This is a genomic window from Vibrio rotiferianus CAIM 577 = LMG 21460 (assembly GCF_002741985.1).
GTDB classification, from domain to species: Bacteria; Pseudomonadota; Gammaproteobacteria; order Enterobacterales; family Vibrionaceae; genus Vibrio; species Vibrio rotiferianus.
The window spans coordinates 173,014-230,684 of record NZ_APHW01000014.1; the positions used below are offsets into that span (position 1 = coordinate 173,014).

Sequence of the window (57,671 nt, forward strand, 5' to 3'; positions counted from 1 at the left end):
ACTACCTGGTAGGACATAGTCAAACGCTTGGTCACCTTTTACTCGCACAAGGTTGGTGTCAGCACCATTATTACCCGTTTGTTTTGCCACTTCGATACGGAATAAGTACGCTAAAGCTTGGCTAAACATGGTGTAGTTAGACAGCATTGCCACAATACGATGCTTAAAGCTGTGTAGCATTATCCATGTGGCAGCGATGGCCGTGCCGACGATGCTCAGTAGAATGGTGTCTTTGCGGCGAATTGCCCAGTTTACCCACACTGGTCTTTCAGATAGTTTCTCCGCAACTTCAAACACTTTATTCCGCCATAGACGCAATACAGAGAGGGTCACTAAGACAAACCAGAAGAACAGCGCGCTGTAGATCCAAGAATAAATGGTGCCTTTACCTAGCGTTCGCATAGAGATTTGCAGAATCACTCCGGCAACAATGGCGCTCCACACGTAACGACGAATGGTTGAAAGACGTAGGGCAATCACCTCTTGGTTAGTACTGCGACTGTTGCGGTAAGCAAACTCCAAGATAAAGCTAATAGCAATAGAGCCACCTAGCACCCACCAAGTGAATATTTCGAGAATGATCAAATGCTGCAAGCTTGGGATTTCTGACAGCACACGCAGAGAGAGCGTAATAGCAATCAACCATGCAATCGCACGATGTGCGCGGCTAATGTACCAAATCAAACGTACCCAGATCGGCGGTTTCGCAACATTGTCCAGTTGCGTCTCGCGGAATAGGGTAATAATGCGCTTGCTGTTGGTTAACCACCAAACTAAACCAAAGTAAATGAAGAGAACTTTAAGTCCTGCCCAAAGTACGGGAATTGGTGAAATCAGAATCTCTTTAATCAGAGACTGAAACGAGCGGATTTGGAAGAACAACAAGTATTCTGCATTCAACTGTGTCTGACGCCACTCTTGCTTGAACTGAGTTACACCGTACGGGCCAAAGCCTGTTAGTTTGTCGTGTGTTATAGGATCAGTCAGTTCTAACAAACGTTCTTTACTTTGCCCTAGGCTGTTAAGTGTTAAATGACTTGATTGCGTATCAAACCATTCTTTATCTTCACCAGAGTCTCGGTAGGTCTTTAAATGTTGATCAAAGATAAGGGTTTGTTTGCGCTGCTCACTCATTACTGCATTGAGCAGTTGGTTGACCTTACGTTTGTCTTGGTCCGACATAAACAAAGGTTCTGGCAGCTTGTTGATCTCCTGAGTGATCTCTTGTGCCATTGGGAGGACTTGAGGCTCAGGTTGGAATTCATACTCCCACTCAGCGAGAGCTGGTAAAGACAGTACTAGACCGACTAGCATTAAAATGCGCGCCATGAAATGCATAAAATTCTCTTAAAACTTAGAAGGTTAGAGTTAGTGTAGTTGTTTTATCGCGTTATGCGAGTTTTACCCAATGACCGTGCACGATGTTGCGATTTCCCTTGAGAAACTGATGCTTAATAAAGGCATAGCGTACGGAATTGATAAAAGGGGACGCACTATAAACCTAATTTCATGGAGTATGTCAATGCTTGGTCATGACGATTTTTTGTCTCAGATTTGAGCCAGTTAGGGTAGGAGCCCTTCATAGTAGCAAGGTTTATGTTAGCCAAATCTCAAAAATCAGCCCACTAAAGAATGCTTTTTCTCATTAATTAATAAAAACAAAACTTGAAGTGTGTAGCCTTAAGCAGTAACGTTGCGCGGTTTTTCCTAATAAACTTGAATTGCTAAGGTAAAGGTTTTGATTTCCACAGCGAATATTACTCAACAATTTGGCGCTAAGCCGCTATTTGAAAACATCTCAGTTAAGTTCGGCGAAGGTAACCGCTACGGCTTAATCGGGGCTAACGGTTGTGGTAAATCAACCTTTATGAAAATCCTGAGCGGTGAGCTTGAACAAACAAGTGGTAACGTAAGCTACGATCCAAACGAGCGCGTTGCAAAACTGAACCAGGACCAGTTCGCGTACGAAGAATTCACTGTAATTGATACAGTAATCATGGGTCATAAAGAGCTATGGGAAGTGAAGCAAGAGCGTGACCGCATCTACTCACTTGCTGAAATGAGCGAAGAAGACGGCATGAAAGTGGCTGACCTAGAGGTTCAGTTCGCGGAAATGGACGGTTACATGGCAGAAGCGAAAGCGGGTGAGCTTCTTCTTGCTGTGGGTATTCCAATGGAGCAACACTTCGGTCTAATGAGTGAAGTTGCACCGGGTTGGAAACTTCGTGTGCTTCTAGCGCAGGTTCTATTCGCTGACCCAGACGTAATGCTTCTTGACGAACCTACCAACAACTTGGATATGGACACTATCCGTTGGCTGGAAGACACGCTAAACGCACGTAACTGCACAATGATCATCATCTCGCACGACCGTCACTTCCTAAACTCAGTATGTACGCACATGGCTGACTTGGATTACGGTGAGCTACGTGTTTACCCAGGTAACTACGATGAGTACATGACTGCGGCTTCTCAAGCTCGCGAACGTCTACTAAACGACAACGCGAAGAAGAAAGCACAAATCGCTGAGCTACAAACGTTCGTTGCACGTTTCTCTGCAAACGCATCGAAAGCAAAACAAGCGACATCTCGTGCTAAGCAAATCGATAAGATCAAACTGGACGAAGTGAAAGCGTCTAGCCGCCAAAACCCATTCATTCGTTTTGAACAGTCTAAAGAGCTATTCCGTAACGCTCTGATTGTTGAAAACCTAAGCCAAGGTTTTGAAGACGACCTGTTTGCTAACTTCAATGCGATTTTTGAAGTCGGTGAGCGCGTTGCAATCATCGGTGAGAACGGTGTGGGTAAAACAACCCTACTAAACACACTTGCTGGTGTACTAGAACCACGTACTGGTGAGTTCAAATGGTCTGAAAATGCGAACATCGGTTACTACGCGCAAGACCACGCACACGACTTCGAAGAAGACCTAAACCTAACTGATTGGATGGGTCAATGGCGTCAAGAAGGCGATGACGAGCAAGTGGTTCGTAGTTTCCTAGGTCGTATGCTGTTTGGTCAAGATGACATCAAGAAGTCAGTAAAAGTACTGTCTGGTGGTGAGCAAGGTCGTATGCTGCTTGGTAAGCTAATGATGCACAAACCAAACATGCTACTAATGGATGAACCAACCAACCACATGGACATGGAATCAATCGAATCTTTGAACACGGCACTAGAGCAGTACAAAGGCACATTATTCTTTGTATCGCACGACCGTGTGTTCGTAGACTCGCTTGCAACTCGTATTATTGAAATCCGTGATGGCAAAATCACAGACTTCAAAGGCACTTACTCTGAGTTCCTAAAATCTCGCGGCATTGAAGGCTAACGCTCTTATTGCCCAAAAATAGAAAGTCTAAAGATAAAAAGCCCCAAGCATGCCTTATGCTTGGGGCTTTTTTTATGTTTCCAAGAACGGAATATTGAAACAGGTACATATTGTGCAATGGAGAACTTAGAAAGCGAATCTTCGAGCTTTCTCGTATTTTGAAATTCAAAATGAGAATAGGGACAAGAATATATGCCGGATTATAGAACAAGCTTGAAAGTAATAGCCTTTGGTTTCGTGCTGTTGACATGCTTTGTGCCAATGCTTGCATGGTTCGCTTTTTCTACATCTCAAGTACAAACGTATTGGCAAAACTGCACAGAGGTTTGGGCGCATAGAGGTCTTACAACAAGAGCGGAAGAAAATACCATTCCAGCGTTTAATGAAGCGTTGAAAGCGGGAGCGAAAGGTATTGAAATTGATGTGTTCTACGATGTGGCACAGCAGCGTTTTTTGGTTAAGCATGAACCGGAACCAAGAGAGCAAGAGCTGACTTTAGAATCGGTATTTATCACCTTTGGTATTGGTACACAATATTGGTTGGATTTTAAAAATCTCTCTCAACTTGATATCGGTGATCGTAACGCTGCGTTGGAGCACTTGGTTAGTCTTGCTGACCCCAATATTAGCCGGAGACAAATCGTTATCGAATCGGTGAACGAACACGCCCTATCTACATTTACAGCCCAAGGCTTCAACACGAGTTATTGGTTAAACTTAAATGATGACGTCAGTGACTGGCGGTACTTTATCTATGCGGTCAAAACGCATATTAAGTATTGGTTGGGTTGGTTTACGGCAGTCTCTACCGACATCAACTATTACACGGACCGATTTCGTATTGCTTTCTCTGATATCCCTACTTTACTGTTCACCGTTAATCAGCCAATGGCGATAAGGGAAATTGAGCACCCTAACATTAAGGTTGTTCTAACCGATATCCCCATATATTCGCAGTTTTCTCATTGCCACCAACAAGGAGGTGAGTCATGAGTTCATCTCGTTCGGTTCGCTCACAGTCCCTTGTATGTGTTGTCGTCATGGTTGCGTGCATCACTTTCGCCTACGTAACGAATATCGATAAGTTTCACGTATCGACTGTCAAGGCGCTGATACACGTACTATTTCAATTCATATTGCTCTTTGGTTTAGTGGTGACATTAAACGTCTTTAAGCCGTTGAAATGGTTGGTTGTGCTTTTCCTAGGAATCGTGTTTTTTACACACTTGGCCTACCAAGCGCCACTTTCGATTAGTACGATCTTTAGCGTGTTTAATGCACCAACTGAAGAGTCTGCGAGCTTCGTCGCTGAGCATGATTGGGAAATACTGAGTACTGTGCTTTGGGTTATCGCGCTTGGGTTATTTAGCTCGGCGATAATGGCAAGCAAATGGTGGCGATGCTCTCTCTATGCTGGTTCGATATACCTGTTATTGCCTTTTCTTGTTCACATACCCAAGGTATATAGCGGCAATGAATTTGCGGACTATATGAACAAAGGTACGGCGCGCGGATACTCGTATTCTTATACCGTAGCTGAATACACCATACATAAACTGTCTTTGCGTTTTCCGACCTTTCAAAGCGTGATTGCTATAAAAGACTCTGTAAGCCTGATGACACTGCAAACCGATAACGCTGCGACGTGGACGAATGTAGAAGCATCAACAGAGGCGCCAAACGTTCTTGTTATTGGTATAGGAGAGTCTCTTAGAGCTGGTAACATGAGTTTGTATGGGTATGAGAGAAAGACCACCCCAAAACTCGATGCTATTAAGAGCCAGTTGACGGTCGTTAATCAACCGTATGCGGCAGGGAGTAATACGTGGGGGGGGCGATACCTGCGATGTTAACGAAAACTGGCAATATGCCTAACTTCTCACAATCAATTATTCTTCTAGCGAAGGCAGCAGGTTATCAGACTTTCTGGTTGTCGAATCAAGCACAATTCGGTCAGTGGGACTTTTCAATCTCAACACTCGCTCAGCAAGCGGACATCCAATATTTTGCTTCAAAGGAAGAAGGAGGAGCTCTGTATGATGATGTCTTAATTGAGCAATTATCCGCAGCACTTGAACAACGCTCAGAACGTAAATTGATTATCCTACATTTCTATGGCTCTCATATGAACTTCTCCGATCGCTACCCTGCGGAATTTGATTTGTTTAGCTCAGGAGAAAAGAGACTCGACCAATACGACAACAGTGTTTTGTACACTGATTTTTTGCAGGCTGAGATCATTGAGATGGTGAAAAAAGCGGGCGGAGAATATGTCTTTTTCTCCGATCATGGGCTTGGTTCTCCTCACGGAGCTTTACCGCTTAAACACGACGTCAGAACTCCACCGGATATCGAGTCTCTATACGTACCATTTTTCTTCACGGGAAATCGAAATATTCCTGATATTAATCATCGACCACTTTCTCTGTTTTACTTTGAGTGTTTCTTCTCTAGTTGGTCAGGGATCACCACGGAAGAGCTATCAGAAGAATATTGTGGGAAGAGTGTTAACAACGATTTTATCGTGTATATGGATTCTAATATGGCAGTGCGGAAGCAAAGGAAAACTGAACTGAACAGTAGTCAACTGGCGCTAAGTAAATAGAACGGGGAAGCGCTGAACTTCCCCGTAACTATGCTTTTTCCATCAATACTTAAATTGACCAAGTAGCGTTTGTAATCTTGAACTTACGCTCTCAACCTCGTTACTCGACGTAGAAGATTGGGCAACGAGTTGATGGGTCTCACTGGCGAGTACCGCAATTTGGGTAATATTACGGTCAATCTCACTAGATACTGTGCTTTGTTCTTCGGATGCAGCGGATATTTGGGAATTCATATCGAATAAGATATCCACTTGCGTAGTGATTGACTCTATTGAGCCTTGAGCTTTTGAACTGATCGAATTGGTTTCTTCGGCTTGCTCGAAACTGGTTTGCATCATGTTTACGGCTTGTTGCACACCCATGCCAAGCTGACTAATCGTGGTTTCAATTTGATGGGTCGAATCATTGGTAAGTATTGCCAATTGTCTTACTTCATCGGCCACGACTGCGAATCCTCGTCCACTATCACCAGCTCGCGCTGCTTCAATAGCCGCATTAAGTGCGAGTAAGTTTGTTTGTTCTGCAATACGCTGAATAGATGAGACGATATGGTTGATCTCTTGGCTCTGGCCTTCCAAATCTTCAACGGTAGATTTGGATGCGTGGATATGCTCCATTAGGGTTGTGGTGCTCTGTTTCGATTGCTCAGTTAAAGAAAGTGTTTCTATTGCACTACGACGAACTTCGCTTGCTGTTTGCGCCGCAGCATCGATATTGTTGTTGATCTCATTACTCGTCATCACCAACTCATTGACCGCCGTTGCGACAGACTCCGCTTCGACCTTTTGCAATTGGCTATTATTCATGCTCTTGTCTGCGCTGTGCTTACACGTTGAAGCACTTACTTTAAGAATCTCCAGCACTGCAGCGAGCTCAATCATATTGTTGTGTATTTTTTCTATGAAGAAGTCAAAGGACTGAGCCAATTGTCCCAACTCATCTTTGCCTCTCGCTTCCATTCTTACGGTTAAATCACCATCACCTGATGAAATGTTGTTCATCATATGTGTGATTGCATTCAAGCGTCTCGATATGGTCACAGATAGTAAGATAAGCAATGTCGATACGAACAGTGCGATGAACGCTCCAATTATATGAAGTTGTAACTGAACTTCTTGTTGCGCATTTTTGGCCATCACTTCAATGTTCTTTTGTAGATCAAATAGCTGTTGTTCTAAGAGGTGGACATTACTTCTTAATGCCCCACTGAAACCTAGACTAGGGGTGTAGCCAATACGCTCAAAACTTGAGACTAAAGATGTTAGGGAAGATAAATAGAGGCGTGAAGAGTGTTCAAGAGAAGGGAAAGTCACGGCTTCTATATTAACTAAATCTGAGGCTTTTGAAATGAGACGCTGGCCAAGGTTCATAGAAGGCTGGGAAAGATATTGATAATCCAACTCAACTAACTCTAAGTAGGCGATTTTTGCTTGTGCGCTGTGTGTGTCTATTGTCGCTCTCTTTAGCTCTTCGCGTGCTGTTGCCAACTGTGCATAAAAGCCGTTTGGTGTGTAGAGTTTTGTTACTTCGTTACTCAGCTCTTTGAATTGTCGTTGATACTCAAAAATACGGCTTTGAGCTTCTTGGATAGTTGAATTGTATTGCGGTGCATTTTGTGTGATAAACGTATTCAGTTCATCCAGAGACACTTCGAGCTCTTGAAAGGTTTTACTAAATCTTGAAAGGTATTTGGGATCATGACGAGCAAGAAAGTCTTTTTCATGCCTCCGTAGGGTGAGGAGTTCTATTTCGCTGAGCTGATTAACCTCGATTGCGTGCCTCAGGGAATCAAGTCTTTCAAAGCTCGCTTGCTCAATATAGGCGTATCCAGAAATTCCTATGAGAAGAATGACAATAATGGATGTAAGTTTTGCTCGGATGGATAGATTGGTAAGTCGTTCAAGTATTGGTGACCCTGGCATGGACACCTCCCTAGCTATTGACGTTTAATTTATGCACCGCAATTCATAATGAGATGTCATATATAAAACTAATAGTATATTGGAGGTGTATTGCAAGTCTGAGTGATAGAGCCGTTACGAGTTACCCTTTACGTCGAACTCAATCTTCTCTGCTCCGGTAAATACTTGGAAGCGTAAGCCTTTCGCACGAGCGATAGTAGTAATGCCAAACTTTTTCGCCAGATCCAACCCCATTTGAGTCACACCTGAACGAGAAAGCAGGACAGGGATACCCATCTGCGCTACTTTAATCACCATCTCCGATGTAAGGCGACCTGTTGTGTAGAAAATCTTATCTTCACCGGTTTCTTGATTAAGCCACATTTCACCTGCTAGCGTATCAACCGCGTTGTGACGACCAACATCTTCCACAAAAGACAGCACTTCATTGCCTTTACATACCGCACAGCCATGCACCGCACCTGCTTTTTTGTAGGTATCGTTGTAATGCGTCAACGCTTCAAGCGCCGCGTAGATTTCAGATTGGTTCAACGGCACTTGCGGCACTTGGTAATCTTCAAGCTGCTTCATCACGTTGCCGTACATAGTGCCTTGACCACAGCCAGACGTCACCGTCTTCTTCTTCAGCGCGCCTTCTAGGTGTTCGGTATTTTCTTTGGTGATAACTGCAGCTGAGTGCGTTTCCCAGTCAATAATGACCGATTCAATCGCTTCAGGATCAGACAAGAAGCTCTGGTTCTTCAAATAACCCAACACAAGTGCTTCAGGGCGAGAGCCAAGCGTCATTAGCGTAACGACTTCCTTCCAGTTCAACATCACCGTAAGAGGACGCTCACAGGCGATCTGCTTAGTCAGCTTTTCGCCGTATTCGTCAAACACTTCTACTTCGATGGTCTGTAGGGGATTTTCACTGGTTTTAATAATATTTGGTTTTACCACAGTCATTTCCTAATGAATGAGAGAGCCAATACACGCTCTCATTAAATGGGTCTATTCGTCTTAACGCCACATACAAAGCAATTCTCATTCCAAAATAGCCGTTGTGCTGGAAATTGCGAGGCATTGGTACGATTCTGAATTAATTCTGCGATATCGCAGCAATGACACAGGTGCTAATTTGAATTTCTACTAGTTTTGAACTTATGAGCTTAGCGAAGGTAAGGCTTAATCTGGCGCGTTTATTGCTTTGTACCGCTAAAATGGTTGAAAGCAAAGTACAAAATGTCCTTTTCTGTCTTAAAGCCAACATAGAACAAACTGGGTGAGTTATGTCGGATAAGAAACAGTTCGAGAAAAATGAAGATTCATGGTCGATAGGCGTGGATCTTGTAGAGCATGAGATCAGTACCGGTATTTGGGTCACGACCCAATGGCAACTGACGGGATTTGAAATTAACCCAACCGAAGACACTCAACACGTGTGCTTGCTGCAATTGCACAAAGACGAGCGCACCGATTACCGCTTTAACCTGAGCTCGCAACAACCAAAGCTTTTTTTGGTTATGGATAATGTCGACTCTGGTGATACACCGACGATTCAATTGCTTACGGCGTCTCAAACTGTCGCTGCGCAATATATGGATGGCGATAACCTAGTATTATCTAATGATATGCCGTTAGCTATTCAAGCTTGGATGGAAGCCTTTATTGGGCGCCACGGTGAATTGTTAGAAGTAAGACGTAAGAAACGCAAAGGAGCGGGTAGAGCAAATGGCAACTAGTTTTTTTAGCCGTTGGTCGAAACGTAAATTAGAAGAAACTACGACCGAGTCTACAGAGGCTAAGGTTGTGGACTCTGTTGAATCTACTGAGCCAGAAACCGCATACGCACAACAAGAATTAAGCACTGAAGCGCAAGCATCTGCTGCCGATGCTCCTGCTAAAGAGACTGAAGCTCAAGATACATCAAGCGAAACTACCAATCCTGAAGAGATGTCCGTAGCGCAGTTATTGGTTTCTGAGGCGTCAGAGAGCGTTAAGAAAGCAGCACTGCGCAAGATGTTCTTATCAGAAGAATTTAACGTTCGTGATGGTTTGGATGATTACGACGATGACTACAGTAATCTCAAGTCGCTTTCTGAAGGGGTTGCTGAAACACTTCGTGATTGGGTGAAAGAGAAAACAGAAGAAGAATCAGCAGAAGAAAACGCCCAACTCGCTGAATCTAAAGAACAAAGTGATGTTGAAGAGGCAGATGCAGAACTTACTGAAGGTGCCGAAATTCCCGAAGCACAAAAAGAACTGTATATAAACACAGCATCTAATGAAAGTGATATTCCAGAGACAAAACTAGGCCCAGAAGAGGTGGGACAAAATATACCACACAAAGAATAGGTACATTTTGACTAAACACTCAATGAACCGGTTGAGACAAAATGTCTCAGTCGGTTTTTTTATCCCTACAATTTCTAAGATAAATAGCTAACCTATTGAAAATTAGCTTATATTTAATTGGCACGACATTTGCTATCTGTTGCTCATTACCATTTTCGTTGAACTTGGCCTAATTGCTTAACAGGCAAATATGGCGAGGTCGGTACTACTCAAAAGAGGAAGTTACGGACGAGTTAATCAGCAGAATCGCCTGCGCTAACTACAATGAATGATGGAAGAAACTATCCATGCGTATAAATGGAACTGAGCAATGTTGAAACAACTATTAGAACAAGCAACTTCCAATAACGGTAAAGCGCGTCTGTATGCGTTTGAAAATACCGTAGAGTTGACCAACCTTATTCCACCAACGGTGAGCTACGAGAGTGGCGGTAATACACTGATTGTTGGACCGACTGCCATCATTGAGAGTGCAGCCGCACAGCTTACTCAAATGAACAGCCTGACACTTCTTTCTACAGACGGAGAGAAAGGCACCAATCCAGAACTGTACTTTGCAAACTCAGTTCAAGTTTCTGGTTTCCTAGGTACGTTTGAAGTGCTTATCGAAAATAACGGTCTAACAAGCAACCTAGCAAAAGTCGCTATCAATAGTGATTGTTTCGATGTTGTTCTCGATCTTTGTCTAAGCAGCTGTATGTCAGAAGAGGTTCCGGTTCCGGGTTACTACCCAGTAGGACGCGGTTATCCAAAACTGGCAGAAGCGCTAGAAGAAATCCCGACACTAATGGGGACGTTTGATAAGCCAAAGTTCTTCCGTCTGGACACTGATCTATGTGCGCACAGTTCTCGTGGCGTAAAAGGTTGTGAGCGTTGTGTCGATGCTTGTCCTGCTGGCGCACTATCAAGTGAAGGCAGTGATAAAACAGGCCATCGCATCGAGATTAACCCATACCTATGTCAGGGCGTGGGTACTTGTGCAACGGCTTGTCCGACAGAAGCGATTCATTACGCGCTACCTAATCCTGAAGATACGCAAAAATTCATTGAACGCACGCTAGCGAACTACGAGCAAGCGGGCGGTCTGGATCCTATCGTTCTTATCTGTAGCTCTCGTCACGAGACTTACAACGTGATGGCACTGAAAGCGCTACCAGATAACGTGATTCCAATCGTGGTTGAAGAGCTTCCTTCTATCGGTATCGATACATGGTTTGCAGCTCTAGTTAATGGCGCGACGCAAGTGCTATTTGCGGCTTCTCGCTTTATGCCTGCAACCATCATTCGTGTTCTGAACAACGAAGTGGGTATCGCGCAAGAGCTATTGGATCAACTTGGTATCGCAAAAGAGACCATCGATATCCTTTACTTGGAATCGCTTCGTGAAGGTCCTCCAACACTATGTACAGATTCATTCGATCTTGCCCTTGGCGACCTTCAAGGTAACAAGCGTCAACGTCTGTTTACTGCGCTGGATGCGATGTCTTCTTCTCGTATTCCAGTTGAGAACATTGTTGAACTGCCTGCTAACGCCCCTTACGGCAATGTTTCTTGTGAAAGCAAAGATTGTACGTTGTGTATGAGCTGTGTGGCGGTTTGCCCTACACGTGCACTTCATACCGACGGTGAGTCACCGTCTCTTAAATTCGTTGAGCAAGATTGTATTCAATGTGGTTTGTGTGAAAAGGCGTGTCCAGAGAAAGTGCTGACTCTGACGCCTCGAATGAACTGGGTAAAAGAAGAGCGCCAAAAAGCGGTTGTGATTCATGAAGAGAAAGCCGCGGAATGTATTCGCTGTCATAAGCCATTCGCACCTCAGTCTATGATCGACATGCTACAAAACAAGTTACGCGGTCACTCTCATTTCTCAGATGAAGCGGCGATCAATCGTATCGCAATGTGTGAAGACTGCCGTGTGATTGACATGTTTGAGTCGATGGCAGAAGACCCAATGAAACAACTGAAATACTAGGAGCTCGCAGTGGATACACAACGAGAACAAGAACAAACACTGAGAACAGAGATCTACTTGGTTTTGTCAGCACTTTTTCGCAGTGCTCCAAGTGAAGAGATGATCGAGTTTCTAACTTCTCTGGAAGTTGAACCATCTGAAAGCGCAATGCAAAAAGCATGGATTGCGCTTCAGCAAGCGGCAAAAGATTCCAACCGCGAAGCACTAGAAGATGAATACCAAGACCTATTCATTGGTATTGGTCGTGGTGAAGTTATGCCTTTTGGCTCATGGCATCGTACAGGTGCAATGATGGAAAAACCATTGGCAGAAATTCGTCGCGACTTAGAGCTACTTGGCTTTGAGCGTGATGAGAATGTGAAAGAGCCTGAAGATCACATCGCGGCGCTTTGCGAAGTAATGTCGATGCTAACGGATGAAGAAGAAGATCTTCAACAAGCGGTGTTTAACAAACACATCGCACCTTGGTTTAGCTCTTTCACTCAGCAACTAGAAAATGCAGAGAGCGCGAACTTTTATAAGCCAGCAGCTCAGCTGTGTGAGGCGTTCTTAACACTGGAACAAGTGCGCTTTAGCGTGAACACCAAAAGCAGTAAGCACAAATTAAAAATTGATGTGAAAAACGTCACTGATTACGAGTAATCGAGCAGTACTTGGTCATATCGATAGAGGGGCAATAGCCTCCAAAGATCTACCGTAAGGTAAGGAAGCAATGATGAAAGATAATAAAGAAATAAACACAAGCCGTAGGGATCTCCTGAAAGGCTTAACGACTGCAGCCGTAGCTGGTGCGGTTGTCGCTGGTACAACAAAAGTGGCAAGCGCTTCAGAAACGGTTGAGCCTTCTGAAAAAGACGTGAAGAAGAAAGGGTATCGTGAAACTCAACACATTCGCGATTACTACGACACACTTTAGGAGATAACGGATGAAACTTGTCAAACGCTCCGACAGTGTGAGCAAAGAAACCAATCAGCTTGGCGTTTCTCGCCGTGTATTCATGAAAAACACCTCGCTTGCTGCTGGTGGTGCGGTTGTAGGTGCAAGCCTTTTTGCACCGGGCATGATGAAGAAAGCGCAAGCTAAATCGGTGGATCCAGAAGCGAAAACAGAGGTCAAACGTACCATCTGTTCTCACTGTTCTGTAGGTTGTGGTATCTACGCTGAAGTTCAAAACGGCGTATGGACAGGTCAAGAGCCTGCATTCGACCACCCATTCAACGCTGGTGGACACTGTGCAAAAGGCGCAGCACTGCGTGAACACGGTCACGGTGAGCGTCGTCTGAAATACCCAATGAAGCTTGAAAACGGTAAGTGGAAGAAGCTTTCTTGGGATCAAGCGATCGAAGAAATCGGTAACAAGGTGATGGACATCCGCAAAGAGTCGGGTCCAGATTCGGTTTACTGGTTGGGTAGTGCGAAGCACAACAACGAACAAGCGTACCTATACCGTAAAATGGCGTCACTTTGGGGTACCAACAATGTTGACCACCAAGCACGTATCTGTCACTCAACAACCGTAGCAGGTGTGGCAAACACTTGGGGTTACGGTGCGATGACCAACTCTTTCAATGACATGCACAACTGTAAGTCAATGCTGTTCATTGGTTCAAACCCTGCAGAAGCGCACCCTGTTGCGATGCAGCACATCCTAATCGCGAAAGAGAAGAACAACTGTAAGATCGTTGTTGCGGATCCTCGTCGTACTCGTACCGCTGCAAAATCGGATCACTACGTATCGCTGCGTCCGGGTTCTGACGTTGCGTTCATTTGGGGCGTGCTATGGCATGTCTTTGCGAACAACTGGGAAGACAAAGAGTTCATTCGTCAGCGTGTTTTCGGTATGGATGAAATCCGTGCGGAAGTAGCTAAGTGGACACCAGCAGAAGTTGAGCGCGTAACTGGCGTTCCTGAGTCTGAAGTTTACCAAACAGCTAAACTGCTTTCTGAAAACCGTCCGGGTTGTATCGTTTGGTGTATGGGTGGTACTCAGCATACTACTGGTAACAACAACACTCGTGCTTACTGTGTACTTGAGCTTGCGCTAGGTAACATCGGTAAATCGGGCGGCGGTGCAAACATCTTCCGTGGTCACGATAACGTACAGGGTGCAACTGACCTTGGCGTACTATCTGATACGCTTCCAGGCTACTACGGTCTGTCTGAGGGTTCATGGCGTCACTGGTCGAAAGTGTGGGACATCGATTTTGATTGGGTAAAAGGTCGCTTTGATGACAACGCTTACGGCGGTCAAAAACCAATGAACAGTGCAGGCATTCCTGTGTCTCGTTGGGTGGATGGTGTACTTGAAAACAAAGACAACATTCGTCAACGTGAAAACATCCGTGCAATGTTCTACTGGGGTCACGCAGTAAACTCTCAGACTCGTGGTCCTGAGATGAAGAAAGCGATGCAGAAGCTGGATATGATGGTTATTGTTGACCCATACCCAACAGTCGCAGCGGTAATGAACGACCGTACTGACGGCGTTTATCTGCTTCCAGCAACGACTCAGTTCGAAACACACGGCAGTGTAACTGCTTCTAACCGCTCTATTCAGTGGCGTGATCAGGTTATCGAACCATTGTTCGAATCTAAACCTGACCACGAAATCATGTACCTGCTAACTAAGAAGCTAGGTTATGAAGATCTGCTGTTCAAGAACATCCGTGTTGAGAACAACCAGCCAGTGATTGAAGACATCACTCGCGAATTTAACAAAGGCATGTGGACGATCGGTTACACAGGTCAAAGCCCAGAGCGTCTAAAAGCGCACCAACAAAACTGGCACACATTCCACAAGACATCTCTGGAAGCAGAGGGTGGTCCTGTGAATGGTGAGACTTACGGCCTACCTTGGCCATGTTGGGGCACGCCAGAGATGAAACACCCAGGCACACACATTCTGTACGATACGTCGAAGACGGTTGCAGAAGGTGGCGGTAACTTCCGTACGCGTTTCGGTGTGGAATTCGAAGGTCAAAGCCTACTTGCTGAAGACAGCTACTCAAAAGGCTGTGAAATCAAAGACGGTTACCCAGAGTTCTCAGACAAGCTAATCAAACAGCTTGGTTGGTGGGACGACCTAACGGCTGAAGAAAAAGCAGCAGCAGAAGGTAAAAACTGGAAAACTGACCTGTCTGGCGGTATCCAACGCGTAGCAATCAAGCACGGTTGTATCCCATTTGGTAACGCGAAAGCGCGTGCGATTGTTTGGACATTCCCAGACCGCGTACCGCTACACCGTGAGCCGTTATACACACCACGTCGTGACCTTGTAACGGATTACCCAACTTGGGACGACAAAGAAGCAATCTTCCGTGTACCAACGCTTTACAAGTCTATCCAGAAAGAAGACAAGTCTGGCGAATACCCAATCATCCTGACTTCTGGTCGCTTGGTTGAGTACGAAGGTGGTGGTGAAGAAACACGTTCAAACCCATGGCTTGCTGAACTTCAACAAGAAATGTTCGTTGAAGTGAACCCTAAAGACGCAAACGATCTTGGCTTCAAAGATGGCGATGACGTTTGGGTTGAAGGTGCAGAGAAAGGTCGCATTAAGGTGAAAGCGATGGTAACTCGTCGTGTTAAACCGGGTCTGGCGTTCATTCCATTCCACTTTGGCGGTAAGTTCGAAGGTGAAGATCTACGCCATAAGTACCCAGAAGGTACTGACCCATACGTGATTGGTGAGGCAGCGAACACTGCGACCACTTACGGTTACGACCCTGTTACTTTGATGCAGGAAACTAAAGTAACCCTATGTAACATTCGTAAAGCGTAAGGAGTCTGACAATGGCACGAATGAAATTCCTATGTGACACCAAACGCTGTATCGAGTGTAACGGCTGTGTTACTGCATGTAAGAACGAAAACGATGATGCGCTTGAGTGGGGCATTCAACGTCGTCGCGTGGTAACACTGAACGACGGTGAACCAGGTGAAAACTCAATCTCTGTTGCTTGTATGCACTGTACAGATGCGCCTTGTATGGCAGTTTGTCCAGCTGACTGTTTCGAGCATACGGAAGACGGCATCGTTCTTCACAACAAAGATCTTTGTATCGGTTGTGGTTACTGTCTGTTTGCTTGTCCATTCGGTGCGCCTCAGTTCCCGAAACAAGCATCTTTCGGTGAGCGTGGCAAAATGGACAAATGTACTTTCTGTGCAGGCGGTCCAAACACAGAACCTGGTTCTTTAGAAGAGCGTGAGAAGTACGGTGCGAACCGTATTGCTGAAGGTAAGCTACCTATGTGTGCGTCACTATGTTCAACAAAAGCACTGCTAGCGGGTGATGCAGAGAAAGTTTCTGACATCTTCCGTCAACGTGTGGTTGAGCGCGGTGCGAAAAACGCAGGTTGGACAGACGGTAACGACCTTTCTTACGACGCAACCAAAAGCTAAGTAGGAGAGACACATGTTAAATACTCTTAAACGTGCGTCTCTTGTAATGCTGTCGATGATGACAGCATTACTGCTGACCTTTTCGATGCCAGCATCTGCGCAAGAAGACACATCTCCAGTGGTACAACAGGAGATGACACAACTTGCAGGTGCAGACTTCTGGCGTCAGGTCAAAGAGGGGCAAGAAGGCTATACCACGTCGAAATCAGCGGAACACGGTGTGCTGATCAGTACTCCGGGTGAGACTTGGTACATTCTTAAAGAGAAATGGATGTCTCCTGCGGGCGCTGTCGCGATTTTCGGCAGTATCGCAATGGTAATCATGGCTTACGTATTCGTTGGTCCTCTGATGCTAAGCAAGCCACGTACTGGCAAGAAGATGAAACGCTGGTCTCGACTAGACCGCGCACTACACTGGAGCATGGCGTTTACCTTCTTAACGCTGGCATTCAGTGGTTTGATGCTGGTTTACGGTAAGCACTTCTTGAAGCCGTACGTACCCACTGAGTTTTGGGGCTTCATCGTTATGTTGGCGAAGCAGTACCATAACTACATGGGTCCGCTGTTCTTCATCTTGCTGATGTTTGTTCTACTGAAGTGGTGGCGCAAATCTATCCCTAACATGACAGACATCCGTTGGTTCATGAAAATGGGCGGCATGGTTGGTAAACATAAAGGTACGCACCCATCGGCTGGTTTCTCCAACGGTGGTGAAAAGGCGATCTACTGGTTGTTGATCTTCTTCGGTGCTATCGCTGCAGTGAGTGGCTTAATTCTGGATTTCCCAATTTTCGGTCAAACTCGTCGCGATATGGAATTGTCTAACCTTGTTCACGCGATTTCGGCACTAATTCTAATCTGTGGCTTTATCTTCCACATCTACATCGGTCTATTCGGTATGGAAGGTGCATTAGAAGGCATGGTTACCGGTGAAGTTGATGAGACATGGGCGAAAGAGCACCACGATCTTTGGTATGAAGAAGTGAAATCCAAAGAGGCGATGGGCGAAACAGACACAGCACAAACGGAAGTAAAAGGAGCGAAGACGAATGAACAAACCTCATAACGGGATTTGGGTTGCGTACATCCTGAGTTGTTTGACCCCGTTTACGTTCTTGATCTCAGGCGTTGTCGCAATCATTTACGCTGGGTACCGTTTGGATAAAGGCGAAGACAGCGACGTAGTGAACTCACATTATTACGGCTTGATTCGTACTTTCTTCCTATACCTAACGTTCTTTGTTGTACTTATCGTTACGGTAGCAACATCAAACGGTGTGTTGATTGGTGTGAGTGATTATTGGATGCACAGTACGTTGTTAGACTCTGTTGCGTACTTTATCCCTTGGATTGGTATGCTGTTTGCTGCGTTGGCGATTCTTGTGTGGTTCCTACGTATGTACCAAGGTATGAACCAATTGCGCAACAATATGCCGCACAGACCGTCTACAGGTCCAAACCTTTAACACGTTGTTTCTGTTTAAAAAGCCTCGCAATTGCGGGGTTTTTTATGCCTTGAACATAAGATTCGTCTTACAAATATGACACCTAGTCTCAAACAAGCGAATTACTGAGGATTATTTGCTCATTTTTATGTTCATGGAGGAACCTCAAAGATTTACTACAACTTTAGAATACAGGTTTTAAGTGACGGGATATCACTCACAACACTACTATTGTGCATTTACTCAGATTTATTTGTGTCGCTAGAGTGTGTAGCGCTAAGAAAATCAGTGGTCTACAAGCGTGTCAAGGCCAGCGCAAAGTTGTTATCTACAGGCATTAGTAAAGGACTAACACGTTACAGCTATGGTTCCACAATTCATTCTTCCCCTAATCAGTACATCTGGTGCGCTATATCATTTATCGAGCGAAAACCCACCTAATGGTGAGTTAGTCGAATTCAACTCACTGATTGCTGCGGAAGATTTCTTAAAAGGGTTTCAGAATGCAGAAACCTCTGATATTGAAAGACTCTTCTATCAAATTGGGGAATTTCCACCACAGCTCGTTGAAACAGAGTCGCCATTTGATAGCTACTTACCTCGTCTTTCAGAAGCGTTGCTCAACGGCAAATTAAAAGCATCTTTCATCCCTCCTTCAAAAGAACATGTGATGACAACAGGGGTGACAAATCCCCCAAATTCGTCTACCAAAGTCAGTAGCAAACAACCCCTAAAAGCCGAGCAAAAGCAGCAGGCTAGGGTCGATGCAATGTCAGCCAAACCACAAAAAGAGAGCTGTGAAAAAGACCAAAAAGCAGGAGACCCAGTATCCTTAGTTAGTGGCGAGGAGATACTGACGCTAACGGATGTAGAACTGCAAAACGGTTTTGTATGGTCGAGAACATATCGCTCAAGCATCTCGGATACCGATCAAGGGTTGGGTTATGGGTGGAGGCACAGCTTTTCATTCGATCTTAAAGATAACCATGACGAAAAAGGATCCGTAATAAATTGGGAGTTCAAAAATGAACTTGCTGATGTCATCAGCTTTACGCCAGTGTCAGTCGGTGCAACCAGTTATCAAATTTACGTAGGTGCAAGTTGTCATTTTTTAAACTCAGTGACAAGAGTTATTACTTTAGCAAACGGTAATCAATACCGATTTGAGCTGAAGCGCGAAAAGTGGTTATTAAGAGAAATTCGATCTGACATCTTTTCAAACTATCAGCTTGAGTATTCACAAAACCATCGCTTGATTCGAATTGCTACGAATAAACAACCGACGATAGAGTGTCAATATAATGATGAAGGTCGCTTGGTCGAATTATTCCTACCTAATACAGGAAAAGCGTTAGCGACTTATGAGTACAACTCTGACTTTGATCTTGTTAAAGCGTCAAATCAATGGAAGTTGACTGAGCATTATTATTACAATCATTCACACCTCATCACCAAACGTGTTAGACCAACAGGCTTTGCCCATCATTTTGTTTGGGAGGGGGATGATACTGAAGCTGTCTGTATTAGAAACTATGGTGACCTAGGCGTATATGACTACCAATTTTCTTTTCATCCTCCACATTCATCATACTCAAATTCTTTTAATGACATGTGGAGATTTGTCCATGATGAACAGGGAAAGTTATTAGAGAAAATCAGTCCTAGTGGAAGGAAATGGACATTTGATTATGACGACTTAGGAAGGAAAGTCACCGAAACCTATCCAGACAACACCAAAACAAGTTACCAGTATAACCTTCAAGGTCAATTAGTATCGAAGTCGCATTCCTCTGGTGCGATAAATGCCTACGAGTATGACTCGCTGGGGCAACTCACTAAGGTCATTGCGCCAGATGGCGAATCAGAGCAGGTGTTTTATAACTCCCTTGGACAGCGAGTATGGGACAGCGACTCTCAAGGGTGCATGACTAAGTATGAATACGACAAACACGGTCATATCATTCGCAGCACTTGCTCTGATGGAGAGGTTAAACAATGGTGGTGGGACAAGCAGCAACGAGTCGTAGCCCACGAGCTTAATGGGACTTTGATTCGGTATAGCCATAATGAAAATGGTTGGATCAATGGTATCGCTTATCCCGATGGCTGTATTGCTTCGTTAACTTATGATGATACTGGTAAACGCACAAGCGTGCAGTTTTATAACGAGAGTGACAAAACAGGCTTTAGTGAAGAGTATTCCTACGATGAGTACAGCCGGGTAGTAAGAGTATCAACGCCCGAAGGCGTCACAAAAATTGTTTGGGGACAGCTAAACCAGCAAGAAGGTGTCGTGCTTGCTGATGGGAGTAGCTTTTTCTATGAATATGATGAGGAAAGAAACCTCACCAAACTTATACGTAGTGATGGATTGGAATTTTGCTTTTCTTACGATCAAGAAGGGGAATTGATCTCAACCCAAGGCTTTGATGGGATAGAAACCAAGTTTCGCTATGATTCGATGGGAAGGATTGCCGAAAAACAAGTTCATGAACGGACAGTGCTATACAGGTATGATGATGCAGGTTATTTGTATAATGTTCGGGCTGGAAATGGTCGCTATATCAACGAAAGTCACTTCAGTCACACCCTAGGTGGGAAAATTACTTTTGCCTCCAATAAGCATCAAACTCTTCAATATCATTACTGCCCATCAGGAAACCAAATAAAGCGGGTTCAAGGGTCGTTCGAATTCACCCAAGAATATAGTCGCCTCGGCAAGTTGCTACAGGTATCGTTGCCGGATAAAACGAATGTCGTATACGAATATGATCGATATGGACAAGTGTCTGCTGTCATTATTGGAGATGATGCGAGACATAAGGTGGAATTCAACTACGACAAAACTGGCAGAATCTGCGCTATTAAAAGCAATGACTTTATAGAGAATAAGGTCTTCGATGGTATTGGGCGTTTGAAAGAACAATGTTGGCCCGATAGGAAAAAGAGTTACTTATTCAACGCAAGTAATTACATATCTACTATTGTCGACAGCGTGTTTGGAAAGACACATTTTCATTACGATAAACTTGGGCAACTCATACGTGTAAATTCCCCAAAAAATATTCAGTCTTTTTGTTTTGATAGCTTTGGAAACCCCAAAATTCCTGATTGCGAAGTACACTCAGACCGAGTCGATATGTATGGCAACATGAGATACAAATACGACTCTCAGGGGAATCAAGTTTCAGCAGAAGGGAACGGTTACACCCAAACTCGAATCTATGACGCCTTGAATCAATTGATAGAAGTGCACTTATTCAAAGGTATATGTCAATTTGAATATGATGCTCTTGGTCGACGGACAAGGAAAATCTCCGAAAATGGAATTCGTGAGTTCTTCTGGGAAGGAGAACGCTTGATTGGTGAGTATTTTTCAGGTTCATTCCGTTGGTACTTCTATCAACCTGAAACTTATATCCCCCTCGCGTTGTATGAAGATGGCCATGTGTATTTTTATCAATGTGACCAAGTCGGAAAGCCAGAAGTACTCAAAGATATTGACGGAAGGACAGTATGGCAAGCGACTTACGACACGTTTGGGTATGCGCACATAGATATTGAAGAAGTCGTTAACCCGCTAAGGTTTCAAGGGCAATACTTCGATTGCGAAACCCAGTTACATTACAATTTAGCACGTTACTATGACCCGACCCTCGGCCGCTTTATTCAACAAGATCCAATAAGCATTGCGGGCGGCGTTAACCATTATCAATATGCAATTAACCCCATTCAATGGATTGACCCTACAGGGCTACTTTGCGATGAAGGTTTAAAACGTTTATCTGAAATGTTGGTTGAAATCCATTCTCAAGGCAAAGTACCCAAAGAGTTGTGCGACCGTGTATTGCAAGCAGCTAAAGAAACATCTGTTGGGGAAGATGGTGTTCGTTCACAAGTTAAGATTCGTAAACCCAATGGCAAAAACCACATCAGATATGAATACGATATCGATCATATTGATTGCCAGAAAAACGAAATCACCTTTTATCGTCACATCAATCAATCAGGTGGCAGCAAACAAGAAGTTCAGTACGTAGTCGGTATAGAGGAGTTTGTAAATGCACATGTACTGGACTCTGAGAGGGCTGATGGTGAGCATGGCTGCACAATCTTCACCGAAGATCTTGTACTTAATAAAGCAGAATACAAAGAAAACTCGGAACTAAACACCAACGAATATGAACTGACAGATCGCAACAAAGAAAAAATCGATAAGTGTTTGAAGATGCGCAAAGAGGCGATGAATGCAAGAGAAACAGAAGGTCATAATGCTCAAATAGCCAAGATCAATGAGCAGTCTGCAAAAATTGGTGAGTTGGCGGCCGATGACTTTGTTAAAAGTAAGTATCCAACCGCCAAACTATTGCACCCTGAAGATATCGAAACTTCAGGCTCTAAGCCCGGTGACTTCGATATGGTTTATGAGGTCGAAGACCCTCCACCAGGTGAAATCATTGTCGTAGAGGCTAAAGGTGGCAGCAGCCCGTTGGGGAGTAGGAAGGTTGGGAATATGGCATATCAGCAAGGTTCTACGGAATACGCAATAGCAATTACTAACCTAATGTCAGAAAAAAATGGAAGTTCAACGGAAAGAATGGCCGCTAGAAAAATCCAAGATGCTTCCTCGTTTGGTGTTCCTATCCGCTATATTCACACAAAGTCGAGCATTCCAGAAAGTGATGTTTCAGCAGAGATAAAAGTAGAAGTAAGAGAATTTGATATTGACTCAGAAGGATTAGATAGAAATGCAAGCTAAAAAGCCAGTCAAAATAATAGAGCGGAGAGCAAACCCAAAATTAGATAGTGATGAGGTGGCTTCTGAGAAAGGTTATATAAATAAAATCTTAGATAAAAGAAAAGAAGCCCTAAAAATTAGGCGAGAAAACTTGGTTAGTTTGGGTGATTTTGCCATTGACCAGGTTCGCTGGTGTACATGGTTTCAAACTTCACATGAAGACGACCAAATTTGTACATTACGTCTTTACGAAACTTCATTAATGGGGGCTTGTTACCATAAACTTACTATGAATCCCAATGATGAATTAACTATAAAGATTCTCGACTATCCTGAAGTAAAGTGGGACGGGGAAGGTATTTTAAAAACAGGGTGCATAAATCCTAATAGATGGATTGATATGTATTTTATATCGACAATGGTGCGTGATAGACCAAGCTTAGACGTATTGGCAAACTTTCCTATTTCTCTGATAAAACAAAGTTCCACAAAGGCAGGAGAACTGTCTTACATGTTGGTGGATGTCATTCAGTCTTTTCACAATCGTACTTCCGATTACCCTGATAAGTTGGTAGCCACGATGGATGCGGCAATTGATCAGGGCGATGACTGGGCATTAGAAATTGCGATGGGCATTCTAGAAACCTTTGCTGCCCTGACAACCGATATTGGTTATGACTTCGAAGAAGTGCTGATTAAGAACTTAAAGCTGCAGGAGCAATATCACCTTCGAGAACTTGGTCCGGAGCGAATAGGCATTCGTACATTCATCAATTTCCCTCTGCTTGGTATGGCATGTATGTGGTATGACAAAGGAAACCGATTGTCTGTAGAGACAGGTTGGCTGCCACCATATCTCGTTGAAGGACGCTGGCTAGACGACGTCAAAGCAGGGCGGATTACTCGCTAATAAGCACAAATACTAAGTAATCACTTATTCAAATAGAGACGATATTAACGGAATAGGGGGAATTTCAAAAATAAAGTTCAAAAATTTAAGGAAGACTTAGGCGAGTTGACAATGTCTGACAAAAGTAAATTAGAAAGAAGTGCTAATCCGAAACTAACTCCAGAGCTAATCCAAGGCTATAACTCCGATATTAATGAAGACCTCGATACACGCAAAGAGGTAATCTGTATTCGGAGAGAAAACTTAGTTGCTCTAAGTGATGAAGCGTTTGAACTAGTAAGGTGGTACTCGTGGTTCCCACAATCAATAGAAAATGAACAAACCGGAACGCTTTGCCTGTATGAAGCATCATTAATGCGTGCTTTTTATCATCAGCTTGCCATAAAGCCAGATGAAGCTCAGAGTATTCAAATACCTGGATACCCTGAGGTAACTTGGAAAGGTGACGGCATTTTAAAAACGGGATGTTTACACCCTAACCGATGGCTTGATGCATATTTCACTTCGGTGATTGTGCGTGATAAACCCAGTATGGACCTGTTGGCGAATTTTCCGATTTCTCTGATGAAACAAAGTTCCACGAAGGCGGGTGAATTGTCTTATATGTTGGTGGATGTCATTCAGTCGTATCACAATCGCACATCGGATTACCCCGATAAGCTTGTGGTTGCGATGGACGCAGCGGTGGCTCATGGAGATGACTGGGCGCTGGAAATTGCGATGGGGATTCTAGAAACTCTCGCGGCACTTACCACTGATATTGGTTATGACTTTGAAGAGGTGCTTGTTAAGAATCTACAGTTCCAAGAGCAATACCAAATGCGATTAGATACGCCTAAAAATTTGATTTCAATAGAAACCTTCATCTCTTTCCCTCTGCTTGGTATGGCATGTATGTGGTATGACAAAGGGAACCGATTGTCTGTCGAAACAGGTTGGTTACCACCATATCTTGTTGAAGGACGTTGGCTAGAAGAGGCAAAAGCAGGGCGGATTACTCGTTAGTATATCCGAGCAACCTCAAAATGGTTAAAGAGAGTACTTTCTTGTAAAAGGCTTGAAGAGCTAGGCGATCTGAGTCCCGGTCCTAAAAGTCGGTCGGGGTAGAATGGAGCGCAAGTTGATAGTCATTGCGCTCCACCCAGCGAAGAAGTCTAATTAAAGTAGTGGCATACATTGTACCGCTGTTTTAATTTAGCAGTTTCCTTTCTTTGCTTGACCCGGTGGGCAAAAATCTCCGCCATGACCCGGATGTTTGTTATTATCATTGGTACTCACTTTGACTTTTACATCGTCGAATTCACCCTCAACATTTGTAAGCTGACACCCTGCTAAAGTACTCAATAGGATAAGGACAAGAGATACACGTCTCATTGCTTTGCCTCTCAATTTATCATTCTAATTAAGACCAATACGACCATGGTCTAATCCATATTACTACTGTTGTTATTCGTTCAGTGTTAAGCTAATGAAAAAGAACAACAAGGATAGGTTATGAATTTCCCTTATAGAAATATTGTAGTACTTACTGGCGCAGGCATTTCGGCTGAGTCTGGTATTCAAACATTTCGAGCTCAGGATGGTCTTTGGGAGAATCACCGAATAGAAGATGTGGCAACACCAGAAGGTTTTGACCGCGATCCGGATCTTGTTCAATCATTCTATAATCAACGCCGTAAAAAACTACAAGGTGACGATATCAAGCCAAACGCTGCTCATACCGCGTTAGGGCACCTTGAAAAAGAGCTAGAAGGCAAAGTAACTATCATCACGCAAAACATCGATAATTTGCACGAAAGAGGTGGTAGTGCCAATATCATCCACATGCATGGCGAACTACTGAAAGCACGCTGCAGCGAATCAAATCAAGTCATTGAACATTCGGAAGACATTCAAACTGGTGAGTTGTGTCACTGCTGCCAAATTCCTTCACAGATGCGCCCACACATTGTTTGGTTTGGTGAGATGCCATTACGCATGGGGGAGATTTATGCGGCGTTAGAAGAAGCAGATTTGTTTATTTCCATTGGTACGTCTGGTGTCGTTTACCCTGCAGCTGGTTTTGTTCACGATGCGAAAATGCATGGCGCCCATACGATTGAGATCAACCTAGAGCCAAGTGCTGTCGAGAGTGAGTTTGAAGAAAAGCGCTACGGCAAGGCAAGCATCGAAGTACCGAAACTAGTAGATGAGATTCTCGCTTTGGAAAACGAAACTAGCACCTAAACACGTTGGTTGATTATCCATATAAGAAAGGCATCGAGTGATTCGATGCCTTTTTGTATTTTGAAACTTTGTCTTCTGACGCTTTGTAATCTGAGCAGTATAGTTTGAGATGCAAAGAGCGAGTTTCAGATACAAGAAAAGCGACCGAAGCCGCTTTTCTGAACTATTTCGACAGACTGATTAGTTGTCTACTTTTAGTTTTTGGAAGTACTCATCGTAAAGCACGCTTGCTTCACCAACTTCATCTTGCCATGTACCGCTGTCCATCACTTCTTGTGGAGGGAAGATGCTTGGATCGTTAGCAAATTCTTTCGGTAGTAGATCATGAGCTGTTTTCACAGGAGTAGGGTAACCAATCTCTAGCGCAATCTTAGCCGCATTCTCAGGACGTAGTAGGAAGTCGATCATTTTATGAGCCGCATCAACGTTCTTCGCGCCAGCTGGGATCGCTAGGCTGTCCATCCAGAAGATAGTGCCTTTTTCTGGCCAGATGATGTCGATGTTAGCGCCTTCTTGACGAGCCATGTATGCAGAACCGTTCCAAAGCATACCAAGTGATACTTCTCCTGCTAAGTAAGGGTTCGCTGGGAAGTCTGAGTTGAACACCAATACGTTCGGCATTAGCTTTTTCAGCTCTTCGTAAGCCGCTTTGATTTCGTCAGGGTTAGTCGTGTTTGGAGAATAACCAAGTTTTGTTAATGCAATGTGGAATACTTCGCGAGAATCATCCATTAGCATTAGTTGACCTTCCCACTTGCTATCCCAGAAGTCATCCCATTTAGTCACAGAAGACTTGTCTAGCATATCAGCATTGATACCAATACCGGTCGCACCCCAAATGTATGGGATAGAGTAGTTGTTGTTCGGGTCGAACGGCTTGTTTAGGAAGTTAGTGTCTAGATCAGCAAAGTGAGATAATTTCTCTTTGTCGATCTTTTGCAGCATGCCTTCTTTACGCATTTTAGATACGAAATAGGTAGACGGTACTACCAAGTCGTAACCAGAACCTTGAGTTTTCAACTTCGCGTACATGCTTTCGTTAGACTCGTACGTAGAGTAGATAACTTTGATACCAGTTTCTTTTGTAAAGTCTTCAAGAACTTCGTTTGGAATGTATTCCGACCAGTTGTAGAAATACAGCTCTTGATCAGCAGCCATTGCAGGGGTAGCGATTAGCGTCGCTGCACACAGTGCGCTTGCGTAGAATTTACTTTTCATTTGTTTTCCGTTTTGTTCAGCAACAGGACAAATCAATACTAGTAACAAATAACGATTTGAGCCAAATTGCGATAAGCACAATTCTGTTTATCTGAGCCATGACAACAGGCATTACGAACAAAATAGAGCGTAATGCTTGAACTCGAGTCAAATAAACCTAGCAACATACAATTATATCAGTCAATTACAAAAATAGGCAGCGTATTGCTGCCTATTTTCATTTAGTAGATGGCTTAGTAAGCGATTATTGACCCGCTTTCAGCTTCAAGAAGTAATCTTCGTACTTCACTGTCATGTCGCCAACAGAATCTTGCCATTCAACGCGGTCAAGATCTTCTTGAGAAGGGAACAGTGGCGCAACGTCTTTGAACTTAGCGTTCGATTCTGCAACCGCTGTTAGGTAACCCGTGTCCGCTGAAATTTGCTCTGCGATTTCTGGACGTAGTAGGAAGTCGATCATCTTATGAGCCGCTTCTACGTTTTTTGCACCAGAAGAGATAGCGAAGTTATCAACCCAGCCGATACCACCTTCTTTAGGGAATACTAGCTTAAGGTTCATGCCTTCATTTTGAGCTGCTGCTGCGCTGCCGTTCCAAAGCATACCAACGCCAACTTCGCCAGACATGTATGGTGCACCTGGGTTATCAGAGTTAAATACTAGAACGTTTGGCATTAGCTTTTGTAGCTCTGCGTATGCTTCGTCAATTTGTTTTGGATCCGTAGAGTTACCTGAGTAACCCAGTTTGCGTAGTGCAATGTGGAACACTTCACGAGTGTCGTCCATTAGCATTACTTGACCTTCAAGCTCTGGCTTCCATAGGTCAGCCCAGCTTTGGAAATCGTTTGGATCGTACATGTCTGCGTTCACCGCTAGACCTGTAATCGCAACAACGTGTGGAATAGAGTAGTCGTTGTTTGGATCGTAAGGCTTGTCTAGGTAGTTTGTATCTAGGTTGCCAAAGTTCTTCAGCTTAGTCTTATCGATCTTTTGTAGCATACCTTCGTCACGCATCTTCGCTACGAAGTAAGTGGAAGGAACCACTAGGTCATAACCTTGGTTATGAGTTTTTAGCTTTGCATACAAAGTCTCGTTCGACTCATAAGTCGAGTAGATCACTTTGATGCCAGTTTCTTTAGTAAATTGCTCTAGGATATTACTGTTGATGTAAGGACCCCAGTTCATAAATACTAATTCTTTATCATCCGCTGCCGCTGTACCAGAGAACAGAGAAAGCGCACATGCACTACCAGCTAATAGAGTAGCCCATTTTTTCATTGACGTTAGCTCCAAACCAAACGTTGTCCAATTGATTTTGGACGATAGATAGAAAAACAGAATGGCATTTAACCATTCTGTTTCGCGATGTTAACGGGTGGGGATTTTACTTCACTTTTTCTCTTGCTAGCAACTGAGAAATTACTACAAGAACCAAAGAAACAATCAGCATGACCGTTGCAAGGGCGTTCACTTCCGGTGAAATGCCCACCTTAACCATTGAGTAAATCTTCAATGGTAGGATTTCGTATGTTGGACCTGTCACAAACGAGCTAATAATTACGTCGTCTAGAGACAAGGTAAAGCTTAGTAGCCAACCTGCAGCAACCGCTGGTTTAGCGAGAGGAAGGATGATCTGCTTCAAGATTACCCATTCGCTTGCACCAAGGTCTTTTGCTGCTTCCAACATCTTCACATCAAAGCCATTTAAGCGGCTGTACACTGTTACCACAACGAACGGTAGACAGAAGGTGATGTGAGCAATCAATAGCGTAAAGAAGCCAAGCTGTGCGCCTAATACGAGGAACAGAGCAAGCAATGAAATCGCCATTACAATATCTGGAGACATCATTACGACAAACAGCATGCCGTTTACTGCGCCTTTACCTTTGAACGAGTAACGGAATAGAGCAACGGCTGTCAAACTCCCAATAATTGTAGCAGCAGTTGCAGAAAATACCGCGACGTTCAATGAATGCCATGCAGCCTGCATTAGGCTGTCGTTATTAACTAAGGTTTCGTACCACTTAGTAGTAAAACCACCCCATTTCATACCAAACTTATTGGCATTAAATGAGTTAACAATTAAGACGATGATTGGTAGATACAAAAATGCATATACCAGCGCCATAAAGCTAAATCTAACTGTGCGTCCCATTAGTCTAGCTCCACTTTCTTATTCAATAGTTTGCCTGCTCTGTAGTAAGCGTAAAGCATCACAGCCATTGCGAAGGTGAGGGCGATACTGGTCGCGGCACCAAATGGCCAGTCACGAGCGTTCAGTACTTGGCTCTTAATCACGTTACCAATCAGTAGGTTCTTCGCACCGCCTAGAAGGTCAGAGATGTAGAACATACCTAGTGCAGGTAGTAGAACCAACAAACAGCCACCGATAATGCCAGGCATTGTCAGAGGGAGAATCACTTTAGTAATGGTTTGGAACTTGTTCGCACCAAGGTCTTTTGCTGCCTCGATGTAAGTGTTGTCCAACTTCTCAATCGCCGAGTAGAGTGGCAAAATCATAAATGGAAGTAGGATGTACACAAGACCGATCATTACTGCTGTTTCGGTGTACATTAAACGCATCGGCTTATCGATGATTTCCATCGCCATCAACGATTTGTTCAAAATGCCCTGAGTACCGAGAACAATCTTCAGACCGTAAGTGCGGATCAGAGAGTTAGTCCAGAACGGTACAATCACCAAGAACAACATGAACGGACGCCATTTCTCAGGCATTTTCGCTACGATGTAAGCAAATGGGTAACCAATCACCAGACACAACAAGGTTGCGATGATCGCCATGTAGAAAGAGTGCATCAACACTTTTGCATACAGAGGATCGAGTAGGCGAAGGTAGTTGTCGAAAGTAAACGTTAATTCAATTAGGTTCGCTTCATCACGCGTCAAGAAACTCGTACCGATAATCATTAGGTTTGGTACTAACACAAACAGTGTTAGCCAGCCAACGATTAGGGTAATGATCGCGTTCTGAAGATTAAGCTTCTTGCTTATCATTTAGTACTACCTCCCAGCTCTCAACCCAAGTAATAGCGACTTTCTGGCCGAGGGAGTGGTCCACATCTGGATCATCTTCGTTAAAGAATTCGCTTACCATCACGCGCATGCCTGAATCCAACTGGATAACTGAATCAAGCGTCATACCTTTATAGGTACGCTCTGTTACGTGACCTACGATGCCTTTTTCTTCAGACTCTTTGATCTCTTCGATGCGTAAGTCTTCTGGGCGAAGTAGTACTTGTAGCTTGTCACCTGGTTGAGCTTCTTGATCGTAGTAAACAACTGACTCAACACCTTCGATTTCTGCACGGATACGTTTCTCGTCGATACGCTCTAGCATGGTTGCGTTGAATACGTTGATCTCACCGATAAAGCGAGCAACAAATAGGTTCTTAGGTTCTTCATAAATCTCACGTGGAGAACCGTCTTGCTCGATAACACCGTCGCGCATAACAATAATGCGGTCAGACATCGATAGGGCTTCTTCCTGATCGTGCGTAACGAAGATAAAGGTAATACCAAGTTGACGCTGAAGTTGTTTCAGCTCGATTTGCATTTGCTTACGCAATTTGTAATCAAGTGCAGATAGAGATTCATCTAGCAGCAGTACTTTTGGCTTATTAACAACCGCACGCGCAATCGCGATACGTTGTTGCTGACCACCAGAAAGTTGGTGAGGCTTACGTTGTGCCATTTTTTCAAGGCGAACCATACGTAAAGCATCCATCACTCGTGGCTCGATCTCTGCTGCAGGGGTTTTCTGCATACGAAGACCAAATGCAACGTTTTCGAATACGGTCATATGAGGGAAGAGTGCGTAACTCTGAAATACCGTGTTGACGTGCCTTTGCTCTGCAGGAACCTGTGTTACATCTTGGTCATCTAATACGATTTGACCGTTGTCTGCCGTCTCAAAGCCCGCAATCATGCGTAAAACCGTTGTTTTACCACAACCTGATGGACCAAGAATCGTCAGAAACTCACCATGATTAACATCCAGATTTAAATTACCGATGATCTCCTTGCCATCGAAACTTTTGCTAATACCAGATAGACGAACTACTGGCTTTCCTGCTTGCTGTTTAGCGTTCAACGTCTGTATTTCTCCCACGTTCAAGTTGGGGTGGATCCAATTGATGTGACAATAGTCATTCACTTTTGAGGCGCGCATCATAATCACCAAAATTGTGAAATCAAAGCATTTTCTTATCTTGAAACAGAAAAAATTTTACAGGCAAAAGTAAACATTCCTTACCATACTGTTTTTATGACAGTATTTGTGCTTCCACTATCACTTCGTTAGGTATTAGCTTCGCTGGCAAATGTTTGCTATTTCATAGATTTGCAAGTGGTTAATTATCGACCAAATGGTAGAATTTGCAAGTATTTAGGCGTTGTTATGATTTTAGACATGCAAAGATTTCTTTATAATGACGCCCTTATTAATTAGCTGGTTTTTCAGCGTATATTTTAAAAGTTAGCCTTGGATAACATATGAACAACGATTTTGAGAAAGATTTTAATCTTGGAGGGAGTATTGAGCGCGCTCTTTCTGGCCAATACGAACTAAAAGCCGGAGCAGTTTTTAGTGAAGCTTGGCGTATCACTATCCAACAATTCTTATCCTTTTCTCCGGCTATCATTTTATTGCTCTTTGTTCAGCTAGGTATCTTTTATATTGCATTACAACTTCAATTAGGAAACCCAAGCGTCATTCTTGATGCACTTCAAGACCCAGAATCATTTACAACCGATATTGTGTCCGCCATTTATGTAGCAAACTTTAGCTATGAAGTAATCAGTGCGCCAATTTATGCTGGTATTAGTTTGATGGCGATGAGCCATGTAGCGGGCTTAAAGACAAAAGTACGTCACGTAGGTAAGGGACTTCAATTCACCGTTCCAGTGATCTTGGCGACGCTGTTTAGCCTTATGATGCAGGGTGTAGCAGGAATGATTTTCCCGTTGCTGTCTCTTTACCTTTCTTTGGCATTTAGCCACTCTATCTTGTTGATTTGTGAGAAAAGAGTTCCTCCAATGCAGTCGCTTCTGTTGTCACTTCGTGCAATCAATAAGAAGCTTTTTGTCGTCGCAGGGCTTTACTTAGGCGTGATGTTGATGTTTATTATTGCAGCAATGTTCTACGGAATCGGCTTAATTTTCGTGTTACCATTCTTTTTCCATCTGAAGGGTATCCTTTACCGCGAAATGTTCGGTATTAAGTTGAAGATCGTAGCAACACAGAAAAATGATAACGATCACGATGGTAAATCTCAGGTGTTTGATGCCTAAATCTTTAAAATCTATGAGTTTACGAGTGGCGGCTATCACAATAGCCGCTACTTTTGTTTCTATTGGTCCTTATTTGCATTATGACCGTGAGTATCGCAAGGCGATTGACCCACAAGTCGTGCATAGACCTGTTTCGCACCCAGACCTGTCACATCTTCCGTATATTGGTGATATTCCAGATTTCAATTCGATCACAGACACGAAAGATAAGAAGACGGCTTTTTTCGACTTCCTTCGTCCGAAAATCGCTTTAGAAAATCAGCGTATCGAGAAAGAACGTGCTTTCTTAACTTCTTTGAAAGTCGGAGAGGTAAGTTCGGAGCAAACGTCATACGCAGAGCGTTTGGCTGCACTTTATTCCTATCCATTGAAGAATGGTACAGTCACACAAGCTTGGTTGGATGAAATGCTCAAGCGCGTCAATGTGTTGCCTGAAGCACTAGTGTTAACCCAAGCAGCCAATGAATCTGCGTGGGGAACCTCTCGTTTTGCAACTCAAGCAAATAACTTGTTTGGTCAATGGTGTTATAAGAAGGGCTGCGGTATTGTTCCTGCAAAACGCGGCGCAGGTAAAACACATGAAGTAGAGAAGTTTGACACTGTTCAGGAATCTGTACACGGATACTTTATGAATGTGAATCGCAACCGTGCTTATGCTGATTTACGCGATATTCGCGCTAACTTAGCTGAGAAACACAAGGATTTGTTATCTGTGGCGACAGCATCTGAATTGACTCATGGTTTGCTTGCGTATTCCGAACGCGGCATCGCCTATGTTAATGACTTACGTGCAATGATTCGTCACAATAACGCTTACTGGACACAATAAAAGAAATAACGGATCGGATGAAGAAGTTAAGCCTAAGTTTACTAGGCAGTGCGGTACTGGTCTTAGCATCGCCTGCAACTCACGCGCAAGAATACATGTTCACGTATTCCAAGCTCTATACACAATTGAAGAATAATGCGAAAGAAGGCCACGATGATGTAAAAGTTGGTGTGTTCTTTGTAGATGCAGACACCAAGCAGTTGTGTGAGATTGAAAAAGCATGGATGGAAAAAGAAGAGCATTACGAAGAGTTTGTGATTCCGGCTTCTAAGGAGCTTCCAATTCCAATCGACAAAAACCTGAAGTCAGCGAATCCGCTTGTCTTTGTGCAAACTCCGAAAGATACGCGATGTGATTATTCTTTAGTTGTAATGACTAAACATCCGTTACAGGGTAGCGTTTCATACGAGCAACTAACGCCATTAATGCCACAAATGCAGGCTTTACTTGAAGATCTTGGTGGTATGTTTGCAGGCTGGTTCACTCCAGAAGTTCAAGGCGTGACCATGGAGTTTGCTGATGAGTTGAATGACAACATCAGATTCTCCGATGGTACGGAAAAGGCCATTGTGAATGGTAAAGTACAAGTAGCACTAAGTGAGATTGGCGAGGGTGGTCATATGATATTGCCTCAGCCAACAACTCGCGTGCTACCTTATCTACCAAACGCGAAAAAGTAATCGTGATTTGATTTTGAAAGAGCTGCAATTGCGGCTCTTTTTTATTTTTATTGCTCATCGCGCTGTTTTCGAGTGCATTTATTGGTGACTCGGTCACACAAACATTTAATCCTGCGTAAAAAGCTCGTATAATCCACGCCCCATAGAAACCCATGTTAGGAAGCCCTAGTCGATTTATCGGCGATGTGAGAGCCCGCAATGAACCAAGTAGATACAAGAAAAGAAACCCTAGAATTCAACAAGCTTCAGAAACGCCTCAGAAGAAATGTTGGAAATGCCATTACTGATTACAACATGATCGAAGAAGGCGATGTTGTGATGGCATGTATTAGTGGTGGTAAAGATTCATTCGCGATGCTGGATATCCTGTTGAATCTACAAAAGGCTGCACCAATCAAGTTTGAAGTGGTAGCGGTTAACCTTGACCAGAAACAACCTGGATTCCCTGAGCACATTCTTCCAGATTACTTTGAAACGCTGAACATTCCTTACTACATCGTAGACAAGGACACTTACTCAGTAGTTAAAGAGAAAGTGCCTGAAGGCAAAACAACTTGTGGTCTGTGTTCACGTCTTCGTCGTGGTACGCTTTACTCTTTCGCAGAGAAGATTGGCGCAACTAAACTGGCGCTTGGTCACCACATGGATGACATCGTAGAGACAATGTTCTTGAACATGTTCCATGGCTCACGCCTTAAAGCGATGCCACCAAAGCTTCGTTCAGATGATGGTCGTAACGTTGTGATTCGTCCACTGACATACTGTCGTGAAAAAGACCTGATCAAATATGCCGAACATAAGGATTTCCCTATCATCCCTTGTAACCTATGTGGCTCACAAGAGAACCTTCAACGTCAATCGATTAAAGCAATGCTTATTGATTGGGACAAGAAGACACCTGGTCGTGTAGAAGCTATCTTCAAGTCAATCCAAAATGTAAGCCCAAGTCAGCTTGCTGACCGTGAATTGTTTGACTTTGAAAACCTTCCATTAGATCGTGAAGGTAATCGTGAAGAATACGAATTCAGCGAAGCCGTGGTTTCTTCAACCAACATTGATGAGTCTATGTTTATCGATGTAACCAATATCTAGTTTGAAAGAGGAGGCTGAATTAGCCTCCTTTTTGTTCGACGTGCTCTAAGGGCTGTCAGCAACATAAAAAATCCCCCAATAGTTGGGGGATTTTCATTTCTTTATAGCTTTAAAACTCAAAAGTCACTATGTGGCCGTGTTTGGATCAAGCGGACTGATGTAACCGTTTGGTTTCAATGCCAGTACGTCGCAATTAATTTTATCAATCACATGCTCAGCAGTGTTACCAATAAATACTGCTGAAAGACCCGTACGCCCAGTTGTACCAAGAATAACCATTGCTGCATTTAGTTTTTCAGCGGTGGTAGGAATGATGTCCTCAGGTAGGCCTTGCTCAACAATAGTTTGTTCTTCATCCAAGCCGTGTTTTTGACGAAGCGCTTTCATTGCTGTTAAGTGATGCCCACGAACGGCATCGGTGTACGTCATTGGGTCGAACTCTGGCAACTCGATAGTAATGTTAGCCGGGGTCACCGGGTATGCATTAACAAGATACGGATCCGCATCGAGGCGACTAGAGATTTCTTTAAGACGTTCAACCATTGAATCATTCAAGTCAATGTGGGTTGGATTTTCAGACCCAACATGGACAGAGGCAAGAATCTTAGCATGTTCTGGCCATTCAGCATTCTTAATCAACAGAACAGGGATAGGGCACTTACGTAGCAAATGCCAATCTGTAGGAGTGAAAATGACGGATTCTAGAACATCGTGTTTACGCGTTCCTTTAATAACGATGTCGTGACCGCCGGCAAAGACTTCAGCAATGATCGCTTCATAAGGCGATTATGCCAAACAACACAAACATCAAAGTCGAAGCTATCGTCTAAATACGGTTGGGCTATCTTACGCATCCATTGTTCACGTTGGTGGATAACACCGCGACGCATAGCATCTCTTTCATCGACCGACAGCATTGAGGTCATGTCATACGAAAAATCGTAGATTGACAGAAAGAAAGTGATTCGGCTTCTGGATACACTTTTTTGAGCGAGTTGAACTGCTCTTGCAAGTGCTGGCTGCTCATCGTTATTGATGTCAGCAACAACAAGGATCTTACTGTATATACTCATAACTAAGCCCACTTATTATTGTAAAACCAAACACTGAATATAAGGTAAATCAGTATATTGGAGTACTCAAGGTACATTTTTACTGTAGCTCAGTTTGAGGAAGAATATGAGGACTTTCGAAGGGATTTTAGAAGAAATATGATGTAGCTCATTTTCGAGCTACATCAATTGATAGGACAAATTAGTCTTTGCTAACGCCAGCAAGTTCCATCAATGCATCGTGATCTAGGATGGTGATGTACTTACCTTTTACGCTCAAAATTTCAGACTTCTGGAAGCGGCCGAGAAGTCGGCTGATGGTTTCCACCGTTAGACCTAGGTAGTTACCGATGTCACCACGAGTCATGGTTAAACGGAACTCACGAGGGCTAAAACCACGTTGCGAGAAACGCGTTGATAGGTTGTAAAGGAAAGCAGCTAAACGTTCTTCCGCGTTCTTTTTAGAAAGCAGAAGGATCATTTCTTGGTCGCCTTTAATTTCGTTACTCATCAGACGCATGATCTGTTGACGAAGTTTAGGCATTTTTCCTGACAGGTCATCAAGGATTTCGTAAGGGATCTCACAAACCATTGATGTTTCAAGAGCCTGAGCGAAACTTGGGTGTAGGTCACCCGTAATCGCGTCGAAACCTACAAGGTCACCTGCTAAATGAAACGCAGTGATTTGCTCATCGCCTTGTTCTGTAATTGTGTAGCTCTTGATCGTGCCAGAGCGGATAGCGTACAGAGATTTTAGCTCATCACCTGCTTTAAAAAGCTCTTGGCCTTTTTGGATTGGCTTTTTACGCTCGATGATTTGATCCAACTGATCCAGTTCAGACTCATTTAGAGTGAACGGAATACACAGCTGGCTAATGCTACAATCTTGGCAATGAATCGCGCAACCGCCTGATTGGATACGCTTTGTTGCAGGTTTTTCAGAAATCATAACAACCTTTCACTATTTGATATACATCAATATTTTATCACTGCTTACTCCTAAAGGGTAGCAAAAATATGATGGAAAACGACTTTGATGCTATATGAAACCAAGCATTCTCATCGCACCAGCGGCAGTATACATGCCATAGCTTATTAGAATTAATGCTGAGATGTTTCTAAATATTAACGATTTTTGCAACTTCTGAAAGTGACTCGCGCCGTACCCGACCGCTAACATGGATGGAAGAGTGCCGAGTCCAAATGCTAGCATGATTAATCCACCATTTAGTGCGCTCCCTGAAACTGCAGACCATGTGAGCGCTGAATAAACCAAGCCACAAGGTAGCCACCCCCAGATAAAGCCAAATGGGAATGCGTGAGAGGGATGCTTCAAAGGGAGTAACCTCTTTCCGGCTGGAGAGATAAACTTCCAGAGATACTGGCCAGCTTTTTCTATCACCAATAAACCCTGCCACCATTTGGCGATATAGAGTGCGACTAGGATCATGAAAAGTGCAGCGACAAAACGAAGCCAAGCAAGAGATTGGGTTAGACCGCTCAGTTCAGAAAGGCCAGAGATTGCGCCACCGACAATAGCGCCAATCAAGGCGTAGCTTGCAAGCCTTCCAAAGTTATAGAAAAGAGGAATGGTTGGGGAGGGATTATTGTTCGGTGCGCTAATAGAAAGCAGTGATGCGATACCACCACACATTCCCATGCAATGACCAGCCCCAACGAGGCCGATCATAAATGCACCAATAAAGTCTGGACTCATAGGGTAACGTTATGGTTTTTTGTTATTCGGTTTTTCGTCTTCATCAAGAAGAATGTTGTGACCTTGTCGCTCTAAATCCTCAAACTGATCGCTACGAACAGCCCATAGGAAAATAGCAACAGCGACACAGACCAATACAATGGCGATAGGGATTAATATGTATAGACTTTCCATGTTTGATCTCTCATTTACTTCTCTTTAAGCAGTCGCAACGAGTTGGATACAACAATAATAGAACTTGCCGACATACCAACAACGGCCACGTACGGTGCGACTAAGCCTGCAACTGCCAGCGGCAAAATTAACAGGTTGTAGCCCAAAGACCAAGCCAAGTTTTCTCTGATTATCTTTCTAGTACGTATCGCAAGCAATCTCGCTTCTAAAAGCTTCTCTAAATTATCGCCAAGAAGCGTCATATCTGCAGAAGCTTTAGCGACATCTGTACCTCCACCCATGGCAACGGAGAGGTGCGCACCGGCTAGTGTTGGAGCATCGTTTATACCGTCGCCAACCATCAGAGTGATATCGTCTTTGTCTAGCCCCTTAAGATACGCGAGTTTGTCTTCTGGTTTTGCCGATGCGATCACATGGTCGATGCCCATTTCATCGGCAACTGGCTGAGCATTTTGTAATGAATCTCCAGTCAACAACGTGGTTTTGATACCAGCGTCAGCAAAACGTTGAATAAATTCTTTACTCTGTTTACGAATAGGATCGCGGTAGTAGAAAGTCGCAACATGGACATCATCCGCAGAAAGGTATACTGCATTGCTTTCATCTCGGACTTCACCAACAACAAAATTTGCGCTGCCGATTTTTACTGTTTTATTACCCCAAATACCTTGAATACCCGAACCAATGACGTTTTGAACGTCATTAACTGTGAGATCTTCTCGACCAAAGTCAGCAAAAGCACGAGCAATAGGGTGGTTAGCATGAGCCTCAAGTGCTGCTGCAATCGCGAGTGCTTCGGCTTCCGTTATGGTAGCAAAGGTTTTGGTTTCACTTATTTCGATGTCGCCTTTGGTTAAGGTGCCTGTTTTATCAACGACAAGGTGATTAATCTTACACAGTGTCTCGAAAACATGACCTTTCCGCAGCAAGATACCAAAATTGCCCATACGAGATGTTGCGCAAGTTAGTGCTGTTGGCGTTGCTAAAGATAGAGCACACGGACAAGTAGCGACCAAGACAGACAACATAATCCAGAACGCATCATCAGGTTTGGTTTGATTCCAGTAGAACCATGTGCCTGCCGAAATGATTAGAATAGCACCAACGAAATAGCGTGCTACCACATCCGCGATCTCGGCAATCTTAGGTTTGGAATGCTGCGCTTCATCTTGAAGACGCACAATATTCGAAATCATCGAATCTGCTTTCGAATTGGTGACTTTTAATTCGAAAGATTCATCTCCATTCAATGTTCCTGCGTATACCGCATCGCCCGCTTTTTTTACTACGTGAACAGATTCGCCAGTCAGCATTGATTCATCGATATGTATGCGACCTGACATCACTTTGCCATCTGCAGGGATGTGTTCGCCAGGGAGAACGCGAATACGGTCACCAACCTTTAAGGTCTTTACTGGGATTTGTTCACCGTCTAGCGTTGTAGCAATCGCAGGGATTAATTTGAGGAGGTTGCCGCTAGCTGCGGCTGCCTTACGGCGAGCTCGCATTTCCAAGAATCGACCTACTAGCAAGAAGAAGGTAAACATCGAAATGGATTCGAAGAAGACTTCACCTTGCTCAGTAACTGTCGCAACTAAACTTGCGACATAAGCAAAGATCAATGCAATGGAAACAGGAACATCCATACCCAGTGTACGGCCGCGAATGCTGCGCCATGCATTGAGGTAGAAAGGAAGCGCTGAATAGAGCAAAACAGGGGTTGCGAAGATTAAACTCACCCAACGGAAGTAGTTTTTAAACTCCGGCTCTAAATCGCCAAAGACTTCCAAATACAGGGCTACTGCGAGCATCATGACCTGCATTGTTGCAAGGCCAGCGATACCGAGGCGGTATAGGTACTGCTTCATCGTATGATGGTAGGCAGCTTCTTGCTTATCTGCTTCGAAAGGCGCTGCTTTATAGCCAAGTTTGTGAATGATAGAGAGTAATTCACTAAGGCGAACTTGTGTCTTATCCCACGCAAGCAATGCACGGTTAGTGGTGGTGTTCACACGAATAGAAACCAAACCTTTGACACCGGACACTTGTTTTTCAATCAACCAAGCACAAGCGGCGCATGACACGCCTTCCAGTGATAGTGTAACTTCAGACGTATTTTCATGATTGCGAACAAACTCAGATTGAACATCTTCGTTGTCATAATGAATGAGAGCTTGTAGCTGTTCTGGAACTAAGTCTGCTTTTTCAGCTGGCGCAGTTCGATATTGGTAGTAGGAAACTAAACCGCTGTCGACAATAGTTTGCGCCACAGTTTCACAACCAGGGCAACACATGTCGCGAATTTCACCTAATATTTCTACTTTGAAATCCGTGTTGGCTGGTACATCTTCACCGCAGTGATAACAGGATTTACACATAGACTTACTTCATTAATGTTGTTGGTTGCGCAGGGAACTCGACTCGACCTTGAATCATCCATTCTTTGTTGTGTGGTTCAAGCTCGACGAACCAAGGGCCCTGAATAGAATCTTCAGGAGTTAAACGATAATTACCTTTTGCATCTGCTGTAAGCAGCTTCGTGAAGTCACGGTCTGGCAACGTACGGTGTGTGAACGTTGCAGTTAGAGCAGGGAAGTGAGGCAACTCGCCTTTATTGAAAGCGATAACAACCGTGTTCTTATCAGAAGAGACTGTAGCGTTAAGACCAAGGTCACGAGCGACATTCATTTTACTGATGTCGATATTGATGCCTTTGCCTTTTTTATAGTAATCCTCAGCGACCAAAGATACCGAGTTGTTGGCGAATACGACTACTGTAACGACCGTCCATACTACAACCGTAAGAGGTAGGATGATCAGGAACCACGGCCAAAATTGTTTATACCAAGGCTTTACCATAAAAAAGTTCTCAACAGCTAAATGAAAAAATGTAAGGCTTTAAATTTAAAGGAAAGACAGCCCCTATGAAAGGGGCTGTTATTGAAATGTTACTTATTGTCTGAGTTGCTTAAACTCCAGACGTATGCCGCGACAAGCTGAACTTTGTCTTCGCCTAGAATGTCCTTCCAAGCAGGCATTACACCAGAGCGACCATTCATAACTGTTTCGGTTACCGCGGCGCGCGAATCACCGAACAACCAAGTTTGATCAGTTAGGTCGGGAGCACCTACAGCAGGGTTACCCTTACCATCTGTACCGTGACAAGCTGCACACACAACGAAACGCGCTTTACCAGCTTCCGCTTCACGTGCATTCACTTTACGACCAGATAAGCTTAGCGTGTAGCTTACGACTTCTTGAACACCTTGTTCGCCAAGTGCATCTTTCCACGCTGGCATCTGACCGATACGGCCTTGCATGATAGTTGTAACGATAGCTGCTGGCTCGCCGCCGTATAGCCATGCGTTGTCAGTTAGGTTAGGGAAGCCAGTTTGACCTCGAGCATCAGAACCGTGACATTGTGAACAGTTCTGCAGGAACAAACGCTGACCAACCTTAATTGCTTCAGGATCTTGCGCAATCTCTGGGATAGGGCGTAGACCATCTGCGTTATGAGCAAGGGCACGGAATGCTTCACCGAAGTATGCATCTGCGTCATCTAGCTCTTTAGCGTATTGGTTAAGTTGTTTGTTCTCTTGTGCTCGTGCGATGGCTTCTTTTGATTCTTCCAACGTACGAACGGTTTGATCTGAACTCTGCCAGTTTAGGAAACCTTTAAAGTTACCTAGGCCTGGAAAAAGGGCCAGATATACAGCTGCAAACACAAATGTGCTCACAAACAAGTATGTCCACCATTTTGGTAGAGGGTTGTTAAGCTCGCGAATACCATCGTACTCGTGGCCCATGTCTTCCCCTTCCTCGACGCCCATTTTATCTTTAGCGCACCAAGTCAGGAGGATCGCACAGCCAACTAGCGTACCGACAGTAATCACGATAATCCAGAGACTCCAGAATGTAGTCATTACTTCTTCACTCCTTGGTTATTTGGGGTCGTTTGTTCTTCGTCAGCAAACACCAAGTTAGCATCTTCTTCAAAACGTGCTTTACGTTTCTTGCTAAATGCCCACCATACGATGCCGATAAAACTAGCGAAGAGTACAACGGTATAAATACTATGAATTGTACCGAAATCCATATGCCCCCCCCTTACTTCATTGCATGACCAAGAGACTGAAGGTAAGCGATGATTGCATCCATCTCTGTTTTACCTTCTACTTCTTTAGCCGCATTCGCGATTTGTTCATCCGTGTACGGAACACCGAACTGGTTGCGGAATACTTCTAATTTCTTCTGCGTCAGCTTGCCGTCTAGTACGTTTTCTTCAAGCCAAGGGAAACCTGGCATATTTGATTCAGGTACTAGCTCACGTGGGTCAATTAGGTGAACACGATGCCATTCATCAGAGTAACGTCCGCCTACACGTGCTAAATCAGGACCAGTACGCTTAGAACCCCATAGGAATGGGTGCTCCCAAACACTTTCGCCAGCAACAGAGTAGTGACCGTAGCGCTCTGTTTCAGAGCGGAAAGGACGAATCATCTGACTGTGACAAACGTTACAACCTTCACGGATGTATATGTCACGACCTTCCATTTCCAGAGGAGTGTAAGCTCGCAGGTTTTCTACAGGCTCGGTAGTTTGCTTCTGGAAAATCAGAGGAGTGATTTCTACAAGCGCACCCCAACTGATTGCAAACACGATGAAAATAGCCAACAAACCGACATTACGTTCTAGGATTTCGTGGCGATTATTCGAATTATTACTCATTCTTTAATCTCCTTATGCCGGTTGAGGGATAGCTTTTAAGCTTTCTTTAGGCGCAGTTACCGTCTTGTACGTGTTGTATGCCATTAGGAACATACCGAATAGGAAGATGAAGCCTCCTAGGAAACGTACGAAGTAGAACGGGTAAGATGCTTCTACAGATTCAACAAAGCTGTAAGTTAGCGTACCGTCAGAGTTGACTGCGCGCCACATTAGGCCTTGCATTACACCAGAGATCCACATTGCTACGATGTAAAGAACAGTACCGATAGTTGCTAACCAGAAATGAACGTTGATTAGGCTAACAGAGTACATACGCTCTTGACCAAATAGACGAGGAACAAGGTGATATACAGAACCAATTGAAACCATTGCAACCCAACCTAATGCACCAGAGTGAACGTGACCAATGGTCCAGTCTGTGTAGTGCGATAGCGCGTTAACTGTCTTGATAGACATCATTGGACCTTCGAAAGTAGACATACCGTAGAAAGACAATGAAACGATTAGGAAACGTAGGATAGGGTCGTAGCGAAGCTTATGCCATGCACCAGATAGCGTCATGATACCGTTGATCATACCACCCCAAGATGGAGCGAATAGAACCAGAGACATCACCATACCTAGAGACTGAGTCCAGTCTGGTAGGGCTGTGTAATGTAGGTGGTGAGGGCCAGCCCAAATGTACAGCGAAACTAGTGCCCAGAAGTGAACGATAGATAGACGGTAAGAATAAACAGGACGTTCAGCTTGCTTAGGAACGAAGTAGTACATCATACCAAGGAAACCAGCGGTCAATAGGAAACCTACCGCGTTGTGTCCATACCACCATTGAACCATTGCATCCACGGCGCCTGAGTAAATCGAGTAAGATTTACCTAGAGCAACAGGAATTGCCATGCTGTTCACGATGTGAAGTACTGCTACTGTGATGATAAAGGCACCGAAGAACCAGTTAGCCACGTAGATATGAGAGGTATTACGCTTAACCAGTGTTCCAAAGAACACGACTGCGTAAGACACCCAGACAATCGCAATTGCGATATCAATAGGCCATTCTAACTCAGCGTACTCCTTACCTGAGGTAAAACCTAAAGGTAGGGTGATTGCTGCCGCTAGAATAATTGCTTGCCAACCCCAAAAGGTGAAGGCAACGAGTGGACCACCAAAAAGACGTGTTTGACAAGTACGCTGAACAACATAATAAGATGTTGCGAACAGGGCACTGGTACCAAACGCAAAAATTACCGCATTAGTATGCAATGGACGTAAACGACTGTACGTCAACCACGGCGTATCAAAGTTTAGCTGTGGCCAAACTAACTGAGCGGCAATCAAAACACCAACAGCCATACCAACTATGCCCCATAAAATGGTCACAAGGGTAAATTGGCGAACGACTGTATAGTTGTAGTTTTGTTCAAGCTGCTTTACTTGGCTCATTTGCATGCTTCCAATTTCTAATTAACTACACTTTACTTCCAACACGACTTGCGTCGTAACACCACCCAAGTAAACTCAAGAATTCAAGTGTTATCATCACTTTATTTCCATTGCTGACTTTAATAAAAAGTGGCATTTTCAGCGAGACACTATACTTGAATTAACAATTCAATGACAGAGTAGTAACCTTACAACGCCTCTGGAAATCATTTTTTATTTAAAAAGTTTGAAGTTTGTAACAAGGATATTAGGAATTATGGCCGCACAAAAGTTAACAAAGGCAAGACTTGCACAAATCTTAATCATGCTCAGTGTTTTAATTGGAGCATTTTTCTGGCGCACCTTTACTTATGAGACGAGCAGAGATGTGGATTGTTCACAAAAACAACGATGTGATGTAACAATTGGTCAGTCAAAAATCACCATAAACAAGAGTTCGAACGGTTTTTCGATCGAAAGCACAGAAATTGACAGTCTAAAAATTGATCTAAATCAATCTGGTCAATTTATTAACGTAGGTGATAAATATCGCGATATTGAGTGGAATAGTATTTCTGAGACAAAAGCAATTAATCTCAAAATAAACGAAAACATTGTCCAAGTTCATTTATAAATCAGATCTGACGCGAGATAATTGTATCTTCTTTGTGCAGTTAATACCTTCTTACCTAGCGCTTAATTTTCGCAATGGTATAACAGTAAAGTGATAAACAATAATAAAACCGTATGCAGTGCCAATCATTATTTACTCATATTACCGACGAATATTCAGCGATAGAAAAATTTCGCTCAGAATTGAGCCAGGATAATCTGTCCCATTTGATCTGTTATTACACAGAGGAGTATGACTTCAGAAAAATTCAACGTGCATTCGTTAAACTATTTCCTGAAGCCACCGTGCATGGAGCCAGCTCGTGTCAAGCAATCATGACCAACCATGGGTATCATCAAGGACCTGTTATTGCAGTACTTGCGATTTATGACTCCGGTCAGCACGCATACGGGACAGGGATTTCAACCTATGGGGCAAATTTAGAAACAAGCGTTGATGAGGCGCTTAATATGGCGCTTTTTCATGCAAATAGAGTAGGTGAAGTACCCAACCTGATCCTTCTTCATGCAACTCCGGGACATGAAGAATCGATTATCGAAAGTATCGATGAGCGCTTTGGTACTTTGGTTCCCATTATTGGCGGATCGTCAGCCGATAACAATGTAAAAGGGAATTGGTCTGTAATCACGTCCCAAGGATATGAGCAGAACGGGGTAAGTCTTACTCTCTTCTATTCGTCTCAGGCAGTTGATACCGCTTTTAGTGCAGGGCACTCTCCAACAAGCATCACTGGTATCGCAACAAAGACTATGGGCCGCTGCCTTTTAGAAATAGACGACCAACCCGCACTAGATGTCTACCGCAAGTGGACGAACCATCAAGAAACGCAATCGGACGAACAAAGCTTTCTATTTACAAACTCCAGTGCGTATCCTCTGGGACGTATTGCAGGGCATCTGTACGAGCGACCTTATTACAAACTGTCTCACCCAATCAGAGAAACAGAGCAGGGTGGCATCGAGCTTTTCACGAATATTGAAGAAGGTGAAGTTCTAACTCTAATGCAGGGAAGTCGTCAGCATCTAGTGGCTCGAGCGGCCAGAGTTGTTAACGCTGCTTTCAATCAAAAGTTAGAAGAGTCTCGAAAAATAGGAGTGATAAACATTTTTTGCGCGGGCCCTATGCTGCACTTAAAGCAAGATATTAATAGTGTTTGTGAACAAATTAACCAGGAATTAGATAACCTGCCTTTTATTTGTCCGTTTACCTTTGGTGAGCAAGGAAGATTTATAGGTGGCGAAAATGGACATGGAAACCTGATGATCTCTTCAGCAATTTTCCATAAACCTTATGAAAAATAAATATTTAGAGATATACCAACAAGAAGCGTTACAAGAGGCACTTGTCGAACTAAAAGAGGCAAGACAGCGAGAGAGGCTCTTAGCTGACGAAAACAAAGCAATCTTATCAGCCATTTCTGCTATGAGTGAGGCTCGTAATCGCCACGAAATTTTTTCCGGTCTCAACAGCGTTCTAAAGAAATACATCGACTTTGATGACTTCATCGTCATCACCCGTGACTGCAATCAACAAAATTTCAAAACACTTCTATCGACAAATAGCGTCTTTGATAGAACTAGTTGGTTACCGGGTAACGCATCGGAGAGGGCGCTCAATGGTGAGTGTATTTTGCTGTTTGAACCAATGCGGTTAAAGGAGTTTGAGGGGCTTAACTCCTTTATTAAAAGCCAGGTAAGTTCCATGCTTGTAACTGGTATTCGGTCTGAAGTAACACAAACTATCATCATACTTGTAGGTGCTCAAAAAGGTCACTTCAGTATCGAAAACAAAGAGACGCTTCGGCGTTTCAGGCCTTTGATTGAAAGGGCTGTTATAGATATCGAAACTAAAGAGAAGTTACAACGTATCGTAGAGGTTCGCACCTCGCAGCTTGCTAAAGCAAGAGAAGAGGCAGAAAGAGCAAACCAGTCTAAGTCAGAGTTCTTAGCCATGATGAGCCATGAGATTCGTACTCCGTTAAACTCAGTTTTGGGCATGCTCGACATATTGAGGCAATCGACTTTAACCGAAGAACAATCAGAAGTCCTTAATCAGATGGAATGCTCAGCAGATCTGCTTCTCGCAATCATTAGCGACATTCTTGACTTGTCAAAAATAGAGTCTGGTAGCTTTCATTTGAACGAACAGTGGACCAACCTTGGTGACGCTGTAACTCTTATCATTTCTCAACAAAAACAGGTAGCTAAAGCTAAAAATTTGAGTTTTGAGTTCGAGTGTAACCTCGATAAAAACAGGCAATATTGGATAGACTCAACACGCTTGTCTCAAATTCTTTTTAACTTAATTGGCAACGCGAGCAAATTTACAGATTTTGGTGGTATTGATATCTCTGTGATTGAGCAAGATAGCGAACTTGTAATTTCTGTTGCTGATACTGGCATTGGAATTCCAAAAGCTAAGATTGGAAATCTCTTCACTGCTTTTCATCAAGGAGACAGCTCGATTACGCGAAGATTTGGAGGTACAGGCCTTGGACTTGCTATCACCAAACATTTGGTTGAAATGATGCGCGGCACGATAAGCGTAAAAAGTGAATTGAACGTTGGTTCACACTTCAAAATCAATATTCCTGTCTTAACAAGGAGCAATCAAGAGAGGCCCGTTAAGATAGAACAAAATCATCCTTCAAAAGCGATGAATCTTCTTGTCGTTGAAGATACAGAATCAAATCAGTTAGTAATCAAGCTTATCTTGAACAAGCTCGGCCATAACGTTTTTATGGCGAGTCATGGTGAAGAAGCATTAGCGTTTTTGGAAGAGCAAGAACAAAGCGTAGACGTCATTTTAATGGACGTCTCAATGCCAGTGATGGATGGGATAACAGCAACAAGATTGATTAGACAAAAAGGAATAGACATACCAATCATTGCTTTGACTGCACATGCACTTGAAAGTGATAAGACTACATGCATGAAAGCCGGCATGAATGGCTTTGTTACCAACCAGTTCGAAGGCAAGAAATCTACGAAGCAATCAAATCGTTAGTAGAAACCGTGTAGCGAGTTAATATAGATCTTAACAATCGTAGATTATTAAGATCTATATTAAGTATTTTATGGTAAATCGCCGTTATGTTTAATGACATTGCCAAAAAGCGCGGCATTTTAAAATCTGAGCGGGATAGGAGGCCTAACTAGAGAAGATTTGGCGTACATGGATAGTTTATTTAACATAATATACATAATGCGCACTAAGATAGGCAAATTTAACATATCGAGTTTATTGCTCGACAACCTCAAAATTCCACTAATAAATCAATAAGTTACCAAATTTAATTGTTTATTTTCGTCATTGGTAAACCCAACAATTATAAGGCTGCATTATGGAATGAATCGCACATATTGTCTTTTCTTTCCTATTAATCGGTCTTAACGATTAAACCCCTTGTAGCAATCGAAATTAACCATGAATAACGATGATAATTTGAGAGGTTTATCACATGGACTTTGAAGCCTTCAACACCTTATTTTGGCGAGTCTTTCCCAATATCCAAGCTGGTGCTGAATATTTTCATGTTCGCCCTGTGACAATTCGCCGTTGGCTGTCTGGACAATTGAACATTAATCCCATGGCTGAAAAGCTGCTAATTATTAAAGCGCTTGGCTATCTTCCTAACGATGTGCGTTGGCGTGGCTTTCGTATTGATGAGGCGCGCGGCGTGTTGATCACACCCAGTGGTCGCGAGTTTAATCCGAAAGAACTCGAATCCTTTGCCTATCAGAAAGATGAATATCACCATTTAACAAAGTTACATGGTCACCTTGAACACCCGCCGATTTACCCAGCTAAAGACAATGTGTTGCCTTTTCGTGGTGGTCGTCGTATGACGGCCGCACCTTGGATACCCACTAAGTTTAAATAAGAAAAAGCCCGCTTTGCGGGCTCATTTATCAAGACAGCGTCTCAATTTTCATATGCCCAAAGCTATGCAATTGAGAATACTCAAGTTCAAACGTGTCTGATGCGATACTCATTCGCCCTACTTCTAATTCGGGATTAAAAGCACTGAAATAGTCAACGAGATCGAGCTGCTTGCTCAAATCGCATTGAGCTCCCAATGTCAAAGAAACTATAGCACTTTCTGGTACGCTAAATAATGGGATAAAGCCTTCCCCGATATAGTTATTCTCAGCCAGCAAACGTCTTTCTTCATCGGTTGCAAACCGTGCTTCTTTTATCACTTTTCCCCAATCATCCATTTCAGCCTTAAACATTATTCGATCAGCGTTCTTTACTGGTAATATCATTCGATACTCATCTTCGTACTCCCAATCTTTTGCTTTTTGCAAAAACCAACTTTCAAAAGCACTAGATGTTGCTCTACGTTTATCTTGCTTATATTCAACTTTTTCTACGTTTCCTATTGCCTTAGTAAAACATGAGTCATTTAAATTTTGATTAAAGAAGGGGTGGTTAGCGTCAAAGCCAATAACGAAGCCTGTGTGGTTGCTAGCGTAATGCGACCACATCAGGATGTTGTCTCGCTTTCCACTCAAGCAGAAGATTCCGTAATGATGAAATATAGGACAGCCAAAATTAGGGTCGTTGATATCTTTGATCATTTTCTTTGGTTCTAGTAACTCTTGTTCACTCTCAAAGATTGAAAAGACGGGTTGATAAAGCGTATTGCTTTCCATTGCTTTATTAAGTGCGTTATGGCTTGGCAATAATTCGAAGGGATCGTTGAGTTCTCTCTTAATGCTAAAAGCAACTCGTAAATTGTTAGTGAATTTCGAATCAATCGGAAAATATTTATACAAAATATTCTGGCTCACAGACATATCTCCAAAAAAAACACCCAGTTAGTGTTCTGGATGTTTTTAGCATGTTGTACGATTAATTTATCAAGTAAAGATCACAAATCACATTGATACGCTCCCCCAAATTGCGCCTTCATCATTCGTCATTACGCCCGATAAGTAATAACTTCCCTGATACATCGCCGTTGCTACCACACCTTGATATACGCCATCGTACGCCGAGTCTCGGCAGTTGCTTACTTGAATGTTTTTAACATCAAAATAAGAGCCGTTTCTAGTTAGTTGGCCATACATCTGGCATATACCGTTAACAGTTAGATTTCCTTCCGTATCAATTGTCCACACTGTACCGTCAGTAATGTTGGTATGAGTGCCAACAATTTCCGCTAAAGGTTTTGAATCCGATGCTTTAGCAAGGCTGTAACTAAGTAGCTGATTGTTTACAGTGGCATTAAGCATTACTCCGTTTGAGTCGAAGTCAGCCGTTGCCGATACTGTCGAATCAAAAACGTAGTTATATGTGTCTACAAACGTAACGCCTTTGATATTTAGTTTGCTTCCATTGGTTTGAACTGTGTGCGCAGCCATTACTGCATTTGAAGCAAAGTCGCCGACAATAATTGGCGTTGTTGTACGACTGCTATCAACCAGCATTAAAACTTGATCTTGTTCGTTTGCATACAGGCCATTGTAAGCAAATGTCTCTTGTGGTTTTGTATCGGTACTGCCTGAACTTGCAGAGCCGCCACCGCCGCCACATCCAACTAAACTGAATACTGCAACGGCTGATACTGCGACGAGCTTTTTCATGTGTATATCCTCAACAACATTATTGATTAATCAATGTGCAACTATACGCAAATTATATAAATCAGCAAGATACCTATAAAAAGCACCTCAACAGTGAGGTGCTTTTGATTCTTGCTCAAGTGCAGTGATGCGCTCATCAAGTTTTTGTAACGTTAGCTTAATCCACGCAATATCAGTTCTAAGTGCAACCACCGTTGCGATGCTGGACGCTGCACCCGTTAGGCATGCAACGACTAGTGTTTCCATTCATTGCGCACCGTTTCCCATGCACCAATTAACATCGGTACGGTTGTGCCAATCACACCACCCCATTGAATGCCCGCTTCCGTCACGCTAGCCGTGATAAGTTGCGGGTGTCCAATGGCCAGCGTTGCACCAGCTGCAATCAGACCAATGCCTTTTTTCGTTGATGGTTGTTTCCATTGTTTTTTTAGCCAATCTAACATTGTTATAAAACTCCGTGTTTCTTTAGTTGTTTGATGGCGTATGCACCTGCAATTGCAGTCACTACGCCAAGTGTGAATTTGATAGCCATTTCTTTTTTACTCATGCCAGCGCTACTCCTTCGGCGGCGTCATCCACCGTGTAATGGCGACCCACTTCCATGACTGACATGGCGTGCATCATGCGCGCTAGAAAGTTGTCATCTGCCAATGAGATCAATTGGTCAGGCTTTACACCGATTTGGTCAGAGACGAAATTGATGTAGTTTTCGGTGTGGTTTTCATTTGGCGGCGCAAAGCGGCCAATGATGGCGCGGACGGTATTTAATCCGTATCGGCTTTGATAGTTGCGCAGCAATTTAGCGCCAGCTCGAAAGCCGTATTTGGGATGTGAGAACGTCTCGAACTCCGCATCTTTTGATACCAGTGCCTCACCCCGCCAATTGTTACCAATTCGGATGTTTAGCGGGTTGTTATTACGAACGCCGCGAGGCTGATTACGTTTACTCATCCACATGGCTCCCATCATCAGCAATAACAGCACTATCATCCTGTAGCGATTCAACATCGTGAAATGCTCCGTTTTCAAAGAGCTTGCCAACGATTGACGTATCATAAGTAGCAAGCGGTTGTTGTTCTGGTGACACAGGGTCAAATGACATCACCGCCACCACTGTGTTTTGTGCATCTGTAATAAAACTAGGCATACTCGATTACCTCCACCGAAATTGCGATAGGTAGTGAACTTGTGATAGAGAGCTTGGTGCTGCTTTGAAGCGTGACCATTCTTTCAACTGGTACTAAACCGTATGTATTGCCCTTGCCCGCTGCCGCGCCAACACCTGACACGTTAATCATGGTTTTGTTTATGTTCACCGCTGGAATGGTGACGCTGGTTGTGTAAGCAGATACGGTAAGGCGGTGAACCTTCTTAATTGCAGCCTTGTTGTTGACTGTCGATTTGATTCGGTTTTCAGAGTTTGAAACCGCCGTCCCGACACTTTGTTGTAAATCCGTCACGGCTTGCGTCGTATGGGCGTTAATTGCTTGCACTTCGGTGCTGATTTCACCATTCACAACACTGAGTGCATTTACACCGTCGATAACGGTTTGCGTGTCTGTCGAAACCGTTTGAGCCAGTGCTGTATTCGAGGTCTGAACACTTTGCGCCAGTGAATCCAAATCCCCTTTAAGCTCGGTTCGCATCGCAGCCAAAATAGGTGCTAAATCCTGAGGGTTATTCAAAATCATGAAAGCACCTCCGTCACACTCACTTTTGCTGTTTCACTCGCTGTGTTGTGCAGATACACATCCGCACTTGAATCAATCACGGTCGAAGCCATTGCATCGAAAGACCCGCGCAAAATCGCACCCGTATCGGCGCCAACGCTTGCGCCGCCTACCCTTAACAATGTGACGTGGTCACTAATTACTTGAATAGTAGTTTGTTTACGACCCAGTTCATTAGAGCTGACCTTTACGGTTTGACCCGCTTGGATTTCAATGTCCGGCAAGCTGTTAAGCTGGCTTGGTGCTATCTGCTCTACTTTTAAGCCGTCTTCCACTTTTACCGATGCTTCAAATTGAATTGGATCGATAATGCGCTTAATCACAAGGTTCTGTGTCGCATTGGTAGAGATAGGCAAATCACTGATTTGATACTCTACGGACAATGTCTCATCCGTTGGGTTTTCAAAACGCATGGCGTCAAACTCAGACACGTTGATGGCGTCACCCGTTTGGATACCCGTTGAACGAAACTCATCTGAGCCAAGCACCACGCCAGAATCACAAGAGCGAATGAGTAGATATTTGCCTTTTTCGCTGACGTTAAAGTCAAAGTTTTGATTTGAAGTCAGGTTAATCACTGGCATGTTTACCCCCTTACAGCGGCAGCGACGCCGAACGCTATTGCAGAAACCATCGCGACTTTTGCAATGCTGTCACTGCTGCCTGTTTGTGACTGGCTGACCGTTTTCTCTGCGGTCGCATTCATCTTTTCAGATAACGCAATCACATCCTTTGTGGTGGTCGCACTTTGCATGGCCATGTTTTTAGCCATTTCCACCGTATCGGTAGAGTTACGGCGCATGTTTTCTAGTGCTTGTTCAGTGACTTTGCTGTTGCTGTCGAGCGCGTCATTACCAAAGTCCATCGATTTACGTAATGCGTCTGCGTTTGACTTCAACGCATCGTTACCAAAAGCCATGGATTGTTTGAGCGCGTCATTGTTGGCACGTAAAGCATCGTTACCAAAACTCAGCGCTTCTTTTTGTGCATCCATTGCCGCATCAAGTGCGTCCTTGTTAGCACGGCGAGTTTCAGCAATGGCCTTATCTGCTAATTCACTGTTTTGCTTGGCAACATCACCGACCAGCCCTAGCGATTCATCAACGACACCCTCACCGAATTTCAGTGAATCTGTCAGTGATTTGTTTGCGCTCTCCACTGACTTTTCGCCAAGGCCAAACGCACCATCAGCAAGTAACTTGAGTGATTCTTCAGCAAAATCGAATGAGCGATTGACCGAGCCGTGGTCACTCATGCTTACGCGCACATTGCCATTCACGCCCGCCACGTTAACCCCAAGGTTATCGCCTGCATTGGTCACTTGGCCTGTCGCGTTGTTGTTAGTGGTTTGGCTAGAGCTACTCGATTTGTTTCTAGAAGTCATAGCACCCCCTTAACGTTTTCTCGTGGTAGGTTGCTCCATCTTCAAAACGTTCAACGACTTCAAAGCCGAACGTTAGGAGCATTTTGCGCATGCCTTGTTTAAGCGTTTCAAAACCTAGAGCGCGATAGCCCACAGCATGAGCACGGCGGATAATGTCAGGCGCAGCGCGCATCAGTCCTTTGCCTTGGATGGCATCAATCATCAGTGCGTCATTGGTGACACGTGTCACCATGTGCAAATCAACGTTATCTGAACGCAAGTGATACCAAGTTGCTTGTCCGCTTTGTAAGTCCGTGAGCAAATCAGCAAATGCGCTTTGCTTGTCGTGCTCAGTCATGCGGTCATAAGCGGCGGCAAAATGCTTTGCCGCCATGTCCTGAGTAATGCAGGAAGCTTTGATAATGGTGTATTTCATCGGTTCACCACCCAGTAACCTACGACTAAGGCCGTGACAATTAAGGTGATGTTTGTGCCGGATAAGCCGCCAAGATTGACGTTCCCTAGCCTCACATCACCCACACCCCCACTAGAGCCGGACTGTGTCGGTCCTTGTGTTGCACCGGATGAAATCGGCGAGCCTTGCCCGTTGGTCAGTCCGCCGCCTATTGGTCCAAACATCACGCCCCCTTAAATGCTTTGTAAGCAAGGAGGCCACCGCCACCAATTAAACCTAATTTGATGAGCTTGGATGTACTGGAGCCAGTCAGAAAGCCCGCACCAAAACTGCCTAGAGCGATTACGATTGGAATTGCTGGCATCGTTCCCCCTTAGCGCTTAGCCAGTACAAGCAACGCCACCACAGCAAGACCACCAATCATCAGTTGTTGATTGGAAAAGCCCATAAAGCCTGCCTGTGTGCGCGGCATCTGTGCTTGACCTTGTGGCTGCGTGATTTTGTTGCCGTGTTGGTCTGCGTAGTTGGAATACTGCTTTTGCGTGTTTGGGTTAGCCGCTACATCAGCGGCATACCCCTTTACACTATCCAAATACGCATCTTTGACGACACCGAACGTTTCACCGACATCATCCATCAAGCCCGAACCCCACTTGGTTAGATCACCAAAGAATGAGTTGTCGCTGGTTGGTTGATGGCCGACGTAGTTTTGAATGTGATCAGGTAATGACATACCACCCCCTTACAGAAGGTTTTGCAGTAGTTCTGGACGTTCGATTTCTACAGACTCGACCAAGATTGGCAGACCACCGACAGCTTGAGTTGTTGTCACCGTAAACTTCAATTGGCTGTTGTGCGCTGTCTTAAACAGGTCTTGCAGGAAGAAGCCACGCAACAGCGGGTCAAAGTGGAAAAAGCCACTTTGAGGCGCACGCTTATGACGCTCTGCCAGATACGAGAGGTAGTCCTTATCGCACTCAAATACCTTTTTAAAGTCACGCTCAATTTTCAAATCCGTGACCTTGTCACTCAAGAAGTGCATACGGCGAACAAGTTTTGTCGCGCCCGCATTTAGGCTCGTAAACTCGTTTTGTCCTGCGGACGTTGCCTGCATGGTTTCAGGGCGAATTTTTGGCGTTAAGATTCGGACGGGTTGAGGCTCAGACACAATGGCATTCGCTGACAGACTGATGCCCGGTGCGCTTTGCAAATCTGTCGGCGTGCCCACTTCAATCTCCAAGATGATGTTGTCACCAATCTCAGTTACCAGACCCGTTGCACGAATGCCGTTTTTGGTTTTACCGACAATGTCAGCAAATGGAATGGTGAAGTAACCCGATTTAGCAGGTTGCTTTTTGTAAGCTTCCAGCATCAACAGTTGCGCACCCGTTAGGATGTAAATTTCTTCACCGTTTAGGTTGACCGCTACTCGTTTGATCATTGCAGCGCTCAAGTTAGTGCGGATATGAATCTCTTCATACGTTGGACCCACATCAAGCTTGATAGTGGATTTTTGACCGTAACCGATACCCGTTGGCGAGTTTAGTTTCATTGGTGCTTGCATGTGTACGACTCCCTACCCGTTAGCCGATTGCATCTTCAACAACGTCAACGTTGTTTGATGCCCACACCACAAGCGCCGATACTGCCAGCGCAATCATTGCGGTTTTCATTGTTGTTTTGTTCATAAAAAAATACCCCTGTCTCACGACGTTGGTTAGTTGGTTGAAATGAGCTATTAGCAAACCAGTTCAAAGCGCAGAGGTTCAACCGCCTTTGCGCTTAATCTGCGCTCTAGAGCGCAGTTAAAAGCGGATTTTCCCTTTGGTGTACTCCTTTCCATTTTGCTCTAGGTATTCCAGCTTGTTTAAAGCCGCAATATCACTCTCACAAATTCCGGTTAAACCCTCCAAGTAGTGCGCAGACTTAGCGGTTTTTTGCAGTAACACATAGGCAAATTGGCAGTTATCAATAATGGTTTTTGATACTTCCTGCCCCCGCTGAAACAGACTAATGGTGTGAATGTGGTACTTGCGACCTAAGCGCAGCAACTTGCCATAATAGCCAGACGCTTTACCACTGGTGTTGGTGTGCTCGGCGACCTCTTCACAAATCACTTTTAGCGCTTTGGGGTGCGTACCATTCCCCGCCGCCCACACCACTTGGCAAAACTTATCAAAGTCTTTCTCTTTGGTTTCATGGCTTGGCGAATACGCAATTTTAAAGCCTTGCTTGGTCTTTCGACCTTGCAGCAGAGCACGGGCAAACTCTTTGATGGTTGGATAGCTGCGCACCACTCGCCCCGCTAAATCTCCGGTGTAATCACCCAGTGGATCAAAAATAGCAACTTGGTCTGTTGCGCTCACCAGCTTGCGACGTGCTAGTTGCGTTTTACCACTGCCGGACATCCCACACACCCAAGCATGCCCATTTGAGCGCGCATTGTTGGCGTTAATCGGTTGCATCGGCGGTTTCCTGCGGTGTGGGTTCCGGTTGTGGCTGCGGTTGGTCTAGCTCTTTCAGCGCTTTGATTTGCATGTAGGACGTCACGCCAAGTGTGCCGACTGCAATCAGGGCAAAGATTTCTTCCTTGTAAGGCTCCAGCCATGGTGGAAGCTCACCGTTGTATTTGGCCAATGCGGGCGCAATGGCGGCAGCTGTGTTCTCTTTTTGGCTTTCGTCAAACTCAAAATCTTTGTGGCCGAACTGCTTTAACAAGCCTTCCGTCATGTTTAGGCCAAACATGGCAGTAAGCTGTGATGTGTCCACCGCTTGAGATTCCGGTACTTCACCCGCCACTGGCGGCGTAAACTCTTCATCCAATCCACCAATGAACAGCTTTTCTTCGCTGTTCAGCACGTTTTCTTGAAGGGCTAATTCATCCATTACGCACCTCCCGCACGGCTGTATTTAACCAGTGCCGCAGTGCCAGCCAGTAGACCAAACACGCACCAACCCACCATACTTGATGGTTTGGATTCTGGTTGCAGCTGTTCTGTTTCAGCGCTTGAGCCATTGTCCTCTAAGGATTTCGGCTCATTGGTAGGCTGCGCACTTTCTAGCGCCTGTTGCGCTTGCTCTAGCGGTAGATGCTGGGCAAATCTTTCCTGTACTGTTGCGCCTTTGCGGGTATCGGTACCGCACTCACATTTCGCATAGAGAAACTTTGCATTACGGCCTTTGCCCTTATAAATGCTTTTCACCGTGTTGCAAGCGCGACACGGCAAGAAGCCAATCGGTTGATTTTCCATTTTTTACCCCTGTCTCACGACGTTGGTTAGTGTGTTTAGTGTTTGATGTGGTCTTCCATTGCATCCAAGCGCGCATTGGTTTCTTTAATCCAAACCAATAGCAAGCGCAGCGGAGCAATAAAGCCTTTTGCAAAAGGATTACTCGATACCTTTTTGATTTCACTTTCTAGCTCTGACGTTATTTTGTTTTCCATTGTTGAGTCCTTAGTGTGTGGTGGCGCAATACTCTTCATAAAGCGCCATGTTATTAGCATTAATGCTTTCTCTATCGCGTGGTGGCATGAGTTCTTGAGCCAATAAACTAGCCCAGTTGCACTGCCTGTCTCTAAACGCTTGTAACTGTGCTGAGTAATCGATTCTTGCTTCTGAGCGGAACAAATCGAGACTTGTTGTCTCATCTTCTCCCGTCGCTTGCATCGACCAGCCGCGCGCACCATGCGCCCAGCATAGGAAGTCATTCGCTTTTTCGTTGGCGCGCTCACCCTCAAAAGTGATGGCAAATTGATTGCTTGCACTGGCAAATGTGCCGCGACTCTTAATCACTTCTTTTAGGCCGCGCGTTTCGTTTTCAATTTTTGAGA

The 57,671-nt window shown here is 44.1% G+C and carries 60 protein-coding genes and 2 pseudogenes (2 of these 62 only partly in view); 25 read left to right on the forward strand and 37 right to left on the reverse strand.

Annotated features, from left to right (window positions below; all coding sequences use genetic code 11):
* Positions 1-1,338: the 5' portion of an ATP-binding protein gene (locus B853_RS07115; RefSeq protein ID WP_038883718.1), read on the reverse strand. 1,008 nt of this gene lie to the left of the window's left edge; the window shows 1,338 of its 2,346 coding nt (coding positions 1-1,338); it begins with the start codon at positions 1,336-1,338; its stop codon lies beyond the left edge, outside the window.
* Positions 1,339-1,738: 400 nt separating this feature from the next.
* Here B853_RS07115 and B853_RS07125 point away from each other — a divergent pair, with 400 nt between their 5' ends.
* The 4 genes from B853_RS07125 to B853_RS26410 all read left to right on the forward strand — a co-directional run bounded on the left by B853_RS07125 (position 1,739) and on the right by B853_RS26410 (position 5,936).
* A complete protein-coding gene (locus B853_RS07125) occupies positions 1,739-3,331 on the forward strand; it encodes an ABC-F family ATPase (RefSeq protein ID WP_005427581.1) in 1,593 nt (530 codons plus the stop codon).
* A gap of 192 nt (positions 3,332-3,523) precedes the next feature.
* On the forward strand, positions 3,524-4,324 hold the full coding sequence (locus B853_RS07130; RefSeq protein WP_038883717.1) for a glycerophosphodiester phosphodiesterase family protein: 801 nt from the start codon (positions 3,524-3,526) through the stop codon (positions 4,322-4,324).
* Complete coding sequence (locus B853_RS26665) at positions 4,321-5,184, forward strand: sulfatase-like hydrolase/transferase (RefSeq protein WP_282957154.1); 864 nt, start codon at positions 4,321-4,323, stop codon at positions 5,182-5,184. The genes B853_RS07130 and B853_RS26665 overlap by 4 nt, the downstream gene beginning before the upstream one ends.
* Positions 5,178-5,936 carry a sulfatase-like hydrolase/transferase gene (locus B853_RS26410; RefSeq protein WP_282957155.1) on the forward strand — a complete coding sequence of 253 codons (759 nt, stop codon included), beginning with the start codon at positions 5,178-5,180 and terminating at the stop codon, positions 5,934-5,936. The genes B853_RS26665 and B853_RS26410 overlap by 7 nt, the downstream gene beginning before the upstream one ends.
* Before the next feature lie 42 nt (positions 5,937-5,978).
* On the opposite strand, the gene B853_RS25950 is transcribed toward B853_RS26410, so the two are convergent.
* Positions 5,979-7,586, reverse strand: a complete 1,608-nt coding sequence (locus B853_RS25950; protein ID WP_050568934.1) for a methyl-accepting chemotaxis protein — start codon at positions 7,584-7,586, stop codon at positions 5,979-5,981.
* A gap of 387 nt (positions 7,587-7,973) precedes the next feature.
* Entirely contained in the window at positions 7,974-8,798 is an 825-nt protein-coding gene (locus tag B853_RS07145) for a formate dehydrogenase accessory sulfurtransferase FdhD (protein WP_038883712.1), read from the reverse strand.
* Positions 8,799-9,127: 329 nt separating this feature from the next.
* Here B853_RS07145 and B853_RS07150 point away from each other — a divergent pair, with 329 nt between their 5' ends.
* From B853_RS07150 to B853_RS07205, 12 genes are all read left to right on the forward strand, one after another.
* Entirely contained in the window at positions 9,128-9,580 is a 453-nt protein-coding gene (locus B853_RS07150) for a DUF3305 domain-containing protein (protein WP_009697781.1), read from the forward strand.
* The gene (locus tag B853_RS07155; protein WP_038883710.1) at positions 9,570-10,193 is read left to right on the forward strand and encodes a DUF3306 domain-containing protein; all 624 of its coding nucleotides are present in this window, start codon (positions 9,570-9,572) and stop codon (positions 10,191-10,193) included. The genes B853_RS07150 and B853_RS07155 overlap by 11 nt, the downstream gene beginning before the upstream one ends.
* A gap of 310 nt (positions 10,194-10,503) precedes the next feature.
* Positions 10,504-12,165 (forward strand): 4Fe-4S dicluster domain-containing protein, encoded by a 1,662-nt coding sequence (locus B853_RS07160; protein WP_010447895.1) that lies wholly within the window; start codon positions 10,504-10,506, stop codon positions 12,163-12,165.
* Positions 12,166-12,174: 9 nt separating this feature from the next.
* Positions 12,175-12,807 carry a TorD/DmsD family molecular chaperone gene (locus B853_RS07165; protein WP_038883708.1) on the forward strand — a complete coding sequence of 211 codons (633 nt, stop codon included), beginning with the start codon at positions 12,175-12,177 and terminating at the stop codon, positions 12,805-12,807.
* A gap of 73 nt (positions 12,808-12,880) precedes the next feature.
* Entirely contained in the window at positions 12,881-13,081 is a 201-nt protein-coding gene (locus B853_RS07170) for a twin-arginine translocation signal domain-containing protein (RefSeq protein ID WP_005427585.1), read from the forward strand.
* A 10-nt stretch (positions 13,082-13,091) separates the two neighbouring features.
* Positions 13,092-15,947, forward strand: coding sequence for a formate dehydrogenase subunit alpha (locus B853_RS07175; protein WP_038883707.1), 2,856 nt, complete (start codon positions 13,092-13,094; stop codon positions 15,945-15,947).
* A gap of 11 nt (positions 15,948-15,958) precedes the next feature.
* On the forward strand, positions 15,959-16,567 hold the full coding sequence (gene fdh3B, locus B853_RS07180) for a formate dehydrogenase FDH3 subunit beta (protein ID WP_005427693.1): 609 nt from the start codon (positions 15,959-15,961) through the stop codon (positions 16,565-16,567).
* A 13-nt stretch (positions 16,568-16,580) separates the two neighbouring features.
* On the forward strand, positions 16,581-17,633 hold the full coding sequence (locus B853_RS07185) for a formate dehydrogenase subunit gamma (RefSeq protein WP_038883705.1): 1,053 nt from the start codon (positions 16,581-16,583) through the stop codon (positions 17,631-17,633).
* The gene (locus B853_RS07190; protein ID WP_005427687.1) at positions 17,617-18,033 is read left to right on the forward strand and encodes a membrane protein; all 417 of its coding nucleotides are present in this window, start codon (positions 17,617-17,619) and stop codon (positions 18,031-18,033) included. Before B853_RS07185 ends, B853_RS07190 begins: the two co-directional genes overlap by 17 nt.
* A gap of 343 nt (positions 18,034-18,376) precedes the next feature.
* Positions 18,377-22,771, forward strand: coding sequence for an RHS repeat-associated core domain-containing protein (locus B853_RS07195; RefSeq protein WP_038883702.1), 4,395 nt, complete (start codon positions 18,377-18,379; stop codon positions 22,769-22,771).
* Entirely contained in the window at positions 22,761-23,660 is a 900-nt protein-coding gene (locus B853_RS07200) for an immunity 49 family protein (RefSeq protein WP_038883701.1), read from the forward strand. Before B853_RS07195 ends, B853_RS07200 begins: the two co-directional genes overlap by 11 nt.
* A 111-nt stretch (positions 23,661-23,771) precedes the next feature.
* On the forward strand, positions 23,772-24,665 hold the full coding sequence (locus B853_RS07205; RefSeq protein ID WP_038883698.1) for an immunity 49 family protein: 894 nt from the start codon (positions 23,772-23,774) through the stop codon (positions 24,663-24,665).
* A gap of 189 nt (positions 24,666-24,854) precedes the next feature.
* On the opposite strand, the gene B853_RS26415 is transcribed toward B853_RS07205, so the two are convergent.
* On the reverse strand, positions 24,855-25,034 hold the full coding sequence (locus B853_RS26415) for a hypothetical protein (protein WP_045389674.1): 180 nt from the start codon (positions 25,032-25,034) through the stop codon (positions 24,855-24,857).
* A gap of 120 nt (positions 25,035-25,154) precedes the next feature.
* Between B853_RS26415 and cobB the strand changes: the two genes are divergently transcribed.
* Positions 25,155-25,886 (forward strand): Sir2 family NAD+-dependent deacetylase, encoded by a 732-nt coding sequence (gene cobB, locus B853_RS07215; protein WP_038883696.1) that lies wholly within the window; start codon positions 25,155-25,157, stop codon positions 25,884-25,886.
* 180 nt (positions 25,887-26,066) lie between these two features.
* Here cobB and B853_RS07220 read toward each other — a convergent pair whose 3' ends face one another.
* From B853_RS07220 to potA, 5 genes are all read right to left on the reverse strand, one after another.
* Positions 26,067-27,104: an extracellular solute-binding protein gene (locus B853_RS07220; protein WP_005445793.1), complete on the reverse strand. Its 1,038-nt coding sequence runs from the start codon at positions 27,102-27,104 to the stop codon at positions 26,067-26,069.
* A 244-nt stretch (positions 27,105-27,348) separates the two neighbouring features.
* Positions 27,349-28,380, reverse strand: a complete 1,032-nt coding sequence (locus B853_RS07225; protein ID WP_010447915.1) for an extracellular solute-binding protein — start codon at positions 28,378-28,380, stop codon at positions 27,349-27,351.
* Positions 28,381-28,486: 106 nt separating this feature from the next.
* Complete coding sequence (gene potC / locus B853_RS07230) at positions 28,487-29,257, reverse strand: spermidine/putrescine ABC transporter permease PotC (protein WP_005389180.1); 771 nt, start codon at positions 29,255-29,257, stop codon at positions 28,487-28,489.
* Positions 29,257-30,117: a spermidine/putrescine ABC transporter permease PotB gene (potB, locus tag B853_RS07235; protein WP_010447924.1), complete on the reverse strand. Its 861-nt coding sequence runs from the start codon at positions 30,115-30,117 to the stop codon at positions 29,257-29,259. Before potB ends, potC begins: the two co-directional genes overlap by 1 nt.
* Positions 30,098-31,291, reverse strand: coding sequence for a spermidine/putrescine ABC transporter ATP-binding protein PotA (potA, locus tag B853_RS07240; protein ID WP_227741890.1), 1,194 nt, complete (start codon positions 31,289-31,291; stop codon positions 30,098-30,100). The genes potB and potA overlap by 20 nt, the downstream gene beginning before the upstream one ends.
* Positions 31,292-31,614: 323 nt before the next feature.
* Here potA and B853_RS07245 point away from each other — a divergent pair, with 323 nt between their 5' ends.
* From B853_RS07245 to ttcA, 4 genes are all read left to right on the forward strand, one after another.
* Positions 31,615-32,412 (forward strand): DUF2189 domain-containing protein, encoded by a 798-nt coding sequence (locus B853_RS07245; RefSeq protein WP_010447927.1) that lies wholly within the window; start codon positions 31,615-31,617, stop codon positions 32,410-32,412.
* Positions 32,405-33,241 carry a glucosaminidase domain-containing protein gene (locus tag B853_RS07250; protein WP_038883693.1) on the forward strand — a complete coding sequence of 279 codons (837 nt, stop codon included), beginning with the start codon at positions 32,405-32,407 and terminating at the stop codon, positions 33,239-33,241. Before B853_RS07245 ends, B853_RS07250 begins: the two co-directional genes overlap by 8 nt.
* A 17-nt stretch (positions 33,242-33,258) precedes the next feature.
* Positions 33,259-33,921 (forward strand): DUF2987 domain-containing protein, encoded by a 663-nt coding sequence (locus tag B853_RS07255; RefSeq protein ID WP_038883690.1) that lies wholly within the window; start codon positions 33,259-33,261, stop codon positions 33,919-33,921.
* A gap of 198 nt (positions 33,922-34,119) precedes the next feature.
* Entirely contained in the window at positions 34,120-35,013 is an 894-nt protein-coding gene (gene ttcA / locus B853_RS07260) for a tRNA 2-thiocytidine(32) synthetase TtcA (RefSeq protein WP_038883688.1), read from the forward strand.
* Positions 35,014-35,139: 126 nt separating this feature from the next.
* Here the strand turns inward: ttcA and uspE are convergent.
* From uspE to ccoN, 10 genes and pseudogenes are all read right to left on the reverse strand, one after another.
* A pseudogene (gene uspE, locus B853_RS07265) lies at positions 35,140-36,086 on the reverse strand (universal stress protein UspE).
* 181 nt (positions 36,087-36,267) lie between these two features.
* Positions 36,268-37,014: a fumarate/nitrate reduction transcriptional regulator Fnr gene (gene fnr, locus B853_RS07270; RefSeq protein WP_005429849.1), complete on the reverse strand. Its 747-nt coding sequence runs from the start codon at positions 37,012-37,014 to the stop codon at positions 36,268-36,270.
* A 90-nt stretch (positions 37,015-37,104) separates the two neighbouring features.
* Positions 37,105-37,782 carry a sulfite exporter TauE/SafE family protein gene (locus B853_RS07275; protein ID WP_038883685.1) on the reverse strand — a complete coding sequence of 226 codons (678 nt, stop codon included), beginning with the start codon at positions 37,780-37,782 and terminating at the stop codon, positions 37,105-37,107.
* A 9-nt stretch (positions 37,783-37,791) separates the two neighbouring features.
* Positions 37,792-37,956 (reverse strand): cbb3-type cytochrome oxidase assembly protein CcoS, encoded by a 165-nt coding sequence (gene ccoS, locus B853_RS07280; protein ID WP_010447939.1) that lies wholly within the window; start codon positions 37,954-37,956, stop codon positions 37,792-37,794.
* Positions 37,957-37,970: 14 nt separating this feature from the next.
* A complete protein-coding gene (locus B853_RS07285; protein WP_038883684.1) occupies positions 37,971-40,334 on the reverse strand; it encodes a heavy metal translocating P-type ATPase in 2,364 nt (787 codons plus the stop codon).
* A gap of 4 nt (positions 40,335-40,338) precedes the next feature.
* Entirely contained in the window at positions 40,339-40,815 is a 477-nt protein-coding gene (locus B853_RS07290; RefSeq protein WP_010447941.1) for a FixH family protein, read from the reverse strand.
* Positions 40,816-40,904: 89 nt separating this feature from the next.
* A complete protein-coding gene (gene ccoP / locus B853_RS07295) occupies positions 40,905-41,879 on the reverse strand; it encodes a cytochrome-c oxidase, cbb3-type subunit III (protein WP_010447942.1) in 975 nt (324 codons plus the stop codon).
* Positions 41,879-42,052 carry a cbb3-type cytochrome oxidase subunit 3 gene (locus B853_RS07300; protein ID WP_005396487.1) on the reverse strand — a complete coding sequence of 58 codons (174 nt, stop codon included), beginning with the start codon at positions 42,050-42,052 and terminating at the stop codon, positions 41,879-41,881. The genes ccoP and B853_RS07300 overlap by 1 nt, the downstream gene beginning before the upstream one ends.
* Before the next feature lie 11 nt (positions 42,053-42,063).
* The gene (gene ccoO, locus B853_RS07305; protein ID WP_010447943.1) at positions 42,064-42,684 is read right to left on the reverse strand and encodes a cytochrome-c oxidase, cbb3-type subunit II; all 621 of its coding nucleotides are present in this window, start codon (positions 42,682-42,684) and stop codon (positions 42,064-42,066) included.
* Positions 42,685-42,696: 12 nt separating this feature from the next.
* Positions 42,697-44,124, reverse strand: coding sequence for a cytochrome-c oxidase, cbb3-type subunit I (gene ccoN / locus B853_RS07310; protein WP_010447944.1), 1,428 nt, complete (start codon positions 44,122-44,124; stop codon positions 42,697-42,699).
* A gap of 256 nt (positions 44,125-44,380) precedes the next feature.
* Between ccoN and B853_RS07315 the strand changes: the two genes are divergently transcribed.
* The 4 genes and pseudogenes from B853_RS07315 to B853_RS07330 all read left to right on the forward strand — a co-directional run bounded on the left by B853_RS07315 (position 44,381) and on the right by B853_RS07330 (position 48,620).
* Positions 44,381-44,737 (forward strand): hypothetical protein, encoded by a 357-nt coding sequence (locus B853_RS07315; protein ID WP_010447945.1) that lies wholly within the window; start codon positions 44,381-44,383, stop codon positions 44,735-44,737.
* A gap of 113 nt (positions 44,738-44,850) precedes the next feature.
* Positions 44,851-46,038 carry an FIST signal transduction protein gene (locus B853_RS07320; protein ID WP_038883682.1) on the forward strand — a complete coding sequence of 396 codons (1,188 nt, stop codon included), beginning with the start codon at positions 44,851-44,853 and terminating at the stop codon, positions 46,036-46,038.
* Positions 46,028-47,757 (forward strand): annotated as a pseudogene (locus B853_RS07325) (response regulator). Before B853_RS07320 ends, B853_RS07325 begins: the two are co-directional and overlap by 11 nt.
* Positions 47,758-48,197: 440 nt before the next feature.
* Positions 48,198-48,620: a phage protein gene (locus B853_RS07330; protein WP_038883679.1), complete on the forward strand. Its 423-nt coding sequence runs from the start codon at positions 48,198-48,200 to the stop codon at positions 48,618-48,620.
* 28 nt (positions 48,621-48,648) lie between these two features.
* Here the strand turns inward: B853_RS07330 and B853_RS07335 are convergent, their stop codons facing one another.
* From B853_RS07335 to B853_RS07405, 18 genes are all read right to left on the reverse strand, one after another.
* A complete protein-coding gene (locus B853_RS07335; RefSeq protein WP_160167633.1) occupies positions 48,649-49,533 on the reverse strand; it encodes a DUF2971 domain-containing protein in 885 nt (294 codons plus the stop codon).
* A gap of 87 nt (positions 49,534-49,620) precedes the next feature.
* Entirely contained in the window at positions 49,621-50,328 is a 708-nt protein-coding gene (locus tag B853_RS07340) for a hypothetical protein (protein WP_038883677.1), read from the reverse strand.
* An 87-nt stretch (positions 50,329-50,415) separates the two neighbouring features.
* Complete coding sequence (locus tag B853_RS25955) at positions 50,416-50,574, reverse strand: hypothetical protein (RefSeq protein WP_156145263.1); 159 nt, start codon at positions 50,572-50,574, stop codon at positions 50,416-50,418.
* A complete protein-coding gene (locus tag B853_RS07345) occupies positions 50,562-50,774 on the reverse strand; it encodes a hypothetical protein (RefSeq protein WP_038883676.1) in 213 nt (70 codons plus the stop codon). The genes B853_RS25955 and B853_RS07345 overlap by 13 nt, the downstream gene beginning before the upstream one ends.
* A 100-nt stretch (positions 50,775-50,874) precedes the next feature.
* A complete protein-coding gene (locus tag B853_RS07350) occupies positions 50,875-51,282 on the reverse strand; it encodes a structural protein (RefSeq protein WP_227741889.1) in 408 nt (135 codons plus the stop codon).
* On the reverse strand, positions 51,275-51,478 hold the full coding sequence (locus B853_RS25960) for a hypothetical protein (RefSeq protein WP_152435582.1): 204 nt from the start codon (positions 51,476-51,478) through the stop codon (positions 51,275-51,277). The genes B853_RS07350 and B853_RS25960 overlap by 8 nt, the downstream gene beginning before the upstream one ends.
* The gene (locus B853_RS07355; RefSeq protein ID WP_038883672.1) at positions 51,471-52,022 is read right to left on the reverse strand and encodes a hypothetical protein; all 552 of its coding nucleotides are present in this window, start codon (positions 52,020-52,022) and stop codon (positions 51,471-51,473) included. Before B853_RS07355 ends, B853_RS25960 begins: the two co-directional genes overlap by 8 nt.
* Complete coding sequence (locus tag B853_RS07360) at positions 52,019-52,645, reverse strand: hypothetical protein (RefSeq protein ID WP_038883670.1); 627 nt, start codon at positions 52,643-52,645, stop codon at positions 52,019-52,021. Before B853_RS07360 ends, B853_RS07355 begins: the two co-directional genes overlap by 4 nt.
* 2 nt (positions 52,646-52,647) lie before the next feature.
* Entirely contained in the window at positions 52,648-53,445 is a 798-nt protein-coding gene (locus B853_RS07365; RefSeq protein ID WP_038883668.1) for a hypothetical protein, read from the reverse strand.
* Positions 53,435-53,860 carry a hypothetical protein gene (locus B853_RS07370; protein WP_050568932.1) on the reverse strand — a complete coding sequence of 142 codons (426 nt, stop codon included), beginning with the start codon at positions 53,858-53,860 and terminating at the stop codon, positions 53,435-53,437. Before B853_RS07370 ends, B853_RS07365 begins: the two co-directional genes overlap by 11 nt.
* A 202-nt stretch (positions 53,861-54,062) precedes the next feature.
* Positions 54,063-54,203 (reverse strand): hypothetical protein, encoded by a 141-nt coding sequence (locus tag B853_RS25965; RefSeq protein WP_170001016.1) that lies wholly within the window; start codon positions 54,201-54,203, stop codon positions 54,063-54,065.
* A 9-nt stretch (positions 54,204-54,212) separates the two neighbouring features.
* Positions 54,213-54,572, reverse strand: a complete 360-nt coding sequence (locus B853_RS07380) for a hypothetical protein (RefSeq protein ID WP_038883665.1) — start codon at positions 54,570-54,572, stop codon at positions 54,213-54,215.
* A 9-nt stretch (positions 54,573-54,581) separates the two neighbouring features.
* The gene (locus tag B853_RS07385; protein ID WP_038883663.1) at positions 54,582-55,403 is read right to left on the reverse strand and encodes a major capsid protein P2; all 822 of its coding nucleotides are present in this window, start codon (positions 55,401-55,403) and stop codon (positions 54,582-54,584) included.
* 241 nt (positions 55,404-55,644) lie between these two features.
* Positions 55,645-56,304: a hypothetical protein gene (locus B853_RS07390; protein WP_038883661.1), complete on the reverse strand. Its 660-nt coding sequence runs from the start codon at positions 56,302-56,304 to the stop codon at positions 55,645-55,647.
* Positions 56,291-56,725, reverse strand: coding sequence for a hypothetical protein (locus tag B853_RS07395; protein WP_050568931.1), 435 nt, complete (start codon positions 56,723-56,725; stop codon positions 56,291-56,293). The genes B853_RS07390 and B853_RS07395 overlap by 14 nt, the downstream gene beginning before the upstream one ends.
* On the reverse strand, positions 56,725-57,090 hold the full coding sequence (locus tag B853_RS07400) for a hypothetical protein (RefSeq protein ID WP_038883660.1): 366 nt from the start codon (positions 57,088-57,090) through the stop codon (positions 56,725-56,727). The genes B853_RS07395 and B853_RS07400 overlap by 1 nt, the downstream gene beginning before the upstream one ends.
* 35 nt (positions 57,091-57,125) lie before the next feature.
* The gene (locus tag B853_RS25970) at positions 57,126-57,284 is read right to left on the reverse strand and encodes a hypothetical protein (RefSeq protein WP_170001017.1); all 159 of its coding nucleotides are present in this window, start codon (positions 57,282-57,284) and stop codon (positions 57,126-57,128) included.
* A gap of 10 nt (positions 57,285-57,294) precedes the next feature.
* A protein-coding gene (locus tag B853_RS07405; RefSeq protein ID WP_249027406.1) for a rolling circle replication-associated protein crosses the window boundary here: on the reverse strand, positions 57,295-57,671 show its 3' end. It continues 1,237 nt past the right edge of the window; only the last 377 of its 1,614 coding nucleotides appear in the window; its start codon lies beyond the right edge, outside the window — the gene reads right to left on this strand; its stop codon occupies positions 57,295-57,297.

Coding starts and splice junctions, on each gene's coding strand:
- B853_RS07130 (WP_038883717.1), top strand. CDS start 3,524: ATGCCGGATTATAGAACAAGCTTGAAAGTAATAGCCTTTGGTTTCGTG.
- B853_RS26665 (WP_282957154.1), top strand. CDS start 4,321: ATGAGTTCATCTCGTTCGGTTCGCTCACAGTCCCTTGTATGTGTTGTC.
- B853_RS26410 (WP_282957155.1), top strand. CDS start 5,178: ATGTTAACGAAAACTGGCAATATGCCTAACTTCTCACAATCAATTATT.
- B853_RS07150 (WP_009697781.1), top strand. CDS start 9,128: ATGTCGGATAAGAAACAGTTCGAGAAAAATGAAGATTCATGGTCGATA.
- B853_RS07155 (WP_038883710.1), top strand. CDS start 9,570: ATGGCAACTAGTTTTTTTAGCCGTTGGTCGAAACGTAAATTAGAAGAA.
- B853_RS07160 (WP_010447895.1), top strand. CDS start 10,504: ATGTTGAAACAACTATTAGAACAAGCAACTTCCAATAACGGTAAAGCG.
- B853_RS07170 (WP_005427585.1), top strand. CDS start 12,881: ATGAAAGATAATAAAGAAATAAACACAAGCCGTAGGGATCTCCTGAAA.
- B853_RS07175 (WP_038883707.1), top strand. CDS start 13,092: ATGAAACTTGTCAAACGCTCCGACAGTGTGAGCAAAGAAACCAATCAG.
- fdh3B (WP_005427693.1), top strand. CDS start 15,959: ATGGCACGAATGAAATTCCTATGTGACACCAAACGCTGTATCGAGTGT.
- B853_RS07185 (WP_038883705.1), top strand. CDS start 16,581: ATGTTAAATACTCTTAAACGTGCGTCTCTTGTAATGCTGTCGATGATG.
- B853_RS07190 (WP_005427687.1), top strand. CDS start 17,617: ATGAACAAACCTCATAACGGGATTTGGGTTGCGTACATCCTGAGTTGT.
- B853_RS07195 (WP_038883702.1), top strand. CDS start 18,377: ATGGTTCCACAATTCATTCTTCCCCTAATCAGTACATCTGGTGCGCTA.
- B853_RS07200 (WP_038883701.1), top strand. CDS start 22,761: ATGCAAGCTAAAAAGCCAGTCAAAATAATAGAGCGGAGAGCAAACCCA.
- B853_RS07205 (WP_038883698.1), top strand. CDS start 23,772: ATGTCTGACAAAAGTAAATTAGAAAGAAGTGCTAATCCGAAACTAACT.
- B853_RS26415 (WP_045389674.1), bottom strand. CDS start 25,034: ATGAGACGTGTATCTCTTGTCCTTATCCTATTGAGTACTTTAGCAGGG.
- cobB (WP_038883696.1), top strand. CDS start 25,155: ATGAATTTCCCTTATAGAAATATTGTAGTACTTACTGGCGCAGGCATT.
- B853_RS07220 (WP_005445793.1), bottom strand. CDS start 27,104: ATGAAAAGTAAATTCTACGCAAGCGCACTGTGTGCAGCGACGCTAATC.
- B853_RS07225 (WP_010447915.1), bottom strand. CDS start 28,380: ATGAAAAAATGGGCTACTCTATTAGCTGGTAGTGCATGTGCGCTTTCT.
- potC (WP_005389180.1), bottom strand. CDS start 29,257: ATGGGACGCACAGTTAGATTTAGCTTTATGGCGCTGGTATATGCATTT.
- potB (WP_010447924.1), bottom strand. CDS start 30,117: ATGATAAGCAAGAAGCTTAATCTTCAGAACGCGATCATTACCCTAATC.
- potA (WP_227741890.1), bottom strand. CDS start 31,291: ATGCGCGCCTCAAAAGTGAATGACTATTGTCACATCAATTGGATCCAC.
- B853_RS07245 (WP_010447927.1), top strand. CDS start 31,615: ATGAACAACGATTTTGAGAAAGATTTTAATCTTGGAGGGAGTATTGAG.
- B853_RS07250 (WP_038883693.1), top strand. CDS start 32,405: ATGCCTAAATCTTTAAAATCTATGAGTTTACGAGTGGCGGCTATCACA.
- B853_RS07255 (WP_038883690.1), top strand. CDS start 33,259: ATGAAGAAGTTAAGCCTAAGTTTACTAGGCAGTGCGGTACTGGTCTTA.
- ttcA (WP_038883688.1), top strand. CDS start 34,120: ATGAACCAAGTAGATACAAGAAAAGAAACCCTAGAATTCAACAAGCTT.
- fnr (WP_005429849.1), bottom strand. CDS start 37,014: ATGATTTCTGAAAAACCTGCAACAAAGCGTATCCAATCAGGCGGTTGC.
- B853_RS07275 (WP_038883685.1), bottom strand. CDS start 37,782: ATGAGTCCAGACTTTATTGGTGCATTTATGATCGGCCTCGTTGGGGCT.
- ccoS (WP_010447939.1), bottom strand. CDS start 37,956: ATGGAAAGTCTATACATATTAATCCCTATCGCCATTGTATTGGTCTGT.
- B853_RS07285 (WP_038883684.1), bottom strand. CDS start 40,334: ATGTGTAAATCCTGTTATCACTGCGGTGAAGATGTACCAGCCAACACG.
- B853_RS07290 (WP_010447941.1), bottom strand. CDS start 40,815: ATGGTAAAGCCTTGGTATAAACAATTTTGGCCGTGGTTCCTGATCATC.
- ccoP (WP_010447942.1), bottom strand. CDS start 41,879: ATGACTACATTCTGGAGTCTCTGGATTATCGTGATTACTGTCGGTACG.
- B853_RS07300 (WP_005396487.1), bottom strand. CDS start 42,052: ATGGATTTCGGTACAATTCATAGTATTTATACCGTTGTACTCTTCGCT.
- ccoO (WP_010447943.1), bottom strand. CDS start 42,684: ATGAGTAATAATTCGAATAATCGCCACGAAATCCTAGAACGTAATGTC.
- ccoN (WP_010447944.1), bottom strand. CDS start 44,124: ATGAGCCAAGTAAAGCAGCTTGAACAAAACTACAACTATACAGTCGTT.
- B853_RS07315 (WP_010447945.1), top strand. CDS start 44,381: ATGGCCGCACAAAAGTTAACAAAGGCAAGACTTGCACAAATCTTAATC.
- B853_RS07320 (WP_038883682.1), top strand. CDS start 44,851: ATGCAGTGCCAATCATTATTTACTCATATTACCGACGAATATTCAGCG.
- B853_RS07330 (WP_038883679.1), top strand. CDS start 48,198: ATGGACTTTGAAGCCTTCAACACCTTATTTTGGCGAGTCTTTCCCAAT.
- B853_RS07340 (WP_038883677.1), bottom strand. CDS start 50,328: ATGAAAAAGCTCGTCGCAGTATCAGCCGTTGCAGTATTCAGTTTAGTT.
- B853_RS25955 (WP_156145263.1), bottom strand. CDS start 50,574: ATGGAAACACTAGTCGTTGCATGCCTAACGGGTGCAGCGTCCAGCATC.
- B853_RS07345 (WP_038883676.1), bottom strand. CDS start 50,774: ATGTTAGATTGGCTAAAAAAACAATGGAAACAACCATCAACGAAAAAA.
- B853_RS07350 (WP_227741889.1), bottom strand. CDS start 51,282: ATGAGTAAACGTAATCAGCCTCGCGGCGTTCGTAATAACAACCCGCTA.
- B853_RS25960 (WP_152435582.1), bottom strand. CDS start 51,478: ATGCCTAGTTTTATTACAGATGCACAAAACACAGTGGTGGCGGTGATG.
- B853_RS07355 (WP_038883672.1), bottom strand. CDS start 52,022: ATGATTTTGAATAACCCTCAGGATTTAGCACCTATTTTGGCTGCGATG.
- B853_RS07360 (WP_038883670.1), bottom strand. CDS start 52,645: ATGCCAGTGATTAACCTGACTTCAAATCAAAACTTTGACTTTAACGTC.
- B853_RS07365 (WP_038883668.1), bottom strand. CDS start 53,445: ATGACTTCTAGAAACAAATCGAGTAGCTCTAGCCAAACCACTAACAAC.
- B853_RS07370 (WP_050568932.1), bottom strand. CDS start 53,860: ATGAAATACACCATTATCAAAGCTTCCTGCATTACTCAGGACATGGCG.
- B853_RS25965 (WP_170001016.1), bottom strand. CDS start 54,203: ATGCCAGCAATTCCAATCGTAATCGCTCTAGGCAGTTTTGGTGCGGGC.
- B853_RS07380 (WP_038883665.1), bottom strand. CDS start 54,572: ATGTCATTACCTGATCACATTCAAAACTACGTCGGCCATCAACCAACC.
- B853_RS07385 (WP_038883663.1), bottom strand. CDS start 55,403: ATGCAAGCACCAATGAAACTAAACTCGCCAACGGGTATCGGTTACGGT.
- B853_RS07390 (WP_038883661.1), bottom strand. CDS start 56,304: ATGCAACCGATTAACGCCAACAATGCGCGCTCAAATGGGCATGCTTGG.
- B853_RS07395 (WP_050568931.1), bottom strand. CDS start 56,725: ATGGATGAATTAGCCCTTCAAGAAAACGTGCTGAACAGCGAAGAAAAG.
- B853_RS07400 (WP_038883660.1), bottom strand. CDS start 57,090: ATGGAAAATCAACCGATTGGCTTCTTGCCGTGTCGCGCTTGCAACACG.
- B853_RS25970 (WP_170001017.1), bottom strand. CDS start 57,284: ATGGAAAACAAAATAACGTCAGAGCTAGAAAGTGAAATCAAAAAGGTA.